The organism is Pirellulaceae bacterium (assembly GCA_029243025.1).
In the GTDB taxonomy this organism is placed as follows: Bacteria; Planctomycetota; Planctomycetia; order Pirellulales; family Pirellulaceae.
Map to the genome: position 1 here is coordinate 1 of JAQWSU010000053.1, position 57671 is coordinate 57671.

Here is a 57671-nt window from a genome sequence, read left to right on the forward strand (position 1 = left end):
TGCGTTGGTGCGTTGGTGCGTTGGTGCGTTGGTGCGTTGGTGCGTTGGTGCGTTGGTGCGTTGGTGCGTTGGTGCGCAGGTGCGTAGGTGCGTAGGGAGATCATCGCATGTGCGAACAGTAAAAGGTTTATTGATGGAAGCAGCGAAACATCAACTTGGCAATTTTCGATTGGAGTCTGGCGCACTCTTGAACAATGCGTTTCTTGCTTATGAAACACATGGGAATTTAGCTTCTGATAAATCGAATGTAATTGTGTATCCACATGGTACTCGGGGAATCACGAAGATATACGCGCTGCCATTGGTCCTGGACGATCCCTGGATCCCGATCAATACTTTATCGTCGTTCCTGATATGTTTGGGAATGGTCATTCGTCTTCACCAAGCAATACCGATCCTCCGCACGACCGAATGAGGTTTCCTGCGGTGACATCCTATGACAACGTTATCGCACAAACTCATCTTCTGACTGAATTCTTCGGGATTGAGAAAATACAGCTTGTTGTTGGTTTTTCAATGAGCGCTCAGCAGACCTTTCATTGGAGGCGCTTTATCCGGACAGGGTTGGTGCGATTGCTCCGATTTGTGGAAGTGCCAAAACGGCTCTTCATAATTGACGTTTTCTGGAAAGCTTAAAGCGAGCTCTGATTTTGGATCCTGAATTTAAGGGCGGCGATTACTTGGGTCAGCCCGAGCAAGGGTTACGGGTATTTACGACGATCTACGCGAGTTGGGCTTTTTTACAGACGTTTTACCGAAGGAATTTGCATCTTTCCTGGGTAGGTGGGAACGTCGAGTCCATGGAGGATTTCTTGGAGGCGTGGCACAATTTCTTTACGCCGAAAAACGATGCCCTGGATTTTGGCTGACCAGGAATCGTTTGCTGCGCCGAACAAATCATTCACGGTAGGGGGATCGGCAATGTCGTGGGGCAGATGCGCTTCCCTCGGACGAGTGACTATTTTTTAGAAAATTGATTTCGATTTGAGGAAATCGGAAGCAACGCGAAATTGCCAAGTCATGAACGCTTCCAAATTGACGTCCAACGGCAGGTCTGCAAAGTCCTCATGGTAGTGAGCATTCGTGCCTGCCGCCATATCACGAACTTGGTGTCGCGTCCAGTTCGGGGACTCCTACCAAGAGTCGCCACTGAAGACATCGATCCGGCCGTCTCCATTGATATCCATAGCCCCTGCGGCTTCGAACGGTGAACGATCGTTGATCGTATGCTTGCGCCACCCCGAGTAAATCTCGCGTTCCTCCGATTGGACGGCATCCGTCGACTAGATCAGGAATAGTAAAATCGGGAATGTGACCAAGGGCATTGTGGGGCGAATTGAAACCAAGCTACTGTCTCGCGAATCGATTGAAATGATGATCCGACACGCTCTAAGCTGGACGTTCACGAATTGGCGGTCAAGGGAGCATCGCCATCAGGATTCAAAAAGGACGAGAAAAGCTGTCAGGAACCAATTCGCGATCTGGCTCCTGACAGCTTTTTGTCGCTCAGCTTTTTCTGCTGCGAATTCCGGAAAGTCCGCTCAATCCTAGCAGCAACATCAAATAGCCGGCAGGTTCCGGCACAGCTTGTATTTGCGGTCGTGGGCCAGCTTCAAAGCCACTATCTTGAAACGCGAAAACAAAATCCGACGAGTTGAATTCGTGGTCACCGTTCCAGTCTCCGGTGATCCAACTTGAATTTCCGTCAATCCCATCTTCGTACTGACCTTGTTGGAAGACCGATACGAAGTCCGTCGAATTGAATTCACCATCTAGGTTTGAATCGCCGATCCAGGTACCCAGTACGTTGTGCACATAGTCCGCCCGTTGTTGTAGGTTTGTCAGGGAGTCGTCATCAAGTCGCGCCAGGGGATTGTCAAGGAGGCGAACGATCGAGGCGTCCGCAAACGTCTGGACAGCCGAGTCAAACTCTATTCCACTTGGAGCCGTCTGACTGCCCCAGCTGAATGGCGCATCGGGGTGGGACTGATTGTCGACTCCGTCCACCAAGAACGGGTCCAATCGGAATTCATAACCAGCTTCGACGTCCTGGAGAAAGTGCCCGTCTAAAGCGTCAAAATCATTCAGTTGCTCGATCCGGTCTTGAACTTCGGCTCGCTCGTCATTTAGGTCGTAGCGAATCTGATCCCACCGCATCAAGAATTCAGTGACCCGCCTCCCTTGTTTGTCAATCCCATGAGCTGCCTGCGCTTTGTCCGGCGCATCTAAGTCAGGAATCAATGGAACTGAACCAAAATTCTCCTCGTACTCGGGACCAATCAGCACGCCCGTACCCCCTTCATTTAATTGGTCGTTTGTGGTTCGCACCATGTGAAACGGCTGTGGATCGGTTAGCGGCAAATCTGCTTCCGGGACCAACGCGACCCAAAACTGCGACCAGGGGCCGATTTCTTGAGTAGTCGCAGCTGTCGCGTCATCCGGGTCCGTGCCAGGCCATTTGATACCCTTGTCGTAAAACCCAATACTATCTGTGCTCCACGGTGCTGGTCCGTTGCCGTTATATCCACCGTCGGGGACTTCTCCGTTCCAAACGCACTCGCCACACCAGTTGGACGCGTTGTACCCACCCGTTGGGTCGTCATCGGCGATCTCCTGAACGAGAACATAGAAATTCTCATTGTCCCATGCGTACTGAATCTCGATCTCCAATGGGGCTGAATCGGCTTTGGTACGCTCGTTATGAGCCCATGACATCGGCAGGGCGTTGCCTGTCCATTCATGCGGATCGACAACGCCGTCAATGGTGGGCGATGTCTTTGGCGCCTCGCTGATAAAGAATGGCTCTTCCGCGAAAGTCGTTCCAGTCATCGTCATTGCTGCAAAGTACAGGACGCAGGATCTAATGTGCATAGTAGGATCCTCAGATGAAAACGGAAAAACAAACAATTGTTAACGAGACGATTCTTCGAACATCCGGCTTACTACTCGATTGTTGTGGGAAAGCTGGCTCACGCGAACCGTTTCAAAGATGTCTGAATTGGCATCAAATGAGCTTGGGCATTCTAACACACGATATAGCGTTGTCACGTTCGCCCGGACGTCGATCGTTCGACGCATGCTGTTTGGGCATTGGCGAGATTTCTGATCAAGCAGATTGCCAATTGTGCCAGAAATATTTTCAATATGGGTGACGGCCTCGCCTATTTTGTTTCGCTATTTCAACAGCACACCAAATTGGCTAGTTGTACGGATGTCCAGCTTGGATTTGGCATCTTGCGACTGGCAGTTTGAAAACGGAAGTGACGATGCCGTTTTCGAAGATGAAGTGATTTGTTGGGCACGGCCGACGATTGATCCAGAGGATTGCGGAGTCTAACACGAGACGGAAATCACGACGAACCCAACCACGACGCGCCGAATGAGAAAAGGTGTCAGAAACCAATGAGCGAATCGGTGCCTGACATTTCTTATACCGATAATCTCTCGTCGAAATGCTCCAAATCTCTGATTCACTGAAACCCTTAGTTGGGTTCACAATCTGGTTAAGAAATTTCTGAGGCGATTTGCGTTCGTAATTGTTCGGCCAGTTTTTCCGCTGCCACAAGTTGCTCGTCAGTCAGACTCGGTTTGAGTTTTATCAGGTTTTGCTGGGCCATTTTATTCCGATTGTCGGCAGCCACCAAAAACCATGCGCACGCAGCGGCGTGTTGCTGCTGAACGCCTAGCCCGTCGCGATACATGCAGGCAAGACTGTTCTGTGCGTCGGAATCTCCCTGGTCTGCTGCCCTGCGGTACCAGTCCACGGCTTCCGTGTCGTCCTGAATAACACCTTGGCCATGGGAGTACATAAACGCGAGACTGTTTTGTGCGTCGGGATCTCCCTGGTCTGCCGCTCTGCGGTACCAGTTCACGGCTTCCGTGTCGTCCTGAATAACACCTTGGCCCTGAGCGTACATAAACGCGAGATTGTACTGCGCGTTGGGGTTTCCCTGGCCCGCGGCCCTGCGATACCAAATCATGGCTTCTGCATAGTTCTGCGTAACGCCTTCGCCTTTATAGTACATATTCCCAAGATTGTTCCGCCCACCGGTATGTCCCTGGTCCGCCGCCCTGCGATACCAGTTTACGGCCGCCACATGGTCCTGCGTGACACCGTGGCCGTTGTAGTACATGTTCGCAAGATTGTACTGCCCATCGGCGTCTCCCTGGTCTGCCGCCCTGCGATACCAGTTCACGGCTGCCACATGGTCCTGCGTGACACCTTGGCCGTTGTAGTACATGTTCGCAAGACTGTACTGCCCACTGGCGTGTCCCTGGTCCGCTGCCCTGCGATACCAGTTCAAGGCTTCGGTGTGATTTAGATGAAGATCATCCTTGCGACGTATCAATGTAAGCAATGCAGCGTCTGACATTCTAGCGAGACTACCGAGATAAAGCCCTCTTCCCTGACGACGACCAAACGCTTTGGCGGCAGGATCCGATAGCTCTGTCAGGCCGTTGAGGGAAAGGTCTCCTTGACATTGGCTGAGAGCCTCTGCGGCTTTGTTCGACAGTTGAGTCAGGCCGTCGAGGAAAAGCGTTGCCTGATGTCGAGCGAGTGTTTGGGCGGTTGTGTCCGGTAGCTGGGTCAGGCCGTTGAGGTAAAGTTGTCCTTGATACCGACTGAAAGCTTCGGCAGCTTTGTTCGACAGCTCGCTCAAGCCGTCCAGGGAAAGGGCTCTCTGCTGCCGAGCGAGCGCTTCGGCAGCTGCATCTGATAGGGTGATCAGGCCGTCGAGCCAAAGCTCACCCTGATTTTGGCTGAGCGATTTTGCTGCTTTTTCAGATAGGCTCCTCAGACCGTTGAGAGAAAGCAAGTCAAACCGGTGCCGACCGAAAGCTTCGGCAGCTGGATCCGATAGCTCGGTCAGGCCGTCAAGGGAAAGCGTTCCCCATTGCTGACTAAGGGCTTCGGCAGCTGGATCCGACAGCTCGGTTAGGCCGTTGAGGTAGAGTGCGTATCCCCGATAGCACCCCAACGCTTTGGCGGCTGCATCCGACAGGTCTGTCAAGCCGCTGAGAGAAAGCGTTCCTCTCAGCTGACTTAGAGCGGCTGCAGTTGGCTTCGACAGCTCGGTTAGGCCGTCGAGGTGAACTGCGTATCCCTGATGCCGGCCCAATGATTTGGCCGCTGTATCCGACAGTTCAAGCAAGCCGTTTAGAAACAGCCCTCCCCGATTCCAACTGAGAGCTTCGGCCGCAATGTCGGACAGTTCGGTTAGGCCATTGAGCCAAAGCATTCGATGCTGACTGAGAAGTTGGGCCGCGTCGTCGTCAATCTTTTCATAGTCTGAAAGCCGAACACTGTTATTGTCTCTGGAAAACTGTTCGGTAATCCTGACCGACATGATTCTCTTTTGGTTGGTCATATCGCTTGTCCTGTTGGCGATTCCTCAACCCGTCTTGTTGCCCGAGACATGCCTTTCTCGCCTCAGTTTTCACAAACGTATGTCGACTGTTAAAGCGATACACTCACTGACTACAAGCGGAAACGTATGATAGCACAATTCAGCATCACTTGGATAATACAAGTGTTGATTGCAGACCCTTACCTGCAACAGTTGCCGGCTGCCCTTTCCCCTTCCGGTCGTCGCCAGTTGTTGGCACACGCTGGTCGATGACGCAATGAGCTTGCCGGCTCGCGGGAGCATTTTGTTTTCGCGTGTTTTTCGGTCACTCCGGAAACCGCGGCAACTACATGATAATCCTACCACCGCAGAATTTTCTTGTTTGCGACGGTTTCAGGCGTTGGGTTGAGCAAGGTTTTGTTTGGAAGGCGGTCTGCGCGGGAACGACTGCGGTCGACAATCCCTGCGGATTCGAGCGGGTCGATCAAATGGATTGGAACTGCCAGGCGAATGTAGTTTCCCTTCTGGAAAGCGAATACTAAGTCACTGCTATCAAACTCTCCGTCGCCATCCCAGTCACCCGTTTCGAATGTCGAGTTGGTTGGGATCGCGTCATCGTACTGACCGGCCATGAAAACGGTAACGAGATCGCTAGAATCGAAGATCCCATCGTGATTCGCATCGCCAACGATTGGAACTCGCGTCGAGCTAGGCGTACCACCAAGGTTGCGACTTGGTTGCCAATTTTCCGCCCTACTCCAGTTTTCCAAATTCGGATCTGAGGCATCGATTATTTCCAGTGACCGACCCATTCCATCCGTCGTTGGCTGCCAATCATCGACGTATCGGAATTGTTGTAGTAATTGATTGCCGGCAATGAGCTTGATGGTTTCACTGGCATTGCTGAGACGTCCAGACCATTCGCCAGCGACAGCGGGCGAGTCACCATATCGAAAACGAAATGCGGCAACATCTTCCACAACGACCATCCGTTCGTTCGGAGGCAGTTCGGTAATGTCACCGTCGATGAATCGAAATGCCACGCCTTGTTCCGTTTCACCATCGTGAGTTTTTGTGAAAGCGACTTCCGAAAGGTCGATTGCCCGTTCACCGATGTTTACCAGTTCGATGAATTCGAAATTGTCAGCATCCCTGAATCCAGCGGCTGCTTCTTGCGTTGTCGAATCGGCCGGATGGTAATGCACTTCGCTGATTCGCAAGTTTGCCTGCCCGGCCGGTTCCGACACACGATAGGTCGCTTGATTTAGGGCGGACCAGGCACTGGCTTCAAATGTCCTTGCGTTGACGATCGTCGATTCGTTGATTTCGATTTGATGAGGTGACGACGACGCCACAAGTGTTGGTTGAAGCAGCAAATCCGGATCCTCCGCACTTGCGTTTAAGCTCTGGATCGCAAGTAGGTTATTGCCTGGCTGCAAAAGTCCGATGTGTTTCGAAAGATTAAATTGTTCAATTGCAATTGCTTTGGCATCCGGTCGAATCGTGACAGCCTGAGAATCGTGTGAAACGATTTCGGGTGCATTCTGACTCGCGACTTCGACTCCATTGAGGAAGGCAACAAATCCGTCGTCGTATCGCATTTCTAAAGCGAGTGAATTCAAATTTTCGTCTGGTGAGACTGCAAACGGAACTCGAACGTAGACGGATGCCGAAGCATTGTCGGACCCGATGTCGCTTTGAATGAAATCGTTTAGGGGAATACTCTGATCGTCGCCAAGTAATACAAAGTCAGCGTCAAATTCATCTTTTGCGCCATGGGCGAAAAATAGTTCGACTGTCGATGTTCCCAGTTGGTTGAACATGGTCATCTCAAGATCATGTAGGCCAGCGGTGAGATTGATGGTGGCAAAACTATCGCGAGTTCTGTGGCGGTCTGGGTCGAATATGATTTCTACACCGTCCACTGAAAGTCTTGCGGCGTCATTACTGCTCACACCGATCGTATAATCTCCCGTTTCGCGAACGAGGATCCTGCCGGAAGCCTCCAACGCGAAGTTCGTCCCACCCCCACCAGGAAAGTCAATGTTGTTGTCGAAGTGGCCGCGGCGGTCTCGGTCCAGATAGTTGATTAACGGAACGTTTTCTACAACTGTTTCGCGTTCAAGATTTTCACCTGAAAAAAGAAGTTCAACGGTCGCCCAGTCAGGCAGGCGTTCCGTCGAGTGAACTTGACGAACTAAAAAACCGTTCGGTACCTGAATTGCATCCTCGGATTTGCCCGTGTCAAATCCAACTGCCGCCAATCCTTGGTTCCAACTTGTATCATCGAAATCCACGGCTCGCCAATCGGATTCACTGATGTGACCCGTAGGGATGAAATAGCGAGCGTCAGATGAGCCGTTGATGTAGTCGACAGTATTGGTGCGGATCGCTTCAGGGCTGATATCTCCGCCCGGCAGTCGAGGGTCCGTTCCGTTGGTTGTGTAGTAAACGGTCCCGCCATTTTGCTGTTTCATGGTGAGAAGATCACCGGGTTGCACCTGTCCACCGTGCTGATATTGATTGTTGATGTCAAAAGCCGGAGCGACCACGGATGGATAGAGTGGGTCGGCATTGCCATCACTGTTGGGCCTTGGACTACGCAATTGGTCCAAAACGATTTGGTTTCGTTGCGGGAAATACTCTTTGAGTTGATCGTTGAGTTCCGTCTGCCATTCGACATCGGGCTTATACGGTGCTTGTTGGTCCGAACGAATTGCGTCGCCCCATCGTGCTGATTCGGCAACTAATGCGTCACGGATTTGCTCGTTGACTTCACGGTACATTTCCGCGGGGCGATTGCGTTCTGGATGCTCTGGATCCCATGCGGGTCGGTCTGGATCGACGAATAATACGCCGTCGTTGAAGAAATGCTTGTGAATCCGGTCGGCAAACCGCAGCCGGAATTCCGGGTTGTTGCGGAGAGGATCGAAAATCAAATAGAGGTCTTCGCACCGATTGGCATTGGGACTCCCGCAAAGTCGAGTGTGGTTCGTTGTTAAACGAGACCAGTTTGACAGATTCACCGAAAGTTCCGCATCCCAGGAAAAGAATCGAAATCCTTCGCTTTCCGGACCTCGGCGTCGAGCCGCATACCAGTTTTTGTGTGGCCAGTCTGTATTAGCCGTGTAGATGTTGCCGATCACGTAGTCAATGAAGTTATCCACATCGAGATAGGATTCGGCAGCTGGGTTCGCGGGGTCAATTCCTTGGAGGCGTAGAAATCCTTCCGGTGAGCTGTCTTTTACCAGCTCCAACAACGTGTTCCACGCCTCGTCATTGCCGTCTTCAACGCCGTTATGGTTGATTGAATCCCATTCGTCTTCGTCTCCGCCAAAATGCTCGGCGGCAAATGCGGCATCGGGCCTTTCAACCACATTGTAGAGCCCCCAGTAAGTTCCATTCAAATAAACGTGCATGAATTCGGTGTTGATCGTTTCATGTCCCATCGCTCTTTGAATCTGGAGGTTGAACTCATCTCTTGTGTACTGAGCTTCGCCGGGCCCAATATTGGAATACCACGAGTCGTTGAATCCGGCACGCAGGACCAAGGTGTTGAACCGGTTTTGTTCGCCGTCGCCAAAGAGGGGGAATTCTAGGGCCGTTGGCCCGTACTGATCCTTGAAAACCAGACGCATTCCATTCTTCTTGGCGTGTGTGCGAGAATACGCACCCTGCATCCGGAGTCCGGCGTCTACTTGAAAGCCCTCTGAGCCGTCAGGATAGATCAATTCGACGGATGTCGGACGTTCCCATTCGATTCCACGGCGTCCGGGATTGGCGTAAATACCAGTGGGACCGAACAGGTTTTCGCCGTCAGAAACAAGAGACAACGTTGGCAGTGTTCTGAGACTGTTTGCGACGTCGTAGGCGGGATCGTTGACAATTTCCGGGTCCATTTCGAAATCAGCTTCATTGTCGCCGGGTGCGGAACGTACCCGGCCCCATTCTGTCGAAAGACCCGCGGTAATCGCTGAATCGGTGTCCTGTCGAACAATGTCGTCTGAGAAAAGATATGTCTGTGTGCCAACGACTGATGGTAGTTGGTCAGGCTTGAATGCTACTGCACGCAGCACCGTCGTATGATGAATTCGGATGGGGCTAGAATAGACCGTCCCTGTGGATTGGGTGGGAGCTTGGCCATTCGTTGTGTAACGTATTTCAGCATCCGATGTATCCGAGGTAATCGTTAGATCAAACGGCGCATCGAAAAAGCCGTGACTCATGCTGAATTGAGGTGCCGTCACGAAACCAGACAACCCTGTTTTGTTTGCAGCACCAGGGCTCGGTTCCGAAAAATATTTTGATGCGTCCGCTTGGATTTCTCCATCCGTCCATGGTAAGCCGTACGAGACGTCGATTTGTTGTGGGGGGAATTGAGGGGCAAACGCGTGAGCAGCAATTTGATCCGGACGTATGAGTCCCAGATATTCGCCTTCCGTATCAAGTGCGAAGTTCGCGTGCAGCTCCGATGTCGGATCCTTGAGATCGAGACCGGAGGCAAAGATGAGTACGAAGCCGCCCGGCTCCACAATCAGATTGGGCAGGTACCATTTTTGAAGGTCATCGGCATCATCGGTCAGCGACCAGCCCTCAACCGACACCGGGGAATCTGTCGGATTGTGTAACTCGATCCAGTCCGACGTTTTTTCGAAACTGTCGATGAGCATCGAGTCATTAGCAGCCGCGAACTCTGAGATTAACAGCGGTCCAACAGCGAGTAGCTGTCGGGGTTCGAGACGCTCAATGGGGTGTGTCCCAGGTGAAGCGATGCGGCCAAATTTCCAGGTTGATGACATGGGGAGACGATCTAAGATTTACAAGGTCACGCGAGCGAAAGTGATGGCTCACGTGACCTGTGATTTAAAAAAAACTAGAGTGGGTTTATCGCCTCTTTCGCTGTGAAAGAAGTCCGAGCAATCCTAAGCCGACGAGAGCAAACGCCGATGGCTCTGGTACGATCGATACGGCCGCTGGCAGCGGGCCCGACTCATAGCCGCCGGCGGAGAAAGCTGCCACAAAGTCCCCGCTATTAAAGACCATGTCACCGTTCCAATCGCCCTCAGCGTAATTTGCTGACGCTCCGTTTTCGTACTTGCCGGCGGTAAAGACAGTAACAAAATCACTGCTGTTGAATTCGCCGTCGAAGTTCGAATCGCCGATCCAAGACTTTTGAATGGTGGTTACCCATGCGGTGCGATCTGTACTGTCCGTTTTTCCATCTCCATTCAGATCCCCCGCCAAGTTGTTGTCTTCCATGTACTGTGCCTGTACATCGAGATCGCCGGCGTCAATCTCACCGTTGCCATTGTAGTCGCCGGTGGGTCCGACAGCTCCAACCAATTCGGCGGTCGCCCAAGCCTCTCCATTAAAGAATGGGCCGCCGCCTTGTGTCCAAAGCGCTCGCAGGATTCCGCCGTCTGGTACGCCAAAGTCAACGTCCGTGTCCATGTCTTGGTCATTCCAAAAGAGCGAAAAACCAAATTCTTTTCCAATGGCACCGGCCCAATCGTCCGTGGCATCGCCATCGTCGTCCAGGTCGGCAAACTCCCAAGGAACAGCTACTTCGAGAATGTAGCCGTCCGCTGTTTGGGTCGCGGCAATATCCTTGCCGAAGCCATCTAAAGCTCCACGATAAATTCCGCCCGGACCGTTTCGTTCCCCCGAGACGATTTCATCGAATTCTTCATACGGCTGTCCCTCGCCGAGTCCACCCATCAGGCCCGGTCGAGCCGCTCGCTCCATATGTTGTCGTGCCCCGTCAGGATAATTCTCGTTCAAGGCAAAACTGAGTTGAAAATCGTCTAGATTGGGTTCTTCGTCATCGAAATTGGAAGAAGGTGGGTTGCCGAATGAGGCGACGTTGTCATCGGAATCGTTTAAAGCGTCGACAAAGATTTCAAATCCGTCGTTCTTATAGGCTTGGTCGCCAAACTCGCTGTCGTCCTGAGTATCCTGAAGCACATCGTCGACGGTCACATTCAGGAAGTACAGCGCCTTGGAATCCCAAGACATGTACACAGTTGAGGAAAAGTCGCCCTCGTTATTGTCGATCGCGCATTGCTCTCCACTCGCACACTGGCCAGCACCATTTCCAAAAAACCAGACCTGGTCTCGGTTGAAGACGAGATGATCACCCAACGTATTCGATGGATCGCCATTCTCATACCCTTCTCGTCCCTCAGGGAAGTCAGGCTGTTCAGCGACTGTCGTATAACTTCCCAGTGCCCAATCGGAGAGATTACCATCAATCGTAATGCTTCCCTCTGGCACTTGAGGCACCTGGACTTTACCTTGGAGTCCCGCAGTCGCTGCACTCGCACTGAACAAGATGATGGCAAAGCTGCTACCAATCCTTGAGCCCAATGAGTTAGTCATCGCTTCTCCTTTTTTGTTGACTAGAAAAGTCTTTAGCCGGTAGGATCTTTTCCGACTGTAACACCTGGGCCTGGCGTATGCAAAAAAAGTCAGAAGGTGGACTATGTCCAAGCTTTTTTCTCGCAAGTTAGCAATGCGCCGTGCCTTCACGGCGGACCCCTGCATAAAGTAACGTCGTGAGCAACTGAAATTGATTCGATTCCCGGCGGTCGAAACATGGCGTCGTTTGGTTTTAGAAAAACGACCAAGTCTGTGCTGGTGACTGTCTCGCCGTTTGTTGATCAAACTCTGTTGGGTGCGCAACGAAGTGGCGACGTTGCGAGAATCGGTTTCACTGCAGATGCAGCACGGTTCGTTGGAGAGTTCGTTGTGATGGCTTGCGTTGTGCAGATGCCGCAACACGAGGGCGCCGCTTGATGCATCAAGCGAACAAAACGCCAACTGGTGAAATCCAAAACATGAATGGTTGGGTTGCCTTTCGGCGGTTTAAGCGGTGCGTTGGAGACGGCCGTAAATCCCCTGGTCGCTTACTCTTTCGGTGACTGGTGGTGGAGTTTTCGAATCACACCACCATAGTTTTCGTCGTCGGTTCCGTAGAAAATTTCTTTTGCATCATTTGTTTCACGCACGGTGATCGATTCAGGTTTTTGACCGTCCACAGTTGCGAGAGACTGAGGCTTCTCAAATAGCTGAATCATCGGTTTTCCATCGGTGGCACTCACCATGCCAATTGCGTAGATGCCGCCGGCAAATGGACCGTTGTCGGGATTTGGAAAGCCAGCCTCTTCAGCATCGAAGGCTGACAAGCTGTAAATGGTGCCATCGCTATCAACATCGAGCCCCACGATTATGCGGTTGTACCGATCCGGATCCGGTGATGCAAAGGTCACGTGTTGAGGCTCGCCGGAGAAACTCATGTCTGCGGGATTGAATTCCAGCCATGACAGCTGCGTCGATTGCTGATTGCTGGCTCGCTCTGCGAAGAGAAATACATATTTCTCGCCGATTCGAGCAACCGCTGTGGCCTCGACGTTGTGGACGAGCACGGGCCATTTTACGGCGTCTACAATTTCGATGCCTTGAGCGGTGATTCTCGCTTTGAAGATGTTTTGAATCGCGGGATTATCCTTGCTGTTTCCACTTTCGCACAACAGCAGAGTGTTTTCTCCGGGAACTTTCGCAATGCTTTCAAGGTCATTCGGAGAGATTCCCTGGAACGTGAATCCTGCATCACGATAGGTTACGCCTCGCGAATTCGTCGGGAGATGCAGTGAAGTATATCGAGGCTTGCTGTTTTCACCAGCGACCTTTGCGTCGTGGCAGCCAATGAAGCGATCTCCTTCGATCCAGGCCAAACCACTTAGATCAGGCAACGTCGCCGCCGATTGGTTGGAGTGCTCTTCTTGCATGCATCCGACAGCGCTGAGAAGGGTGGCGAGAAGGCCAATGCTTGTTAGGTAATTCGATCTGAAAGCAGGTCGCCGCATGGTTTCACTCGATATCAGAGGATAAGTTAGCGCGGGGTACTGCCTTCATTGAACCAGTGCCACGGTTACGGTGCAACGGGTTGTCATTTTTTCGGGACAGAGCTTCGGCGATGCACAAAACGGTCCGTGGGCCGGATAACATCAAAGGAAATTCGGTCATTGGCTACGTTGGGGCGCTGGATTTCGCGTTTGGATGATTGAGAGAAAACCCTGGAGAACTGAGGGGGCGGGGCTCGCGATTCATTGACTTGCTGATGAACTCAACTGGAATCCGTTTGCCGATCGGGATTCATGCAAGAGGGAAGGGGAGTGTTGGTCCAAGATTCTATAGCGGGGAACTGCCGGGGAAGTGACGTTACACGTAATGTCTCGACAACCAAAACGAGTTTTGGCAGACTGCAGCCTGTAATTACTTTAGACTCAGGTCTAGACCTGCCTTGTTGCCACCTCGCAACATGAAGCTCGATCCGTAGCAGATGACGATGTCCTTTCCCTTTTGTTTTCGCTGACAAGCATGATGTTTTATCGGATTCCATTATTGTTGGTGTTTTCCCTCTATTGGGGCGGACTTACCTTTTACACAGGTTTCGTTCTGCGAATCGCACACGCGGTTCTGAACGATCCCATGGATGGCGGGCTGATTACGCAACGAGTGACTGTCGTGCTGCAAATGTTGGGCGTCGTAACAGTCGTATTGATGGCGTGCAATTGTGCTGTTGTCTTTCGGCACTCGCGGAAATACGGATATCCGCTTATCGGATGTGCCACGCTACTAGGCTGTGCACTGATCGGGCTCTTTTTGGTGCACGGACATCTTGATGCCGTTATCGACGTGGAAGCTTTCGAAATCATCGATCGCGATGCCTTCGATGCCGCACATCAACGTTACAATCAACTGACCACAATTCAATGGCTGTCTGCTTTAGCCTACCTGCCGATTACGGTGTTTGCTTGGCGGTCTATTGACGCGAGTCGAGATCAAGTGTGAGGTGGATGAGGGAAGGATGTTCGAACCTTTTCGCACCGCGACCGAAGCCTCCGTTGTCAAGAGATGACGCTTTTTGGCGAATTGGTGAGTCCCTCCTGTAGAGCGAAGGGGGATGCTCGGAACCTCGTGGGAATTCGATTGTGTCGGTACATTGTCATTTGAGGCGGCGCGTTGTAATGCGAAAGAATATTCTTTTTGTGTGCAGTAAGAATCAGTGGCGCAGTCCCACTGCAGAAGCCGTCTATCAGGTTGATCATCGAATTGCCGTCCGTTCGCGAGGGACGGCACGAACTGCGGTTCAGAGGCTGCGAAGAAGCGACTTCGACTGGGCCGATGCGATTTTAGTCATGGAAGGTAAGCACCGAAACCGTATCCTCGCTGACTTTCCCGCAGAAGCGAGAGACATGCGTATCTATGTGCTCGACGTTCCGGATGACTACAAGTTTATGGATCCAGAACTCGTCGACTTACTGCAATCCACATGCGAATCGATCATTGAAGATTTAAGTGGGAACGACGGTGAACAAGACTGTTGAATTCCTTGACGCAAGTTGTTAATCGCGCGATATTGGTCTGCTCAAAGTGGCCTTACTCACCATCGAGGTAAGAAAAAACGATGCGACGTTCTACGATGATCGAATCGACAGCCGTAATGTGCGCCCGGTAGCTGTTGGTTTTTCACTTCTGATTGTTCCAGTTCAGCTTGCTCAAGCCGAGTCGCCGCCCACGCCCGGTAATCCGCGCAAAAACCCGGAGACGAAAGAATCGCGGGTTTCAAGGATTCCCTGCGATGCCAAGTTTGATGCGGCTGTAAATTACAGTGTTACCGACGATGCTAAATAGGACGCTTAATTCCCAGTCCATGGGTTAAGCCGCATGCGAGGCAAGATCCCTCGGTTGATCGAAGCCGTTGTCCTTGAAAAGGAATCGACGGGAAATCCCGTAACCCTTGGAGCACGACGGGACGTTCTTTCTTGCTGAGGAAATGGTCTCGCCAATTGTCCGGGAAACTGAGGGAAAGGATCGGACGAACCGTCTGGCGAGTGGAAGAGTCCTGCGGACCGTGCGCAAAATGCGAACAACATTGCTCAGGTTCGATCGGTCGGCATTCTTACTGACCGCTGTGTTTAGCAGGTGTTTTCACGAGTCCCCAGAGATATTGGGAGTAGGCGTTGTTTGCAGACGGTGGCAGTGACTGTTCCAATGTCTGCTTGGTGATCCAATGATTATTGAGGGCAATTTCTTCGAGGCAGGCGACTTTGTAGCCTTGGTGATGTTCCACCGTCTTCACGTACATCGATGCTTCCAGGAGTGATTCCTGAGTTCCCGTGTCAAGCCAGGCAAAGCCACGGCCCAATACTTGAACTGACAGTTGCCCACGTTCCAGATAAGCCTGATTGACTGACGTGATTTCCAGTTCACCTCGCGACGAAGGCGCGACCTGTTTGGCAATCTCAACCACCTGATTGTCGTAAAAATAAAGCCCGGTAACCGCTAGAGATGATTTGGGGTGCGTGGGTTTTTCGGCAATCGAGATGGCCTGGCTTTCGCCATCGATCTCCACCACGCCAAATCTCTGTGGGTCAGCAACCTGGTATCCGAGGACGGTGGCGCCCTGGGTTTGACTGGCCACCGCCTGTAGCTTGGGTGTCAGCCCCTGTCCGTAGAAAACATTGTCGCCAAGGACCAAAGTTACCGGCGAGTCACCAATAAACGATTCGCCAATTAAAAAAGCCTGAGCCAATCCATCGGGCTTCGGTTGTTCCGCGTAGCTCAAGTTGATGCCGAATCGACTCCCATCGCCTAAGACGCGTTGGAAGGATGAAACGTCTTCCGGGCTTGAAATTAAAAGAATTTCACGGATGCCGGCGAGCATTAACACGGAAAGAGGGTAGTAGACCATCGGTTTGTCATAGACCGGCAGCAGTTGCTTGCTGACGCCCAATGTAACCGGGTGCAAACGGGTCCCCGACCCCCCGGCAAGGACGATTCCCTTGCGTGTCATAACACACTTCCCTTGCGTGTCATAACACACTCCTAATCGTACGGAAGCTTCGACGCTTTGACCGAAGACTTGGATCACAATGGCCAATTAGCAAGTTCAGGTCCAAATCAGTCTCTGGGTTGGATGTGATGTTGGAGCATTGGTTTTTTTGTTGGTTTTGTGTCGGCCAGTCAAACTCAATGAAGGTGTTCGCGGCAAAGCTGTGTGTGTCTCATGAAAATGATCCGTGGCGGATATCTCTACCCCGTCGACCGCATGTCGAATTCTAAGAAGTCCGCGGCTCGTTTGAGGCTAAGCGTCAATGAAATGGCGAGGTGATGGCCGTGGACCGTTATAGCCATTGGTGCCTATTGAGTTTCCGTCTGTCCTGCACGAAATTTGTCGTAATCCAAAGAAATAATTGTTTCGATTTCGAACGGCTGGCTTCTAGGAACAGCTTGCGATAAATCGTTTTGTCGAATACGTGAGTGTACACTCTTGAAACACGATTTATCGAGGTTAGACCAATTACATCGCGTTCTAGGCTAATACGACACAGATTCTTCAGACTAATTGTGCTCTTGAAAAGTGAGAGGTCTGATAAGACTTATGTTCGCTACAATCAGCGTGCTGAAATCAGAACGACGATGACGTTCGTGGATAAGTCGTTCCGGAAGCCGATTGGCCATCTTCGAGTCGTCAAAGATTCGCACAACCCAGGCCAAATTAACGCTGTCCGGCAGCAGGTTCGTTTCGTGGCTCATCATGCTTGTGTCGTCCTCTGACATCTGCTGCCACATTTACAATAGGTAACTTTCGCCTCGAGAATATGGGGCAACTTCTCAGGGAACTGCCGGCATCTACGGAATTCGTTTGAGCGAAGAAGTATTTTTCCTGCTCCGTTTGCAAGGGCGGACAAACGCCTCCGTTCCTCCCGCTTCAGAAAGTCAAAAAACCTGACCTTTCCAATGTTCAATCGCGAGTCAATCGCACGCCGCTGTTGCGGTGCGTACGTCGGGACAAATTTGACGAACTGAACCAGCCCTTTTCATGAGATCATGCTGAACAGAAATCTTGCAGGCACGAATTGAGGCTTAGAACGGTAAATTACGGTTCGTAACTTCCGGCTGATTCAAGCAGCAGTTTCGCCTCGCCGCCTTTGATTTCAAGAACATTTCCCCATTGTCCAAAATCGATGATCGATCCGTCTTTTTCGGTCACTTGCCAGACACCGTTTGCAATTGCAATATGCGAATCGAGTCTTCGAGCGTTCAATACCACGACTTCCAGTTTCCTATTTGCGTACGGACTGGATCCCTCATTCGCAATCTTGAGAGACCGAAAGATCGCGGGGCGACCTCGATAGGCTCGCGGCATTTCTGAAACGATTCGAATTCCATCGGTTGTGAATTCCCGAGCAATTTTCTTCGAGTCGGCAGTTGACGCTCCCGCCATATAACGCTTAACGTGGCGTTGGATCATGCCTGCGAGTTCAGCATCCTGTATTTCGGCAGCTGCTGGCAAAGCGTGGCCTCTTTTGGGCACTTTGCGGTCGGCGACTTTTTCGAGTGGTAGATCGGCGTAGGCCGATTCCATGAGTAGCTTGGCGTTTGTATGGTCGTCATTGACAACCCATATATTTCCCCACTTACCTGTTCTAGATACGGTGCCATCTGCTTCGGTGAGCCACCAGGTGCCATCGGCCATGATATGCTTGTCAGTGATAAATTCAGCGTGAATTACTTTTGCGTCGATCGTTGCATTTTCGTCGCGTTGTCCTGCTGAAAAACCCTCCTCAAATGACTTTTGAATCGCTTCGTGGCCCACGATCGGTAATGTGCGGGTGTTAATTGCGCGAATGCCGTCGTGACTAAACTCTTGAGCAAGGAGTTCGGCGTTGGATTCTTTCCAGCATGATTTAAAACGTTCGATCTCATCGCGGACGAGACGCTTGGCGGCTGGATCTGAGCTGTTGCGGATTTTTCGGAAAACGGAGATCCTGTCTTGCTCGGTTTTGCCATTAATACGTTGGTTTGTATGCATCAACGACCATTGGTCATCTGATTTCCATTTGAAAATTCGATCGCTCGTTTCGGTTGTGATTTTTCCGTTAACGATGTCGGTCGACTTCGTTGGGCTTTTCCAAGTGTTGCCTTTGACAGCAAGTGTAGCCGTCATGGTTCCGCCGAGTGAATTGAAACCTCGTTCGACGACTAGTTTTTGGGTTCCATCCCAGCCGAGGATTCCAGAAAACGTTTCCGATTCTCCCGTTTGAAAATTTTTGCCTTTGCCGTCGTACCGAAGGGTGTTTTGGTCGGAACTCCATTCGAGGGTAACCGTTTCCGTAACGGGCTTGTTATCAATTGTCGTTTTGACTTGCCAAGTACCCACCAATTTTCCGAGATTCTCATGCACCTCTGTCGGCATTTGTTGAGCTGTAACGGAAACCTTTGGAAAAAGAACGAGAAACAAGGTGGTTGCCATTCGAATGAACTTCATGGGATAGCTCCAGATTGCGAATGTGTTGTCGGATTACCAAGCTTTGAGCAAATTACGGTATTCGCTGTGCTGTGAAGTGCGAGAAAAGCTTCGCCATTGCCCGATTATTCATGCGGTGTTTTTAAATTCGGAAATCGTCGATTTCGACAATTGGTACACAGTTCTGTGTGTGGTACGGTAGTCACCGAGGTGAAATTTCGGTTGGATTACCGTGGGAATACTTGGGCAACAGGGAAGGAACTTATTATCGGTTGATATCGGTAGCGACAACTCGTGTAGAAAAGTACAAAATGGGTTGGCACACAGCGGCGGTTAGAGCGTGGCGTCTGATTGATTCTTCAATCACGAGCAAGATCCAGCAACGAACCGAATTGGATTTATCCTGGCAATCTGAAAAGGCGCAGCCATGGTCAGAAAACTCACCTGATCGACTCTTACTGACCGTCGCAGATTTCTTCGGGTTGTGGCAGGGATGGGCCTCACGTCAGTGGTGGCTCCTGGCTACCTGATGCCGAAACGGCCGAATACTTTGACGGAATTCTGGTAGAGGCTTCGTCCTTCGATGATTGGGGGGGATGGAAACTGGACACGCAGCACTATCAGCAAATGGGAGGCTGTTATCTTCTTGCGCATGGCATGGGCCAACCCGTCGCGAATGCCACAACGAACGTCGAAATTCCTGATGCGGGAACGTGGCATGTTTGGGTGCGAAATCGGGACTGGTGCAAAGGTGACTGGCAGTCTCCCGGCCGCTTTCGTGTTTGCCGAAACGGCGTTCCGTTGAAAACCAATTTTGGGCAAGGCCGGGCTGATTGGCATTAGGAACGGGGTGGCAGCTTTGCCCTTGATAGCTATTTGATGCCTGGCGACGCTCAAAAGTGTATTGTTTGTGTTGAAGTGAATGTTCCGTAGGATTTCAACGATAAATGGACCGATCCGAAAATCGGTCAGCCGTCAGTGCTCTATACCGCTTACGTGAAGTTGGATGACGCGGAACGCGATGTGATCCTCGAACTGACGGGACACGGTGGCGAAGCAGAGACCAACGGAAATGTTCAGTACGACCTGGAGGGCCTAACGACTGCCAAGGAGTTGGTTGATTTGCTGCTTGTGAAATTGGAACGAAAGAGACGGAAACAATGAAGAAAAAAGAATGGTTCGTGGGTTTCGATTCCAATCACCATGAAAGTGCAGCCGAAATTCAGAAACGCATTCTGAGACGGCGCATGTTCCTTGCTGGGATGGGGGCCTTGGCAATGGCTCCTAACGTTGTGGCGCAGACGGCACCGTTCCGGCCGATTCCCGTCTCAGCCATCAACCATACCAAAATACGTGTCTCAAATCCTGCTCGGTCCCTTGACTGGTATCAAAGCTTGTTCGGGTGCCCATCGTAGCGCGACAGGGAAAGACCGTCATGCTAGGGATTGGTGACGGACCGCAGTTTCTGGCGATCGATGGAGATGCTTCCGGTCAACCTGGAATCGTCCACATGGGATTGGCGGTCGATGGTTTTGACGCCAAGCAAATGTTTCAAACGCTCAATGCTCTAGAGGAAACTTCTTCTGAAAGACTTGGCCCAACCAAAACTCGAATTGAGACACGCGGAGCAGGGCAGAGTGGGGCGCCTGCGGACACTTTGGAGCTCTTGCTAGAAGATCCAGCGGGGATCAGCATTCAGCTTCAAGACAGTTCATTTTGTGGTGGCGGAGGTAGGCTTGGCAATCAATATTTGAGTCAGCCTGAGCCTGCCAAGAAAAAAGGTGTTTTGAAGATCCAGGATTTTAATCACTTCACAAGCTTCGTAGGCGACCCGATTCCGACGGTTGCTTTCTATCGACAAGTATTTCAGCTGCCAATTGACACTTATCAAGGGGCGATGCCTTTGTTGCGAGTCGGACAAGGTAATCAATTTTTGGCATTTGCTAATCCAGGTGGCCGCAACGATTTTCAGGCATTCATTCATCATGTGTGTTTTAGCGTCAAAGCTTTTAACCTCGAGAGTGTCTTACAGAAACTGGCTGGTTTCGGTATTGAACATCGGGACGTAGGACGCGGCCCCGTGATGCCACTCCAATCTTTCGTGACGATGAGAATGCCTGATCGGGGTGGCGCAGCACAAGGCACGCCGGAACTTTATTTCACCGACCCGGATGGGATTTTGTTGCAGATTCAAGACGCTCGCTACAGCGGTGGGGGCGGAGTTTTGGGGAATCGGCGAGGACAGTCGTCGAAACCAACTGCTGGTAGGTCTCAATAGCTGATATCTGATTGGCTTGTTGATTTGCTCTTGTCTGAAAAATAATTTGCTGTTTGGCTCTTTGGGTTGACCCAACGTGAATTGTCTGGTTCGAATTTCACGCGCGGAAACGGTCATCTGGTTGAATCGCTGCTAAAACCTTTGCGATTAGCGCGGGTATGCAATGACCGTTCTTTTCGCTGCTAGATTTATTTTCAGATCGTATCCTCTGAGTGCGATGATTTGAATATTTAACATTAAAAACGCCGTTAAAAAAGTTAGAATGAGTGGGAACGCAGAGGCATTGGTTTTGACACAGTACCCGTTTCCCAGAGTACTTTTCCCCTTGGTTACAGATTCCAAAACAAAGATCAAGATTGCTTGTAGTGTCGACAATACATACTCACTTCCGTTATTGGTGATGTTGAACTCGCTCGTAGCTACTCTCCATGAATCTTGCCGTGCGGTGATTTACCTGCTTCAGAGGAATCCCTGTCGCCTCACGCTGGACGAGATTGGCTCCTTCGCGGAGGTCCACTCGCTCTCCCTTGCCGGACCCCATGTCGATTCTCTTCCGTCAGATAGGCGTTTACCTCCTGAGGCGTCCGCCCCTTTGTTTCTTCATGAACTGTTGCCAAGTGATACGGATCGCGTGATTTTTCTTGATGCTGACATGTTAGTGGTTGACGACATCTCGCCGCTCTGGACTCAAGAGTTGGCGGGACGCGCTTTTGCGGCTGTCGCGGATCCCGCAATTCCAAGGTTGCGTTCTCCACGCGGGGTGATCCTTCCTGATGGCCATTCGTCACCCGACGATGCGTCCTATTTCAACGCAGGTGTCATGCTTATTGATCTCGCGACTTGGCGAGAAAAGCGGATGATGGACAACAGTTTGGCCTACCTATCTGAACATGGAGACAAAGCGGAATTCCTCCACCAGGAAGCGCTAAATGCAGTTGCTTGGGATGATTGGGTCCCGCTTGAGCAGCGATGGAACATGCCAATGACGGCGGGAAGGTGGTTTGCTCAGACCTCAGCGGCGGCTTTGAGTGATCCGGCCATCATTCATTACTCTGGCCGGATTAAGCCCTGGTGCACAACGCACGGTGGAAGATTTTTCGAGGCTTATTCAGACGCCCTTGAATCTGTTCGAGAGCGACATGATGTGTCGCTCTTTGAGACGTTCGACAGGAGTCAAATGTTCGGTTTGTATGACCGAACTCTTCGATCCGTATTTTACCCGCTGGAGAAATTTCTTTGGAATCGAGGCCTGCTTTGAAACCTAAAGTGAGCGTCATTCTGCCAGCTCTGCTTGGCAGCAAATCTGCGCAGGCGGCAATTGAAGCCTGGGAGATGCAAACGAATCGTGAGCATCTCGAGATTATCCTTCTTTGTCCTGATGCCGAAGCTGCTCAGCAGCGTCTTGGCGAAGGATTTTTGACGATCTGTACAGAATCGCTCTATTTACACGAAGCCCGTGCAGAAGGGATTCGACTGGCGAACGCCGATAATTTGTTTCTCGCGGAAGACCATTGTCTACCAGCGCCTGATTGTGCTGCCAAGTTAGTTGAGCGACTTGCCGAAGGCTGGGATGCTGTGGGGCCCGTGTTGCAGGCTGGCACGAAGACGGCTGCCGGAGAGGCGGGGTTTCTGATGGGATACGGCCAATGGACCGCGCCTTTACGAGCTGCTGAGGTGGAACACTTAGCTGGGCACAATTTGCTGATTCGCCGACAACCGTTTATTGATCTAGGCGATCGTTTGTCAGATCGGTTGTTCATTTGTGCATTTTATATTGGGGATCTCCATCAACAAGGCCTGCGTTTTTTTGTGGAACCCGCTGCTCTTATGACTCATTACGATCCGCCAACCTTCCGAATCCAGCTGTTCATTTTTGCGTGCAGCGGATTAGGTTTTGGAGCAGGCCGAACCGTCGATTGGTCCTGGCCGGTTCGCGGCTTGTTCGTGGTTGCGTTTCCAGCGGTGGCTGCGTGTCACTGGTTGCGTGTATGGAGACTGCAGGCACGTCTCGGCCTACCGGCCGGCAAGCGTGTTCAGCTGCTGCTGGCAGCGATTCCAATTGCAATCGCTTGGGGGATCGGTGAAGCCGTTGGGGCGATTCTCGGTCGACGTCGTCTTGAGGGCTTCAGTTCGCGAGCTGAGGTGAAACCCGTTTCACTAGAGATCGTTGCTGCAAGGGAAGGATCGGGATGATAGAACTTCTAAGATTTTCAACGTTCTTATGAACCTGCTTGAGAGAAGTGCGTCGCCAAGTAATTACTCTCTCCGTCGAGAGGCGAGCGGGCCTGCGCAACAACAAAGGGAAAGCTGGTGCCGCCTTGCGGGCGATTGCATTACCGTCTTTGGGTACGCAACCAACTTGCCAATTCATGTTTGACTGCGTCAAACGGCAAGCCATCATTGTCGTCGGTATTACTGTTTTTATCTTCGTCGGCCAAGACTCGACCGTCAGCCAAGTTGACTTGTCGCACCAGGTCAGCCAGTTGATCGTGCTTGATGAGCGACGTAATCGCCTCGAGTTCGGTGGAGGTGAGTGTCTGGAAGGCGTGAATCGTATCCGACATCCAGTTGCCAAAATCCCCAGTTGCCAAATCACGATAGTCGCGCGCGAATGCCTCAGCATTCATTTGCTGCAAGCCACGTGAGGCAAACTGTTTTGACAATTTGGGTTGGACGGTGCTCAACAGTTGCGAAACGATGGCGTAACACACGGGCCCGTACTGATCATCGGTGTAGATTTGCTGCAGGACGGCATGGGTGTGCTGAGTGTGTCCCAGCATCACGAAGCCTGTTTCGCGGGCTACGAGAAGTGGCCAGGAGTCTGCTGGGAATAACTTGCTGGCAGCGCTGACCAGAACTCGAGCTGACAACTGCCGAGCCATGCTCAAGTTAGTGTTTTCCGTAGAATGTTGGTGAGGGATGCGAAATCTGTTTTCCGCAGCAACCGCAGAAGTGTTGGGATTTGTCATGAGCCGATCGAGTGGCTCGAGAACGCCGCCAGTTGCTAACTTTCCAATGGCGCGTTGCGCGTTAAGAACCGTTGGATGTGGAACAATATCCTTCATCGCGTCTAAGTTTTTCGGGTTGCAACAGTATTGGACGAACGAGCTTACCGGGTGTTCAGGGTCGGCCGCATTGGGCAATGCACGAGTGCGCTGTTGAAGCGATTGCAGTTCACGCTGATAGCGACCTGTTTCAAAAATGATCTGACTGTTAGCAAGGTGCATTTGGAATTCACCGGTCCGCTGATCAATACGGGTCTCTTCCCGTCGCAAACCGTTGGAGCGACGCGAGATAAGCTGGTCGCCTTGCCACTCATGGTCCAAATTCGTCTTGTAAGCGAAAGGCAAGAATCCCGATGGATTGATGGCAAGCGAGATAGCAAGATTCGGTTCCGTCGGCTTGCGATTACTACTGATGCCACCCGCCAGCGTGATCGCCCAAAGTCGATCGATTTCGGGAGCCGCGCTGATTCCCGCATGGAATTGTAGTTGTTGTTTCCCGCTTCGGAATCGTGTCTGGAACTTTTGCTCGGCAGTGGATAGGTAGGCCAACAGTTGTCCGTTATCGATGAGCAACGCGGTCTGGAATGGTTCTTTCTCCGATTTGAGCGTGATTTGGACGAGCTGTCCGTGTTGGCTTTGCACGATGCTACCGCTCCACGAGGGTGAGTCGAGTTCAACGACCAAATCTTTCCCTCGCTCCAACGCTTCGGCGACCCAATGTCGAGCCTTAAGGAATGCCTTGGCCTCCGCATTTAAGGGCTCGCCAAGTAGCGGGACTCCGGGTACTTCGTGGACATGAATCTTGAGAACCACAGGGGCGTTTGCGGCATCCTTGTGCAACGCGACTTGCAGGTTATCGAACCGACCGCTACGCCATAGTCGCTGATTGACTTGCCGAAGTAGATTGCTGTCTGCCAGTTGTCCCGACTCGACCTCAAGATATTGCAGGACTTGATGCTGAGTGTGCCTGATGAGACCCTCAATCACGATCTGTTCGATTTGGGCGGGCGCATCGGATGAGTCGATCCGAACCCGAAGCTCCGTTCTCTTTGTCTCTTGGTTCGGGACCAATTCAACCTTCGAGTTAGCGCCTAAAAATCCCAGGTCGCGAAGCGCTGCATCGACTTGTTTTTGGAGATGCCCTTGATTGTCGAAGCGAGTCAGAACTCCGCGTTCCCAGATCGGCTCCTCCAGCTGTGCGCCGTTGTCAGTCTGTTCCACATCTTTTGCAAGATCATTCGCGGCAACCTGGTTGATCCTCGGAAAGTCGTCATGTGCTGAGTAGTGATGGGTGAGCCGCTGTCGAAGCCGATTGATCCCGACATTTTCGGCGCCCTCTATTTTCACAGCACCGTTTCGATAGCGGTCGCCTTCGGAGATTTCGACGTTAACGGACTGAGTGTCGGGCGGCATTGTCACGGTAATCTTGGCTTCAGGAAAACCGGCACGTTGGTAACCTTTCGATAACAAACGTCGTACGACATTTGATATCTCTCCGGGATCCGAGCTTGGGTGGGTCGCGATGAGAAAATCAATGTTCGCAACTAACGCGTCGACCAACTGCTGATCGCTGAATGTGCTGTTTCCTGAAAAGTTGAGTTGCTCCGGCCCAAAGATTGGCTCGGCTCGAATCTCGCTCAGGCCTTGTCCAGTCAACGAGCAAGCCACCATTAACAGCATGATTTGACGCATTGTGACAACTCCGGGAGATTTGATGGTCTGATGGGGTATGGACTGCTATCAGAAGAGATTATTCAAGGCAAGGGCAACATCGATTCGCGACCCATCGGGCAATGCAAACTGAAAGCCTCAAGCGGCTGCGATTCAAGTATCATTGCCTCAGAAATGGGTTGGGGAACGTGACCTGGCCGATCGCTGTGCTGGCTTGAACGCTTGCCGTTTTGTGAGGGTTTTACCTCCGTCGGTAGCTTTGACGCTTCCAGCCGACCCTTGCGAACGCGCCTCTGTTCTGCGAGCATCGCACGCGGCCGGTAGAGGCGGATTTCGACGTTTGCCCATGAATTGAATTGCCAGGCTACAAATCTCGAATCGTGTGACGAGAGCCAACTGAAGACGGCAGGCGTTTTGGAGGTTTGAAGGATTGGGATGACTGATAAGATTCAAAGTGAAGGCGGTCAGGACTCATTACCTTCCGAACACGTGCGTTCTGCCTCGTGCGCCGACGCGAGCTTGAGTTCTCCTGCCACGCGAATCGACAGTCTTGACGTTCTCAGAGGTTTTGCCGTGCTGGGGATTCTCGTTATGAATATCCAGTCATTCGCGATGATTGGATCGGCCTACGGAAACCCAAACTCGTGGGGAGACATGTCCGGAATTGAGGGGGGCGTATGGTATGTGAGTCATTTGTTCGCTGATTCAAAGTTCATGGCGATCTTTTCGATGTTGTTTGGTGCCGGAATCGTCTTGATGTCGAATCGTCAACGACAAGCCGGCCTTTCAGCAGCGCAAGTTCACTACAGAAGGATGCTGGGGTTATTTGGAATTGGAATGATTCATGCGTACCTGTTTTGGTATGGCGATATTCTTGTGCTTTATGCGATTTGTGGATCGATTGTGTTTTGGATGTGGCCGCTTCGGGTCCGTTGGCTCTTACTCGGATCAGCTGCCTTATTGCTAACGGGTTTGTTGATCACTTTGGTTCTCAACTGGTCGATCCAGTTCATGACTCCAAGTGATTGCAACGAGTTGCAAAATGATTTTTGGGCTCCTAGTGTCGAAGAGATCAGCAAGGAGTTGGAGATTCATCGTGGGCCGTGGTTGCCTCAATTTTTTTATCGTATCGAAGTGGCCGTACTAGTGCAGACCCTTGGGCTTTTGCTAATCGGCTGGCGAATCTCCGGACTAATGCTGCTGGGAATGGCGATCATGAAGACTGGTTTTCTCAGCGGATGTTCGAGGGCGCGTTCATATTGGACGGTGCTTTTCTCAGGTCTGGTGATGGGATTGCCACTGGTTGTCTATGGGGTTCAGCTTAATCGGGAGGCTGGATGGCGGATGGATTACTCAATGTTTGCTGGGACGATGCCAAATTATGTGGGTAGCGTGTTGATCGCCTTGGGCTATATCAGTCTTTTTCAACTTCTGATGCGAACTGATCTTAGGAGATGCCTGGTTACTTGGTTGGCTCCTGTTGGCCGGATGGCACTGACGAACTATCTCGCACAGACTTTGATTTGCACCACGCTGTTTTACGGACATGGCTTTGCGCTCTACGGTTCCGTTAGCCGTTTTTTGCAGTTGATAATCGTATTTGGGATTTGGCTAATCCAAATACTGTTCTCCCGTTTTTGGATGGCCCGTTTTCGCTTTGGCCCTTGCGAATATGTTTGGCGAACCTTGACCTATCTGAGATTTCTCCCGGAAAAATCTCCGTAAGAAAGAAGCTCCGTTGGAGGAACCGTCAAACGAATTCGTCGGAAAGGGGGATGAGGTGTCGTCTCATGGAAACGGCGCTGGGTGATTGAGTCGATGCGTGCGAACCTGGGAAGTCAGTTGCCGAATGCAGGCGGGAGTGACGAGTTGGATTCGTCCGGAAACAGGCGTTTTCGGTTCGTGTCGAACTGAGGAAGAAGTTATGATCAGGTTTCTGCGTTCCATGGGTTGGCATGACAGAGATGTGCGTAGTAGCTGCTTGATTGTCATCGAGATGGCGAAGCGTGCCGTTGATGGGACGTGATACCGAACGAGAAAAAATAGGAGTATGTCTGATCATGAAGCGAGTTCCTGCCTTGGTGCTCATTGTTCTTTCACTCATCTTCGCATGTGATCTCGCTGCCCAGCAGACGAAGCTTCCCTTCAAGATCGAACGTGCGATCGCTACTCAGGGGTTTGCAGGAAAGTTTTGTTGGGTGCACGCTCGAGCAGGGTCCATGCCTGCGACCTCCGAGCAATCTGTCCCAACGGTTGTGATGACACTCCAAAAACTCCAGCTTTCTGGCTCGGATATTTTTTACGCATTGAACCAAATGTGTACCACGGACGGGGCCAAGAGTTGGACCCTTCCTGTCGAGCAACTGGCTTTTGGTCGAAATCGTTTCGAGTTCGACGGACGCCAAGACCTGGAGATCACGGTTTGTGATTTCACGCCAAAATGGCATGCCAACACAGGCAAATTGCTGGGGATCGGTCACACGGTGGTCTACGAGAACAACCGAGTCCGTCATCTGCGACCCCGAGCGACAGCCTATTCGGTCTATGATCCGGAGCGATCAGTTTGGCCGCAATGGAAAATCCTGGAAATGCCCAGCGACATGAAATTTAGTAATGCGGGTGCGGGCAGTGTGCAACGGCTGGATCTGGAAAACGGCGATATCTTGCTGCCGATTTATTTTAAGGAAATAGGAAAAACGCAGTATTCAACAACCGTGCTTCGCTGCGAGTTTGATGGGGAAACGCTTCGATACGTTGAACACGGCAATGAATTGACGGCTCCGGTGAAAAGGGGGCTCTACGAACCGTCTTTGACCGAGCTTGATGGCCGTTGGTTTCTGACGATGCGGAACGATGATCATGGTTATGTTGCGGTCAGTGAAGGAAGCGGTTCATTGAAATTTTCTCAGCCCAAGAAGTGGATCTTCGACGATGGAGAAGATCTTGGGAATTACAACACACAGCAGCATTGGATGCGGCATCCTCAGCATGGGTTGTGGTTGGTCTACACGCGACGTAACGCCGACAATGATCACGTCTTTCGGCACCGTGCTCCCCTGTTTGTTGCCAAAGTTGATCCGGAGAAGCTCCATGTTATTCGCGCGACGGAACAGATTCTCATTCCGGAAATGGGGGCTAGGCTTGGCAACTTCGGTATCACAGAAATTAGTGAAAACCAAACCTGGGTGACGGTGGCCGAGTGGATGCAAGGGCCGGGGCCGAATTATCAAGATTCGGCACCGATCGTCGAACGTGGAGCGAACAACCGGATCTGGGTGGCGAAAGTGAATTGGGCCGCCAAGCCCAAGCCGCGTATTCAAAGGTATGGCACAGAGTTCATGGGAGCAGCTGTTCTGGTAGACCATGCTGCTCTCGCCCATACCGCACAGTTTGTCGCCGGCGAAGGTCAGCACAATTCGCTTCAACAGGAGTTTCAAGACGTATTTGAACAGCTGTCCGTTGCGTTGGCGGATGTTCGTTCTACACACGCCGATCTCGTTAAGTTGAATCTCTATGTTGCGGATTCAAACGTACGGAAGGCAGCCATGCAATTTTTGGCCTCTTGGTGTTCGGATAAGTCGAAACCTGCCGTCTCAATTGTGGCAACTTCGTTGCCACAAGATCGGAAATTTGGGCTCGATGCCGTCTTTGTCGCCAGACATGTTGAAAAACCTGGAAAGGTGGTTCACCTTTCTGCCGAAGGTGGACAAAAGCAAGCATCGGGAGATCGGACTCGAGTGAGTATTCTTCCCCAGGGCGATGTTGTCTATGTTTCCGGGAAGGCGGATCCAGGCGATCTGGCGACGGCCACCCGAGTCACACTCGAAGGTATTCTTGACATACTGGAAGGCATGAATCTTGACCGATCCGGCATCGTCCAGTTGAAATGTTTTTTGAATCCAATGTCGCAAGTCGACGTTGTCGATCAGGAGATCCGAGCGATTTTCGACGAGAAAATCATACCAGCTGTGTCTCATGTCGAATGGTTGCAAGGTGGTTCGAAACCGATTGAGATTGAAACGATTGTGGCGGCTCCGTCAACGAAGACCTCCGAAACGATTAGCTATTACACGCCTCCAGGTACCAAGGCCTCTCCCATCTTCAGTCGCGTGGCACGAATTCATGGTGATCGTCGCATCTATGTCTCGGGGCTGATTGCCAACGAGGCTAGTAACGGGGCAGAACAGACGCATTCAATCTTTCAGCAGATGATTCGCCTGCTCAAGCCTGCCGGCTCGAATTTGCGACATCTCGCCAAGGCAACTTATTATGTTTCCGATGCGGACGCGAGTACGGAGTTAAATAAGATCAGGCCGCATTATTACGATCCGCAACGTCCGCCAGCTGCGTCAAAGGCAAAGATTCGAGGCACCGGATTCCCGGATCGAACTCTTGCGGTCGATATGATTGCTGCACCGGAAGGTCCACCCATTTCCGTGCTAGATTCTGCGGCTGCTGCTCTTAAGCCGACTCGATCGGTAGTCTACAAGACCGTGGAGGATCGGGATTTACACTTGCACATCTTCGAGCCCGACGGGCATCAGTCGAGCGACCATCGATCCGCCTTCCTGGCGATTCATGGTGGTGGATGGACGGGGGGGAATGCTGAGAGTTTCTACCCGTTTGCGGCACACTTTGCCAAGTTAGGCATGATTGGAATCAGCCTTGAGTATCGCTTGCGAAATAAGACGGATGAAACGACAGTGTTTGACTGTGTTCAAGATGCACGCAGTGCGGTGCGTTGGATTCGTCAGCATGCTGAGGAACTGGGAGTTAATCCGAAGGAAATTGTGGCAATGGGCGGATCTGCGGGCGGGCACTTGGCTGTCTCAACCGCGCTGTTTAAGCAAGTTAATGCGGCCACGGATGACACTGGGCGATCGGCGCAACCGAATGCACTGATCCTGATGTACCCGGTGATCGACACTTCTTCCGCCGGTTATGGGCAGGAGAAAATAGGGAAGCGTTGGCAGGAATTATCCCCTGTCCACAACGTGCGAGGTGACTTACCTCCCACATTGATATTTCATGGTACGGCTGATGCAGTTACGCCCTATGTTGGGATCGAAGAATTTCAAAAGCGATCTACGGCCGCGGAAAACGAAAGCATTCTCGTCACCCAACCTGGTGGTCGACACGGTTACATTATCTTTGATCCGGATCACTACCGCCTAGCATTGCAACAAATGCAAGAGTTCTTGAAGCAACGACAGTTTTTGCCTCAAGAATAATAGTTGTTTTCAACTTCCCGTTGACTCGACTGTGAGCTGACGATTTAACGAATCAATGGTCGCTTGCTCATGATAATTTGGTTTTCGGGGTGTCTTAAGCGAGAATCTGCTTGACGATTTTGCCTTCCGTGTCCGTGAGGCGATAGTCGCGGGCAGCGTGACGAAAGGTAAGTTTCTTGTGGTCGAATCCCATTAAGTGCAGTATCGTCGCGTGCAGGTCATGTACATGAACAGGGTCAACCACTGAATTGAGGCCATATTCGTCGGTTGCTCCGTGGACGATTCCTGGCTTGAGTCCGGCCCCGGCCAGCCAACTGGTAAATGCCCAAGGATGATGCTCCCGTCCCTTGGCTTCCGCTGTGTTGTTAAAGGGGGTCCGTCCAAACTCGGTGGTCCAGACAACGAGTGTTTCGTCGAGTAATCCTCGTTGCTTCAAATCCATGATCAATGCTGCGATGGGTTGATCGACATTCTTGGCGAGTGCAACATGGGTCATCATATCTCCATGTGCATCCCAGTTTCCGGAAGAGCCTGTGTCGATAAGTTCCACAAATCGTACACCACGTTCGATCAGTCGGCGGGCGGCTAAGCATTGCCAACCAAAGCCAGTTGTTTGCCCTGGTTGAAGTCCGTAAGCTTTCAGCATGGTCGTCGATTCGGACGAAAAATCGAAGACGTCCGGTACTGCCATTTGCATGCCAAATGCCGTTTCGAAAGTCCGCATTCGGCTTGCCAAGAATGGGTCGGACGGTCGAGTTTTCAGGTGAACGCGGTTCATTGCTTGAATGGCATTGAGTTCCATCTTTTGTTGGCTTGAGGAGACTCGGGGCTGTACGTTTGCAATGGGTTCTGAACCGGGAATAACTAGTGTGCCTTGATGGATGGCTGGCAGGAAATCGTTCGCGTAAACTTGCGTACCCGCATAGGTTTGCCGAGGTGCGATCACCATGAAGCCAGGCAGGTTGCTGTTTTCTGTCCCCAGTCCATAACTGACCCATGAGCCGAGGCTAGGTCGGGCGAAATCAAAAGAACCTGTGTGCATTCCCAATGTTGCGTTGTAATGGTTTGAATGTGATGTGTGCATCGAACGAATCATCGTGATATCGTCAATACAGGACGCAACGTGTGGAAAGAGAGTGCTGACCTCAGTTCCAGATTCCCCGTGTGGCTGAAATGCCCATTGAGGGCGTTTTAGATAGATTCGTTCATATCCTGGCCGATCTTTGATTTCGGGATGGTCGGCTTTTATTTCCTTGCCGTGGTCACGCGTCAACGCGGGCTTCGGGTCGAAGGTGTCCATATGAGAAACCCCGCCCGTCATGAACAGAAAAATAACGTTCTTGGCCTGCGCTGGATAGTGCGGCTGTTTGGGTGCAAGCGGATCGCCAGTGTCAGCCATCAACTGTTGAACCAAACCCGGTAATAGCATGGAACCGGTTACGGCAGATCGAAGGAATGGGCGACGCCCAAGATTGGTCATCTTCTAAACTCCGGCCGGTTAGTCCAGGTAAATGAATTCGTTGGCAGCCATCAAAACGCGGCAATAGGCTGATCGAGTTTCTGCTGTTTCACCTAGATAATTTTGGAGAAAACTGGCGCCTATCTTCAATTCTTCTGTCGTCGGTTTACGTTGGTAAAGCTTTCGGAAGGTTGCAACGATGAAATCATGATCCTCACCTGAGCTGGGAGAATTGGTGCTGGCAAAGCGAGCTGACTGTTGGTGGAAAAACGGCGCATTCAGGAAATACAACGCTTGTGTTGGTACGGTTGTCGCCTCACGTTGCGGTGTGCTGGAATTCGGATCCGCTCCGTCAAACAAAGCAAGATAGGGATGGCGGCGCTGCCGTTGAACCATCATGAAAGCACTGCGGTGTTTTGTGTCATAGATTGCGTTAAATGGATTGTGTTGTGTGAAAGTCCACGTTCCTTCTGCGGGGAACGGATGCTTTCCAGCAAACCCTTGTTGAAGGTCACCCGAGAAGAAGAGGAGTGTGTCTCGAATCTCTTCGGCACTTAGTCGTCGTCGCTCAAAACGACTGAGAAAACGGTTCTCGGGGTCGGCGGCTAACTGCGAAGAAGTCGTTTCTGTCGCTCGTTGATAAGTCTTACTCTTCATGATCAAGCGGTGAATTGATTTCAGCTTGAAATCGTGTGCCACAATCTGATTGGCCAGCCAATCCAGTAATTGCGGATGGGTAGGTTTTGCACCGCGTGTTCCGAAGTCATTCGGCGTTGCTACGATACCTTGTCCAAAATGCCAGCCCCAAATGCGATTGGCAATCACGCGTGCGAACAATGGACTTGCCACGATCAAATCCGCCATTGGTTCGCGTCCACTTGCGTTTTCTTCGGCCAGCGATCGACCCCCGAATGATTCTAGCCAGCGTCTTGGGACTTCTTCCCCCGGTTGTTCGGGGTCGCCACGACGATGCAGCCGAGCATTCGTCGGTGTGCCGTCGGTCACTGCATAAGCGACTGGAATTATTGGGGGGGAGGGCTGAGGGGGATGAGCTTGGCAATGAAAATCGCCGGTCTTTCTCAGCAGTTGACCCAATTCGGCGGATGCGAATCGTTCGAATTGAAATGACACACCATCTAATCCGGCCGGGTGACCATCCGTGACTGACCCTTGAATGGAATAAACGCCGTCGTCAGGGCAAATCCAGGCAAGTCCCACATTGCGTTGCGGTCCCGGATGCATGTTGAGGACGCCGGGAGGAATCCGCGTCCAGACGTCATAAGCCTTCGAGGAGGCGTTGACGACAAAGGATGGAGTGCCGTTAAGTGCCCAGCCGTTTAAACCGACTTTGCCCTGCAAGTTTTCCTTTTTTTCGGTCAGGAATTGTGGACCCTCTTGTACGTCCAGAAAGCACCAAGCCGCGTCGCGATCTTCGATGATCGGACCGCCACTTTGGGAAAATCGAGGAATGAGATCTTCCGCATTCCAACGCTTGCCAGAGTCAAGGTCAGCGATTTCAAGTTTGATCCGAGTGGTATCCGCACCGTGATTGCCGTTCGGAAGAATCGTCAATTGCAGGACTTCATCCTTGTTCAGCGGGACGCGATCCATCCGCCCTTGCTGGTTTTGGTGAAGAGATACCGTGGCTCCTTCCGCCACTTTTCCTTTGCCCAAAATCGAAACAGCCACGGAGGCTAATTCTTTGAGGCGTTGGGATTGTTGGGAGGATATCGTATGGGCCGATTTCCATGCGGCCAACTTTTCTTCATGTTCTTTTTGCAACTGCTTGGTTTCGATGCTCGTCGTCAATGGAACCAAGTCTCGGGGTTTTCCTTGCGGTTCACAGCCGGGAAAAGAGAAGCGAGTGCTGGCGAAGACACCATATAACGCATAGTAATCAGTGGAGGAGATGGCGTCATATTTATGATCGTGGCAGCGCGCACAACCTAAGGTGAGCGCCAAAAAATTCTTCCCCAAATTATCAATGACATCTTCGTGCATCAAATGAATGTCTTTGTCGATGTCGTGACCGAACCGTCTTGCAATGGCCAGATAGCCTGTTGCAATGATGTTGTTCGCATGATGGGAGGAATCAGCAGCCAGTAAGTCGCCGCAAATCTGGTAGCGAGCAAACTTGTCAAATGGAAGGTTCTGATTGAACGAATCGAATACCCAGTTGCGATACTTCCAGGCATGAGGCAGAGGCCGATCCGTATTTTCGCCAGCTGTGTCGGCGTAGCGAACGACGTCGAGCCAGTGTCGTCCCCAGTGCACACCGTATTGAGGAGAATTTAATAATCGATCAATCACTTTATCGAAAGCATCCGGGGAGTCGTCTGCGAGAAAATTATCGACTTGCGCTGGACTTGGGGGAAGTCCTGTCAGATTGTAGGTCGCGCGACGAATCAAGCTGCGTTTGTCCGCAGCCGGCGATGGAGCAATTCCCATGTTTTGAATCTTCTGAGTAATCAACTCATCGATACTGGTGTCCTGAGTGCCGCCCGTTTGCAGTGGACGGAATGCCCACCATTGGTGGGCTTGACTCACTGACATACGACCCGCGAGCTCTCTACCGGTGCGCGGATCTGGGGCTCCAATGCGAATCCATTTCGTCAGAATGGTGATTTCGTCATCGGTGAGCTTTCCACCCGCATCGGCAGGTGGCATCTCAAGGCCCTCGTAATTGATAGCATCGATCAACAAGCTTGCCTCCGGCCTACCCGGTACGATGGGACTGCCGCTCTCGCCACCTGTTTGCCAACTCGATCGAGTTTCTAGCGATAACCCACCACCGGCTTTATCTCCGCTGTGACACTGATAACAGCGTTTCACGAGCAAGGGGCGGACTGACTTCTCAAAGAATTGAATGCTCTCGTCAGCAGCGATGAAGTTTGCGCTGCCGCAGTGAATCAGCAAAAAGAAAACGCAGGTGCGATTCATCACAAATTAACCGATCGAATGTTGAGAGAAGGCTGCAATTGCAAACCATCCACCGAATCAGTGACTTACTCAATCGTTTGATGACGTTTCAACGATTCATTAGGTTGTCGATCTCAAGCCAAATCGACTTCTCGCTAAAGTCTCCCCATTGTAGCAGATTACCATGTGCGAGAATTTGCAAGATTTCATCTTTTTTAGGGCAATCGATCGAGGCGAGAAGTCGAATTCAGTCGATTGCGGGTTGCGGCTCGAACCGTTTTATCTCTTGTCTCAACCAGCAGATTACTTGCTGTTGATGGATTGTCGTTTTGAAATGTGATTTTGCGTTTTATCCACTTAATTGGAAATGTTTAAGTGGCTGACTGAGGCGGCGCGGAGAGTTTGATCTGATGGATCCGTCGAGCGTGTATCCGTCGACTGCAAACATGAGATCACCCGTTGAAAGAGGGCCCGATCTTACCAAGAAGCCCGCGGTTGCATCGCTGAGAAGGAACGCTGTTCAGAAGTGAAGGAAGATCGTCTTCCAGGTAAGACCGATCGCATGACACGATTTTTAGCTGGCAAAGTTAATGCTGTTATCGTCTTATCAAAACTGACCCGATTCGATATTTAGAGTTGATGACTGCTGTTTTTATGGTCGCTCGCTGCTGGACCCGGGATGATCTGGTCTTGAGTTGAATCGGTGACTTTCTGGGGAGGGATTTCCAGCTTTTGTCGCAGCGTGCGATCTGCTTTTTGGGAGGAGCCGCGGGTGATCGACATGGGACTCTGTGGGACAGATCAGGCTAAGCACGCTAGCAGCCAGCTGCATCGGATCGATTGCGTAAATTAATAATTGATTAAAACCGTTGAGATTTAAAATTTCCTGCGACGATTGGTCGATAAACCTCGAAGCGGGATCCGACAAAAAAGAGGTAATGATTGCATTGGAGGCAGAGAGGTGACGTTTTTTGTTCAGCGCAATAAAATGAAGACTGGCGGTTTGAATCTCTTTGTCATGATCTTGTTTTGCAGCTTGGTAGGACTGCCGATGCAATTCTGCCGGGCTGAAACCGTGAACGATTTTGGTTCCTGGTTTTCGGTCAATACACAAGGCGTGATTGATGGACATCAGCAATCATCGAGATGGCGATGGTGGTTTGATGGCCATCTCCGTTACCTTGATGATTCGGATGGCTTTCACCAAAGTATTTTTCGACCAGGTATCGGTTATCAATTGACTCCAACAACGAACCTGTGGCTGGGATATGCCTGGATCAATACGATGCCAGCGAATGGGAATTCTCTCATCGATGAAAATCGGATTTGGCAACAGCTGATGTGGACGAAAAAAGTGGGTCGGCAAACGTTGTTTTCTCGCACGCGACTCGAACAGCGATTCGTGGAAACGGGCAGTGATACTGGTTGGAGACTTCGTCAATTCTGTAAGATTAACCGTCCATTCTGCGAAGGAAGTCCCGGGAGCTTTGTTGCCTGGGACGAAGGATTTTTTGGCCTTAACGCAACGGATTGGGGGCAGTCAGACAGCTTCTTGCAAAATCGTCTCTTTCTGGGGTTGGGGCTTCGACTCAATGGGGCAAACCAACCAAAAATTGAAGTCGGCTACCTGAACCAATTTATCCGATCTGGATCGCGTGAAGATCGTATGAATCACATTCTGTCTTTGAATTGGTTTTGGAACTTTTGAGCTGTCAAATAAGGACGATTCAACGAGTCTCTCAGGGGCGAGTGAGTGGAAACATCGTTGCTCGCTTGTGCAGGATGAGCTGTCTTTGCGCTCCAAGGGATGCTTGAAAACCTATGATCGAGCAACGAGTCGATTGCATCTCGAGATCTTGCTTGTCTGGTTCTCCATCTCGGAGAGCCTTCCCCTTCACGGTCACTGTTTTGACCGTTGCCTCACTCGATCTGTTAGAATCTCGAGTGTCGTAAGTAATTTCGCGGGCTGGATCGAGTGCTGATTCACGAGCGAAGTTACTCCTGATGGTCTCGTCGTTTTCGATGGGCTGAACAACGAAAGCAAACGTCGAAATTTCAATTCATGCTTCGCCTTGCGTTCCATAGTTCGCTGATTTTGACCTGTCTCACGTCTGTTCTTCAGGCGGAGGATTATTTGTGGTCGCTCGAGTTGTTCAAGTTACGCGGACTTCACGTGTATGGAAATCTTCAAGGTGCTTCCGGAGTGGTAGGGGATAGTGTCGTTCTTGACGGCTCATCATTGCTAAAAGTCAGGGACTCCGATGGGCTTGCGGGCGGAGACAATGGATTTACATTTGTTGCTTGGGTTAATCCTTACCGACTGGGACATCAACAGCAGATTATCGCCGCGAAGAATCGTTACTCACTCGACGAACGACAATGGGGAGTGATGATTGATCGCGACAGCCTTTTTCGGCTTTATGTGTGGCAGGATCAGTGGCTGACGGTTGGTTGTTCGATCGCGCCAAAACCAGGGATGTGGCATTTGATTGCCGTGGTAGTGCGTCCGAAGAACGTTGAGCTGTGGGTGAATGGTGAGTTGTCGGGGCAGGCAAAACTTGAAAAGCCAATACCTCAGACCAAAGCTCCGTTGACGTTTGGCGGTGTCGATGACAATGGTCGCATTTGGCAAAACTTTGCTGGAGCGATTGATGAAGTGCAACTCTTTGATCGACCGCTTGTGCCCAGCGAGCTCGCAGCGGCTTACCGAGCGGTGTCCACATCGCATGAGGTTCCGACTTCCTTCGGGCGAACAATAGAGGTGATGGAGCCAGCAATCGATGGGATTTCGCTCTGGGGTGACTCAAATGCTGTCCCGAAAGTTGCCGAATTGGCTGGTGTGGAAGGGACCGAATTTTTTGTCATCAAGCCGTATGAGTTCCATCGAGATGGCTATCGTTTTCTACATGGGGTTGCGTTAGCTTGGCATCAAGGAAAGCTCTATGCGTCGTTTGGGCATAATCAGGGCGGTGAGAATACGGATACCGAGGAAGCGCGTTTTATGGTCAGTGAGGATGAAGGGAGAAATTGGAGTCGCGTTCGGACGATGGATGCGGGCAAGGCTCTTCACGGTGTTAGCCACGGCGTATTCTTGTCCTGCCAGGGAAAGCTTTGGGCATTCCACGCTGCCTACTCGGGAATCTTGAAGGGTGTCCACACTCGAGCTTATCTGTTGGATGAATTAACGGGGAAGTGGCAATCGCTGGGAACCGTGATCGAAGGCGGTTTCTGGCCAATGACCGAGCCAGTGAAAATGGGAGATGGTAACTGGATCATGCCGGGGATGCGAGTCGGTAATGGGACGCCCGCTGCTGTTGCCATCAGTCATGGCGACGATTTGAAAAAATGGGATCTGGTGGTGATCCCCCGTAGTAATCATCTCGGAACGATGTGGGGCGAGTCGACCGTCATCGTCGATGGCGCTAATGTCGTAAACATCGCTCGTTATGGACAAAAGGCACGCGCACTCGCTGCTCGAAGTGGAGATTATGGTCGAACCTGGACATCAATGACCGAGACGGATCTTCCCATGGTAACCTCCAAGCCGTGTGCAGGGACGCTCAGTACGGGGCAACGTTATTTGATCGGAACGACGACGGCTGACAGCGGGAAGCGGCGATCTCCCTTGACGATTGCCGTGACTCAGCCGGGTGAAATGAAGTTTTCGAAAGTGTTTGTAATCCGCGATGCCAATTTTCCCACAGGACCAGGGGAATCTCACCCCGATGCCTCGCTGGCCTATCCTTATGCGATTGAACACGAGGGAAAACTCTACATCGGCTATTCCAATAACGGCGCAAACGTCGGACGAGTCGGCAAGGGACGCTCATTGTGGAATAATAACAGTGCCGAGCTGGCAGTCATTCCGATCGGGTCGCTCGACGCAGGCGAAGCAAGAGTGGAAGGTTCGAAATGATGCTTTCAACCGGCTGATCGAGTCGCGCCAATCCTCTTGAAGATCATGCAAGAGTGCAGCAAATGACTCTGTTGTCGTTGAGTCGATTGGGCTTTGCTTGCCATGGTTGTTGCCAGTCTGTGTGTGAATTTTTCCGATGTGCAAAGATTGATTCGTCAACGAGAGCGGGATTTGTGAGGCGTTGCAGGAGACGCGAATTCAACTCCAGCGGGCACTTGTCTTGTCGAGCCAATTTCTCGCGATCAGCTCGTGTCCTTGTGGTAAAGGATGCACGCCATCCCAGATCCACTGATCGGGGGATACCGATTTGGTCGCGTTGTCGAATACTTCTTGCATGGGGACATGGACCGCATTGAATTTCTTCGCCAACTTGGTGACGACCCCACGCATTTGATCGATCTGGGCGCGGCTTACATCCCATTCGCCGCCTTTTGTCATGTACCATCCTGATTGAAGCACGAATGGTTCGATTAACACAAGCCGTAGCTGTTCATTGGCGTCGTGACTACGGCTGAGAAGTTGGCTGTAATCCTCTTCCCATTGGCGGATGTTGAAATTTTCTGGATCCTTGACTTTGCGGTCATTCACGCCGATCAATACGCTCAGTAAATCCGGCTTCATCTCAATGACATCTTTTTGCCAACGGTTTTTGAGGTCCGTGAGTCGATTGCCACTGTGGCCGCGGTTGAAGAATTCAAGTTTTGCCTCTGCCATGTCGACGCCAAGCCGCGCGCCGATTAGGTAAACGTAACTGTGGCCGAGGTAGTGATTGCGGTCCTTTTCATTGCGTCCCCAGTTCATGTCAGTGATCGAGTCGCCGATGAACAACACGCGACTCTCTGGAGCGAAGTCGGGGAGGCGATAACCGTAGCCCACTTCACGCTGCTGATTTGCCGCATGAGCTTGCGTCGCGCTGCTAGTACTGGCAATGGCGGTTGTACAAGCCGCACTGCGGCGGAGAAATTTGCGTCGGTTAATCATGATTGCTTGGTTGCCAAACTAACGTCAGTGGAAGGAATTTGGTTGGAGGGAATTTTGAAATCGCCGTCGGTACCGCTCCGGGGTTTTGTAGGTTTTCTTTGGCTTGTCGAATCAATCCCATATTTCAATCTGACTGTATCGTGAGCTGCCGATCAAACCATCTTATGGTTGCCTGAAATGCTTCTGGCTGCTTTCTCTGTAGTCCATGATCCGCTTCGAGCAACAGGAGTTGATGTTCGAAGCCCGCTTTTTTATATTCCTTTGCGATTCATTTCCCGTGGCGAGGAGGATCAAGCTTATCTTTGGTTCCGAAGATCACTAACGCTGGAGCGTCATCTTTCGTGACGTGAAGTTTGGGGGAGTATTTTGCCGCCTCCTCAATGGGTAAATCCAAGGCGGGAAAACCCTTGTAGGCAGGCAGCGATTCCTCGGCTGACCAAACGGCGACGGTGAGGTCAGTGGGCGGCACGAAAGCGACGACCGTCTGCACTCGACTGCTCTCACGTAAGATACGATCGCTTGCCGTTGGATCACCCTCATCGGCTCTGGTCGCCAACATGAGCGAGAGATGTCCGCCCGCACTCATGCCCATGACGCCGATTCGCTCTGGATCAATGCCATCAACGCGTGCTCGGTGCCGAATGAAGCGAATGGCCCGACGGACCTCGGCCACCGCATCCGGTATTCCGTACTTTGGACTGCTCCCTTGGCGAACGGCAAATCCGGTGTAACCTTTGGCGAGATAAGGAGCAAACATCCACTGGAGTGATTCCGGAGGTGCCCAACGTGAAACCCAACCGCCACTGACGATGAAAACGATTGCAGCTCCATTTTTCTTCTCAGGCGCGTAGAGGTCCATTGTCATTGCGAGGCCATCTTTGTGACCATCAACAACATCAGGAATGATGCTCCCCGCACGCTGTGCAGATGCCACAGTTGTCCAATGGTTCAGAGAGACAAAGCCTAAAAACAGGACAAGAAAAGACCGGATGTTCATGATTGTTTCGTGATGAAAAGATCGTTTGTCAATTAAGCAAAACGGTTCTTATTGTAACTCGATTCAAAGACGATCGCTATGCAAAGCCGTTGGTGAATACATCCTCGATCCGCATGGGCGGAGTCACCATGAAGTCAAGCAAGTCGAATGTCGCGCTGGAGAATTCGCCATTAGTGGGTGGCATGAGGTCGCTAGAGCTGGGCGAGTGCCTGGGATACGGCTTTCATCCATGCCGAACATTCTCGCTTGAATCGACAGCAATACAAATTGCCGTCGATGACCAAACCCTCTTCGACATAAGTCGCGCCAGAAAATTCCGCATCGTATCGGCAGCGGGGAATCGTTGTCACTTTGCGTCCGCGAATCACGTCGGCGGCTGCCAGTATTTCGATGCCATGACATATCGAAGCGACTAGCTTCTCACGCTCAAAGAAGTGTTTTGTAATCCGGATCAGATCTTGATCGTAACGTAAGAACTCAGGCGCTCGACCTCCGGGAAGAACCATTGCGTCAAAATCATCCGGATTGACATCGCGAAAAGCAATATCCGAATCAAGCTGGTAACCCGGGGTTTCGATGGTTACGTCCCAGCCCGGGTCGTGATGATGTTGTACTAAATGATATTTGCGTACCTCAGGTGCTGCCTTGATCACGTCGTGGTCTTCCGCGAGGCGATAGAGGGGGACCATGGTGTCGATTACCTCGGCCGCATCACCAATGACAAGCAGCACTTTGGCCATCTGGGCAATTCTCCTGGAGGCGCGTTTTCGCCGTGGAATTCCTGTTTTAAATGGGTATAATCGTTGTTTCAATGAAATAGCATAGGCGACGTTCGTCAATCACTCAAGCGAAGACAGGGAAGAGGGCCATGCCGGCAACGGTGAAAGATGTCGCTCGATCTGCTGACGTATCGATCGGAACTGTCAGTCGCGTCCTCAGCGGTGAGCCGAATGTCACAAAGGAAACAACCGCGCGCGTGATGAAAGCGGTTGAGCAGTTAGGCTATTCGCGGCTTCGGAAACGCAAGACGATCGCCGCAGGCCAGCGTCTGGCTCGTAAGAATATCGCGATGCTGTTGCTGGGGATGGACCGATCTTTGGCGAGCTTGCCGTCGGTCGCCTGTGGCATTCATGGTGCCGAGTCGGCTCTTTCGGGTGTGGGAGCGAATGTTTTGCTCTCCGATTTGCCATGCGTTGATGAAGTTCCAAAAGTGATCGCCGCGCGAAACCTCCATGGTTTATTGGCCAAGAGTGCGTTGCAAGGCAATCTGGTTGAGTCGGCTGACGAGAAACTCATCGACCGGCTTCGTCAGATTCCGACAGCATGGTTTTTGGGACGACCGCAGGGTGCCGATTGGGGCGATGCGGTGGAAGCAAATGACGCTGATGTTGGGCGAATAGCAGCCGAACACTTGCTCAACAAGGGGCATCGACGGATCGCAATTCTCGATCCGAAACCGATTCATGTTGCACATGGTCAACGATGCGCCAGTTTTGCTGGGTATGCCACGCAACATGGGGCGATCGTTGAAATGGTCTTGGGTGACCAGTCAGCTGCGAATTTCCCCAGCCGGCCAGTGGCTGATGTCGCGTTAGTGGACGATCTTGTCGGCAAGTTACTCGAGCATCCGAACAGGCCCACCGCAGTTTTCTGCCCGGCAGATTGTATTTCTGCGATGGTCTATCGCGCCTGTGGTCGTCGAGGTCTTCAGGTAGGCAAAGATTTGAGTTTAATTTCTTGCAACAACGAACTGCCGTTACTGACGGGACTCTATCCGGAAGTGACCACAATCGATATTTGCGCCGAGCAAATTGGTCAACAGGCTGTGGAGCAGTTGATCTGGCGATTAGCTCATCCTTCACCGCCGCCTGTGACGATTTGGGTGCAGCCACGATTGGTCGAAGGAATGTCAGTGGCGGATCTCAGGAGCAACACGTAATGAAAATCCGTCTAGTTTTGCTAACGCTGTTGGTTGGCAGCTATGTTGGTGGCTCCGGAAGGAGCCACGCGGATAACGATCTCCCTCTTCTGCCGAAGGGATTTGCGGTTGATGTGATCGCGCGCGAACCCATGGTGAGCAATCCCTGCGTGATGGCGTTTGATCGCTTCGGACGCATTTGTGTTGGACAGGGTCCGCAATATCGAAAGCCCAAGCCAGACACTCCGGGTGATCGAGTTGACATCCTGATTGATGAGAATGGTGATGGGGTTGCCGATCGTCGCAAGACCTTTGCCGAAGGCTTCAACTCGATTCAGGGACTTGCTTGGCATGGACGTGACCTTTGGGTTGCCAATGCTCCGGATTTAACAGTCGTTCGCGACCTTGATGGCGACGATAAAGCTGACGAGTATGTTCGCGTTTACACCGACTTAGGAAACTTGGAGCATGGTTTGCATGGTTTGAATTTTGGGCCCGATGGTCGCTTGTACATGTCGAAGGGCAATTCGAAGGGATACAACCAGGGGGACCAGTTAGCTCCGAGAGCGTTTCGCGATTTATGGGGGCTTGCCTCGCCAAACGGCGCTCCTGACTACTTGCCAATCGAGACGACTGACCTGTCTGGTTACCAACGCAAATATCACAAGCCGTCGGATGATTGGGGACAGCAAGGTGGGGTTTTGCGGTGCGATCCTTATCGGGACGGTCGGGTATCGGGCCGAGCTCTTGAAATTGTTGCCCGCGGTTTCCGCAATCCTTGGGATATCGCGTTTGATGATGCGTTCAATTGGTTGGGTACCGACAACGATCAGTCGACCGGTGATCGAATCTTCATGCCATTCTACGGAGCGCACTTTGGCTGGGGGCATCCGTGGACCTACAGTTGGACCGGCAAGGATCACTTGCCTACGGTTCCGATCAGTGGGCCAACTTTTGAAGGATCCGGAACGGGAGTTAGCTACTATTACGCCAAGCAGTTTCCGCCCAAGTATCGCGATCTCTTTTTTGTTGGTGACTGGTTGCGACGTGAAGTGCTGGCCTTTCGCCCTCAATGGGATGGTGCCTTGATGGTCTCTGATTCGGAGGTGCTTGAGGTCTTTGCTCATGCTGGAGGAGGGCGGACGATGCCGAAAAGTGATGGCCGCGCCTTTGATCCCACCGATATGGAAGTGGGTCCCGACGGCTGTCTCTACATTCTGAGTTGGGGGCATGAATATGGCGTCAAACTTGAAGACGGAAAACAAGCCAATGTGGGCCGAGTTTATCGCATTCGCTATGAGGGGAATTCGCTGGAGTCATGGAGTCCAAAACGACGCGCTATGCCGATCAACGATTGGTCTCTTGACCAATTATTTATCGATCTAGGCAGTCCCGTAGCCGCGTGGCGAGTCAATGCTCAAAACGAGTTGCTCTGTCGCAAAGCTTCCGCGGAGTTTCTGCTCCGTAAGCTCGAAAATCCCCCGTCAATGACGCGAGCTCAACAGACATGGGCGATCTGGACTCTGGCACGAGCCGGTAAATTGCCTGCCAGACTTTTCGAGCATGCGGGCCTCAATCGAAAAATTCAGACCATTCGAGCGCTCGCGTTTCAAGAGAAAACCCGATCATCGGAAGAGGTCGCAGGCCTGTTTGCTGAGTCGTTAGCATCGTCAGAGCCTCGTCTGCGTTTTGAAGCGGTCCAGGCAATCGGGCAGGCTAGGATTCGTGTGCTTGCGGAAAAGTTACTTGATCATTTGAATCATGAATCCGAACGAATCGCGTTTTATGCCACGTGGAATACGTTGCGAGAGCTGCTGACACTTGAGGAACGCCGGATGCTACTTGACCGGGAGCAAGGGAGTGCCAGGTTGGGTTTGTTACTCGGATTGCTTGCCGATGATGTGCTCGCCCCTGACGAAGTCGAATTGTTTCGTCGGGATCGCGATAGGCGAGTGGCAACGATTGCAGAACAGTGGTTGATAGAAACGGGTGGAGCAAAGCCATTTCTCTCACTCTCACCTGAACCGGGTCGCTATAGCGAACCTGTCGTCGTCGAAGTGAAGACGACGATTCCTGATCATCGCATTGCATTTACGCTTGATGGATCCGTTCCCACGAAAACCTCCGAATCGTACTCGAAGCCACTTACGATTGACCGAAGCATGACGCTGACGGTTGCCTTGTTAGAGGAAGATAATTTGGTCGGACGGGTGGTAAAAGCCGATTACCAGATTCAGCCTGCGCCGGAATACTTCGGCCGTCGCTTTATTTCCGATATTTCGACGCCGAGTGGGAATCGTTACGAAATGGATTACCGTGGCGTTGAAATCGGTAAACGCGTTTACACGGACCGCGATTACAAATTCACGAAGGTGCCCAATGAACTGCTAGGCGCACCATTCTTGCGAGGTGCCAATGCAGACGATCGATCGCGCGGAAATCGTTGGATTTCATTCACGACGGACGCCCGTCTTGACATTCTCCTAGGTGTGGACACTCGCGGTGATGAGCCGTTGCGGTGGATGCGCATCAACGAGCCGGAAGGTTTTGTTGATACAGGAATGAATGTTCAGAACGATGATGCGAATTTTCGTTTGTATCGGAAAGCCTATTCGGCCGGTGAAATTGTGCTCGGAGGAAATACGAATGAACGCTCTGACAGCGCTCGAGGGAACTACCTTTTGATATTCCAGCGGAAATTACTCCTGCCGGGCAGCGAAGCAGCCACCCAAGCTCAAGTTCTGGCAGCCATGGAAACTGCTGATCTGCAACGAGGTCGAGAATTATTTATGCATCCGCGTGGAGCAGGTTGCGTCAAATGCCACGCCATGCGGGGCGTGGGTCGCAAGTTCGCGCCCGATCTGTCCGATCTGGGAAATCGAGCTAAAACACCCGATGCCATCATCATGTCGATTCTCAAGCCGAGTGCGGTGATCACAGAAGGATTTGCCCAGCAGAGAATTCTGACGGAAGACGGTCGCCTGTTCTCGGGCGCTGTTATTCAAGAAACTCAACGGTCACTTAAGCTGGTAGGGGCGGATGGAGAGCTCGTGGCAATCGACAAGGCTAACATTGAAGAGCGAGTTGGCACGGAGATTTCTCCCATGCCTGCGGGTTATGGAAAAATGATGTCGGCTCAACAAATTGCTGATATCGTCGCGTGGTTGATGACCCAAAAAGCCACCGATGACTCTGTCGGTACTTTCCGTCACGAGCAAGCCAATCCGATCTATTTTCAGCAGAATCAGCAGCAAAATCCTGACGATTTAGAAACGTAGTTCACCTTGGCGTGCTGGTTGTAATGGGGCCAAGTCGCAGTGGAACTCGGTGAGGCAAAACCGCGTATAATGACAGCCCCAGACGACTGAGTGAGCTGAGAGCCATCTTTGTGTCGGGAAGATTGGTTGGCTTTCTGGGGCGGCCGATTGAGCCTAAGCGAAGCAGGGTGGACTGCGGCTGACATCAATCAATTTGCCAAGCGAGTAACCAATTGCGAGTACAGTGGATGAAGATGGAACCCCTGGTCCTACGGTCTTCTTGGGTCGGTTATTTTGCCGTACTGCTGATCGCCTTTTTAATTAGCGATTGTTCGGCGGAAAAAGACTTCTCCATTCGTGTCGATTGGCAGACGGTTCAGTTAAGTCCGCATTTTTTCAGTGAAGGAGCCACGGTCGGTGATTTCGATCGTGATGGCGATCTGGACATTGCTTCCGGACCTTGGTGGTACGAGGGGCCCGACTGGAAACAGAAACACCAGTTTTATGCGCAGGACGCAATTGATCCGCATGGTTATTCCAACAATTTTTTTGCATTCACGGAAGACTTGAATGCGGATGGTTGGGATGACATCTTGGTCTATGGATTTCCAGGGGAGGATGCATCGTGGTACGAAAACCCACGGGGCGCTAATCGATTTTGGCCTCACCACAAAGTATTGGAAGGCTTAGACAACGAATCGCCAACGTTTGTCGACATCAATGGTGATGGCCGTCGCGAGATCGTTTGCAGTGTTGATGGCTTCTTTGGCTATGCCGAAGTCAATCGCGATGATCCGGCTTTGCCCTGGAAGTTTGTTCGGATCTCCGATAAGTCGGCGGGAGGAAAGTTCACGCATGGTCTAGGTGTCGGGGACGTCAACGGTGATGGTCGATTGGACCTCCTCGAGAAAAATGGTTGGTGGGAACAACCGGCGGGGAAGGCAAAACTGTGGAAACAGCACAAGGTGGCCTTCGGCGAAGGGCATGGTTCTTCGCAGATCTTTGCTTACGATGTCGACGGCGATCGCGATCATGATGTGGTTTGTTCCTTGAATGCTCACGGGTTTGGGCTCGCCTGGTTCGAAAATCTAGGCTCGCAGCAATTCAAACGTCATCTGATCATGGGGGCCAAGCCGAGCGACAATGACTATGGGATCTGCTTTTCGCAGCTTCACGCCATGCAATTAGCAGATGTCGATGGTGATGGTCTCAAAGATATTGTGACAGGTAAGCGTTATTGGGCACATGGTCCCAGGGGCGATGTGCAATCAAGACACCCTGCGGTTGTTTACTGGTTTCAGTTGCAACGAGATCGAGCGGGAGAGTCGGTGAGATGGATACCCAGGCAGATTGACGATGATTCTGGGGTAGGCATGGAAGTGGATGTGGTGGATGTCAATGGTGACAATCTGCCCGATGTGCTCATTGGCAACAAAAAGGGCACTCATCTGCACGTTCAGGGGCGATCGAAAATTTCCGCTAGTGAGGGACAACGTGATTTGCAGATCGGTATCGACGATATTGCTCGACCGACCCAACAAGGTGAGCCCGACGCAGCGGGACTCGATCCGCAGGAGGCTGCCGCGGCGATGACCCTTCCTCGGGGCTTTCGCGTGCAGTTGGCAGCGGGTGAGCCCATGATCCATCAACCGATTGCGATGACATTTGATCATCGCGGTCGCTTGTGGATTGCGGAAGCCTATGAGTATCCGATTCGGGCCAAAGAAGGACAAGGGAAGGATAAGATTGTCATCTTGGAGGACACCAATCTGGATGGCGTGTTTGATAACCGAAAGGTCTTTGCCGACAAGCTAAATCTCATCAGCGGTTTGGAAGTTGGGTTCGGAGGGGTGTGGGTCGGCGCTGCACCTTATTTCATGTTTATCCCGGATCGCGATGGCGACGACCAACCCGATGGTGAACCAGAAATCCTGCTTGATGGTTTTGATTATCGTGATACTCACGAGACACTTAACGCTTTCAATTGGGGGCCAGACGGTTGGCTCTACGGCTGCCATGGTGTTTTTAATTACAGTGATGTCGGAAAGCCAGGTTGCGATGATTCGGAACGCATGCGATTGACCTGTGGTGTGTGGAGGTACCATCCTGTTCGCCATAAATTTGAGGCCTTTGCTCGTGGTACGAGTAATCCCTGGGGCGTTGATTTCAACGAGTATGGACATGCGTTTATGACAGCCTGTGTGATTCCGCATATGTATCACATGAGCCAGGGTGGGCGATACCAGCGGCAAGGAGGGCAGCACCTAAACTCGCACACCTACGATGATATCAAAACGATTGCTGATCATGCTCATTTTACCGGGCAAGTGAGTGATCATGCTTGGTGGGGACGCGACCAGAATGCCAACAGCCAAAGCATCTACGACGCCGGAGGGGGACACGCCCATTGCGGCGCCATGATCTATTTGGGAGACAATTGGCCTCACCAATACCGTAATTCTATCTTTATGACTAATCTGCTTGGAAATCGTATTAACAATGATGTCCTGCACCGGGTCGGTAGTGGCTACGTGGCTTCCCATGGTCACGACTTTTTATTTGCGAATGACCAATGGTTCCGTTGTATCAATCAGCGTCTTGCACCCGACGGTAGCGTTTATCTGATCGATTGGTATGACAAGCAGGCTTGCCATCGTGATGACAAAGAGCGGTGGGATCGGACGAATGGTCGTGTTTATCAAGTTGCTTACGGAGAAGTCAAGCCGCGGTCGGTTGACTTGTCCAAGTTGAGCGACGGCCAGCTTGCCAATTTGCAGCTTCACGAAAATGAATGGCAAGTGCGTGTGTCACGTCGAATCTTGCAAGAACGTGCCGCGGCGAAAAAACTTAATCATGAAGCGGTTCGACATGTCTTACTGCCCATTCTGAAAGATCATCCTTCCGTCTCGCGACGTTTGCGAGCAACGTGGGTGTTACATGTTTGCGGCTTGCTGCATGCGGAAGACCGCACATTCTTGTTGAATGCTGAGGGTCGCAAGAGTGAGTACCTGCGAGCCTGGGCCATTCAGCTCGATGCTGAAGACGGTCAGGCCGATGATTTAGGCAAATGGATCCCGTTGGCGGCTGGCGATGATTCACCCCTGGTTCGACTCTATCTTGCTTCAGCCCTCCAGCGTTTGCCGCTCGATGATCGCTGGCAAATTGCAAAAGGCCTGCTTCAGCATGCTGATGATGCGGCGGACCAAAACGTTCCATTGATGATTTGGTACGGTGTGGAACCTTTGGTTCCACACAACGTTGACCGCGCGTTGGCCTTGGTGACGGGTTCCAAGATCCCTGTCGTTCGTCAATTCGTGTATCGCCGAGCTGCAGCAGACCCAGAGACCAGAGGCCCTCTCTTGGACTTGCTCAAAAACACCGATGATATTGGCCTGCAGAAGCAAATGGTTGGTGAGGTTGCCGAAGCCCTTTCGCGGCAAGGCAAGCTAAGCATGCCGGTCGAATGGCCCGCGCTGTATTCCAAGTTAGCGCAGAGCAGTGACGATCAGTTGCGCGATCAGGCGCTGGCGATTTCCGTTAGGTTTGGCGATGCATCCATCTTTCCAATATTGCGGGAAATTGCGAGAAACCAAGAGGCAAATGCTTCGTCCCGTGAAAACGCTTTGACGGCATTGATCACGGGAAAGGACATCGAGCTTCTACCACTTCTTTTGGAAATGCTTGACGATGATATGTTGCGTTTGAAGGCGATCCAAGCGATGGCCGGATATGAGGACGAATCGATACCTGTCGCCATTCTTGCTCGTTATTCAACTTTTTCCCCGAGGGAACAAGCCACTGCGCTGGCCACCTTGTCCTCACATGCCTCATTTGCAAATCGACTCATAGAAGCCATTGCCGATCAGACCGTCAAGCGAGAACACGTGACCGCTTACACAATTCGGCAGTTGCTCGTGCTCAATGACCAGGCACTCAATAAAAAGATCGAAAGAGTCTGGGGGCAAATCGGCCAGAGTACGGGTGACAAGAGGCGACGAATCGAATCACTGAAACGACAATTGAGCAGTGATCGATTGGGAGAATCGGATCTGTCGCATGGCCGGACGTTGTATGAAAAGAGTTGTGCGAAGTGCCATCTGTTGTTCGGCGAAGGTAGTCGGATTGGTCCCGACATTACTGGTAGTAATCGCGCAAATTTGGATTACGTCTTGCACAACATTATCGATCCTAATGCGTTGATTGGAAAAGACTATCAAACAACCCAGATGATTCTCACTAACGGCCGAGTTGTCATGGGACTTGTCAAAGATGAGACCGATTCTGCGGTGGTTCTGCAGACCGCGACTGAGAAACTGGTTGTCGATAAAGCGGATATCGACGAGCGGCAATTGTCGAAGATGTCGATGATGCCGGAAGGCCAACTGGACAAAATGACAGTCGATCAGATTCGAGATCTGATCGCATATTTGGCGAGCCCTAAGCAGGTGACCTTGCCCGGCACCGCCCCTCAGTACGATGATGCGACTCGTCGCGTGTTCGGTGCGATTGAAGGCGAAACCATGTCAGTGATCGATCGCACAGGAGGGAAATCTGATCCCCAAGAGATGGTCGCGTTCTCTGACGGCAACTGGAGCCAAGACAGCCATCTCTGGTGGATTCAAGCTAAGCCGGGTGACAAACTCACGCTTCAGTTTGCCGCACCTCGTGCAATCGAATATGAGATATTTTTGGGGCTGACCAAGGCAGTAGATTACGGAATTATCAAGCTGACGCTCAATGATCAAACGCTGGTGGAACAGTTAGATCTTTTTCACCCAACGGTCGTTCCGACAGGGCCGCTGAGGTTTGGGAAGCATCGGTTGAAGGAACAAGGAAATAGATTGCAAATAGAGATCGTTGGTGTCAATCCAAAAGCAGATCCAAGCTACATGGTTGGCCTGGATTACCTGTATTTGGGTAGCTCAGAACAAGAAAAAAACTCTGCAGATTAAGAGTCGAATCAAGGGGAATCATTTCCCGTGGAAGAGTACTAGGGCTGGAGTCCAGTAAGCAATCGGTCTGCCGATGATCGTGCCGGCCCCCCTTTGCATGAAGGTAATTCTCCCGAAGTGGTAGTCGAATACGGAAACTGGTGTGAGAGCTAGGCGTTGATGGGACTCGGAATAGCCGCCGTGCTAACTTGGTGGGGATGCAGTGTGACAGTTTTAGCCAGTGATTTCCGGATGTTCTTAGCAAGACGACAAGCCTGCATACACATGCACATTTAAAACGAGTGATGAGTGGATGATGAAGGAACGCGAGAGTGACACACAGGTTGGGTTGATCGGGATTGGTTTGCTCGGTACCGCTCTGGCAGAGCGATTGATCCGGCACGGAGTTACCGTTTTGGGGTTTGACATCGACCCGACGCGACGGGATGCGCTCGCTGCCATGGGAGGTTTGGCGAGCAACGATGTGCCGGGGCTCTTGTCATCTTGCAAAGTGGTCATCTTGAGCCTGCCGACCAGCGCCATTGCTCGCGATGTTCTGGAACAAAATGCGGCCGTGCTGCAGGCGGATTCGACGATTGTTGATACCACCACCGGTGATCCTGAAGAAATGTGTGCCATCGGGGCATTTCTATCTCAGCGAGGCGTGGACTACATCGAAGCGACGGTTGCTGCGTCTAGCGCTCAATTGCGTGTCGGTACCGGCGCGCTGCTGATTGGTGGAAAAGAGGCAACTGTGGCCCGAGTGGAACCGCTTCTCAAGATGATTCTCGAGCAATACTTTTATCTTGGAGCTGTGGGTTCGGCATCACGTTTTAAACTTGTTCACAATTTGATGTTGGGGCTCCATCGTGCGGTTCTTGCAGAAGGACTGACGTTTGCAGAGGCTCTAGGATTTAGCCCAGCGACAACATTGGAGATTCTGCAACAGACACCTGCCGTTTCAGGAGTGATGGAAACCAAAGGAGGGAAAATGGTGGCGGCCGATTTTGCTCCTCAGGCTCGTTTATCACAACATCTGAAAGATGTACGTCTGATACTGTCTGAAGCCGAACGGGCTGGCACAAAAACACCATTGTCCGAAATTCATAGAACGATATTGGAACAGGCCGAACAGCTTGGTTTGGGCGAATCCGACAATAGTGCAGTCATTGAGGTGTACCGAAAAAGGGTAGGAGGAGAGGGTGAATGAGCTTGGAACGCGGGGCGATCAGCTTGCATTGGATTGACACAGTCGTGGTTGGTGTTTATCTGCTTGTTATCATGGCGATAGGGCTTTGGATGGGGCGACGCGTCAAAGGCCTGAACGACTATTTCATGCCACGAAAGTTCGGGAAAGGCATGATGATCATGCCTGCGTTTGGAACCGGTACGGCGTCCGATTAAGCTCTGACCGTTGCGTCGGCCACCTTCATTGCTGGACCGAAGTGGCATCTGTTACCAGTGGCTGTGACTCTTCGTTACGCCCTTTTATTAGCTGATCGCTCCCATCTTTCGACGTTTTCGAGCGGTCACCACCGCGGATGTGTATGAGTTGCGCTTCGATCGCAGTGTTGCCGTGTTGTTCGCCTTGGTTGGCATGGCCAGCATGTGTGTGAAGATTGGCTTGATGCTCAAAGGTGCGGGAGCGTTGATTGATTCGGGAACTGGCGGGATGATCGATGCGAATATCGCCATCATCGCCGTCACGTTGATGTTTGTTGTCTACGGAACGGCGGGTGGATTGGGCGCCGCGATCGTGACGGACTATATCCAAGGTATTCTGACAATCGCTTTCTCGTTCATGCTGTTACCCTGTATCTTGGCAGAAGTCGTTGGCTTGACTGGTATCCACGCATCCATTACCAACAAGTCTATGCTTTCCCCGGTCGCTCCCGGAAAGATTACTTTGTTTTGTGGTGATGATGGCCGGTCTGATGAGTTCCTGTGATTCGTTCATGATCAGCAGTGCCGCGCTGTTCACCGAAAATATCTACAAGCTTCTGCTATTCGGATTAACGGATCTTCATTACGTTTGAGTGGGTCGAATTGCTTCGATTCTGATCGTCGCTGGGGGCGTCATATTCGCGTTTGGGTTCCCAACGTTGTCAAAGCGGTTGAGATCTGGTTCATGATTGCGCCGATGATGGGGGTTGTGTTTTGGATTAGCTTCATGTGGCGGCCAATGACGGTTGCAGGCGCGTGGGCAACGACGTTGACTGGCTTTGCCACTTGGTGGATTTCGACGCAGCCATGGTTCATTGCCTGGATTGGCGAATTGCCGTCTTCCGAATCACTGCGTTTGCTTTGGGAGGACGGTGAGAAAACGGTGGTTTACCTTCCGTGGCAAATCTTGTTCTACAGGATCAGTGCCTCGACGGTCGGCATCATCGTCAGTTTGTTTGCACCGCGGGTAAGCGAGGAAAGACTCAGCCGATTCTATCAGCGGAGTCGCACGTCGGTTGATCCAAATGAACAGATTGAACAACCCTGCACCCTGCCCGCGGCTAGGCCTGTCGCGGATCGCCGAATGCTTGCGACTGCTTGGGGGCTGGAGATACCGATGCCGTCCCGCGTGTCACTTGTCGGATTCGCAAACGCGTGGTTCTTGGTGGCCTTAATTATTGGTGATTTCATCTGGATTGTGAATTGAACGAGGTTGGAATCGACGACTAACGGGTGCGGAATTCCGTTATCCGTCTGTCGGATTGCACGAGGCGAGTGACGTGGCAATGGACATCGCCTTCTGGACGATAATCCGCCCTGTTGGCTTGAATGTTTGGCATTAATGATGGGCCATATTCGGTTACCTTTTATCCGAGATAACGCTTTTTCTCGTTGGGAAAGGAGGGGATCCTCCGCTATTCTTACGCCGGATCCTGCGGTTAGTGATATTCAATCGGCGATTGATGCGGATTTCAAGTCAGATGGAATCGTGAGCCGAATTCGAGAATTCTGCTGCCATCATAATGTCGGAGAGTGAGACTCTTTTTCATCGATGCCCTCTCGGAGAACACGAGGGGGAAGGTGTAGAATACTCGACTCCGATAGCCGGCTTCCAACAACGTCGGTCTCATCGGGTAGGCCTTCATTTAGTTTGAGCGAAAGGAAAACATGACGAACAAATATCCGGAAAAAACGTGTTCGATCGATCGGCTTATTACGCATGAAAAACTAATCTCTGCCGCGCTGGATGGTTCCAAGACGCAGCAACGCCGAGCTGGGGTTTATGGTTACCCGGGCGAGAAATTCAAATTGGAAGGTGTTGAATTCGAGATTACCGACCTGAAAAACGAACGATGGGGAGACATCGATGAAGAGGATGCTCAACGAGAGGGCTACCCGAGTCTCGCCATGTACCGGGCGTTGATTGAACGGATGCATCAGGGCATGGAATGGGATCAAGATCAGCCTGTTTGGGTGCACGAATTCTCGAAGGCATAGAGAGACTGTCGTACGGCAGCTCCGGTTTTTTTCCTCGGGTGATCTTGCCGCCGGACCTGGCGGCTGCTCGAGAAAAGGATGCTGACAGCAACGATTCGATTGAGGTGTGGCTTTCGAAGTATACGATTAGTGTTTGAATCAAAGGTGAGTATTTAGTCGAAACGTCACTCTCAATGCGCAAACTCAAGTCGGTACTAAATCATCCTCGCTGCTATTTATTGTTGCAGTTTCTGACGGGGGCAATGCGGGCGAGGAAAACCTGCATTGAGGCTTATGCGGAATGCAAGTCGGGGCAGCGCGTTCTGGATGTAGGATGCGGGCCAGGCTACGTGGTCCAATATCTGCCGAAGGTCGATTACGTTGGGATCGATATTGACCCCAGATACATCTCCTATGCCCAATCCACGTTTGGATCGATGGGGACATTTCACCAAACAGAAGATGTCTCGGAGATGATTGCGAAACTGGAAAGCTTTGATCTTATCTTACTCAATGGGGTGTTACATCACCTTGATGATCGTACGGCAAAACAACTTCTTGTTGCATTGAGTAACGCACTTCGTCAAAATGGTCGGTTGTTAACTTTGGATGGTTGTCTTGATTCTAATACATCGAGCATCGCTAAAATCTTTTTGGGATTGGATCGGGGTGACCACATTCGTTCCGCTTGCGATTATGTCGAACTTGCTGAGAACGCTTTCGATTACGTCGAAATGAATCGTACGAATTGTTTTTATATTCCCTATGATTCAGTCGTGATGGTTTGCCGTAATTCGTCCTGAATAGAACGCACATTCTGATTCACTCTTAACTAATGTGGTTTTGGTTGTTGCTGTGGAGAAACATTGCACGAACGCACGGTGGACGAGAAGCGAGATCGCTCTTTTAATTGGTTGTCTCCTTGTTGCCTCTTTGGTGCGTTACCCCGAGTTGCAGCACCATTTCAGTTTTGATGAACTGTATATTCTTGCTGGGGCAAACGGTCGCGCAGAAGAACGGTCTATCCAATGGGACGCTGGCGTTTGGATTCCCGTTGCCAAGTCCCCGATCAATCTAGAGAATTCTCGGTCCTTTTCTAGCATTTGGACCGAAGGTGTGCCGATGCACCCGCCCTTATATTCGATTTCGCTGCGGGTCTGGCGTGAACTTTTTGGTGGTAGTCGTTGGATTGCGTCATCCTATGGCGCGCTATGTTCATTAGTGGGGATCGCGTTTGTATTTTCAGCGTTGCGAATTCAAGCAGGCGCACGTTTAGCGACAGCTGTCTGTTTAATCCTGAGTCTTTCAATCGTTCAAGCTCACCTGGCAACTGATATTCGTGGATATGCTTTGTTGTCAATGTTGATTGCCTGCGCCGCTTGGCAAATGGTCCGTATTGAGGCTTTTGGCGGGGGCGTCGCAAAGTCGTGGTGCTTGGGATTGATGACCTTGCCTATGATGATGACCCACTATTTTTCGGTTGGGATTTGCTTCGCGCTTTGTGTGTGGGCTTGGTTTCAATTGAAAGGGAAATTGAGAGTTCATTTCTTTTTAGCGGTGGTGATTTCTGCAGGAATCTTTCTTGTGACTTGGGGCCCGATTCTTCTGGGGCATATCAAATTCGCCGAGTCCACGAAAGGATCTCTAGGATTTCTCGATCGGGATCTACCTGTTTGGAAGTCCGTATTTCCAATGGCAATGGACCTGCCGATTCGGATCTTCGGTTACCCGGATAACCGAATGGTTACCGTGGCAATGGGGGCCTTACTGTTTTTCGTTGTTGTAATTGGAATAAGACGAGTGCCTTCAGTGCGCATCTGGGGTTTGCTGTATCTCTTAGGGATTGGTGCTGTGTTGCTTATAGATCTGGCGAGAGAAACACAGCACGTTGCTTTTATGCGATACGGTTCGTTGGTTTCGGTTGCGGTTCCCAGTGCGGCGATGCTCGCCGTGCATGGAATGTGGGGCAAGTGGATTTGGCCGATGGTTGGGGCTGTCCTTGTTTGTCTTGTGTTGCAGGTTGAGGAACCAAGGGATGTCGGATCGGTGCATTTCCACCATGTTACGAGTCAATTAACCTCGATTCTTAGCGAGTACCCGTCACATTATCCGTTAGCGGCATGTACGATTGGCCGATCCTGGACGGGGAGCCAAGCAGGGGCCGCGATGTTTGAGTTTTCCTGTTTACCTGGATTTTTACCCCGAGCTTCAATGATTGACCTTGAGGAATGGAGTAAAAAGCCAGGCCGTTCGGGAGACACTGCTGGTCGATTTTGGCTGATGACGTTGGGCCGGTTACGTACGCTAACCAAGGAGAATATCGATCGCGAGTTACCCGTTGCAATTCGCCGTAAGTTTCCGAAGGTGGTGGCAGTGAAGGGACCTTGGAAGATAGCCGCGAGCGGTTGGGGGATTTCACCGCGTCCCGCTGCCAAGCTCTGGCTACTGGAGGTTCCAAGGCGGGAAGCTTCAAATCCGAGTGATCTGGATTCGGAAAACTGATCGAAGAATTATTGGACCCATCTCATCCTGAGTTATCGGACGTCGCCTTGACGCTTGTTGTGTAGTATTGTGCCCCAAGAGGAAGCCAGGTTAGCAACTCTTCGAAAGGCCGCAGAATACGAAGACAGCGGGGGAAGAAGACGCGATAGCGAATGGTGGTTTGCTGAAATCCCAGCGAATTTAACAGCAAAGATAAATCTTTCGCCCGAATCAGTTTTGCGTTTTTGTCAAAAGGGCATGAACGGACCACGCGCTGAGTGAGTGGATTGTGAGGATTGTGCTCGTAAATGAAAAGTTGGCCTCCGGGCTTAAGAATTCTCCAGAGCTCTTTGAGGACCACGATGCGATCTTCGGGGGCAATGTGATGAAAAACACAGGCCGCATAGGCTAAGTCAAATCGGTCATCGTCGATTGGTAGGGTCGGTGGTGTATAGGCAATGAAGTTGGCTAAGTCGGGATGGCGTTTGGCAGCTACTTTTAAGCTTTGTGAGGAAACATCCAGGCAGGTGAGGCGACCGCTCGG

The 57671-nt window shown here is 51.5% G+C and carries 35 protein-coding genes (1 of these 35 running past the window's edge); 21 read left to right on the forward strand and 14 right to left on the reverse strand.

Annotated features, from left to right (window positions below; genetic code table 11):
• Nucleotides 1-650: 650 nt before the first annotated feature.
• On the forward strand, nucleotides 651-869 hold the full coding sequence (locus P8N76_25685) for a hypothetical protein (protein ID MDG2385088.1): 219 nt from the start codon (nucleotides 651-653) through the stop codon (nucleotides 867-869).
• Nucleotides 870-1506: 637 nt separating this feature from the next.
• Here P8N76_25685 and P8N76_25690 read toward each other — a convergent pair.
• The 5 genes from P8N76_25690 to P8N76_25710 form a co-directional block, all read right to left on the reverse strand.
• Nucleotides 1507-2871, reverse strand: a complete 1365-nt coding sequence (locus P8N76_25690; protein ID MDG2385089.1) for a PEP-CTERM sorting domain-containing protein — start codon at nucleotides 2869-2871, stop codon at nucleotides 1507-1509.
• 632 nt (nucleotides 2872-3503) lie between these two features.
• Nucleotides 3504-5369: a tetratricopeptide repeat protein gene (locus tag P8N76_25695; GenBank protein ID MDG2385090.1), complete on the reverse strand. Its 1866-nt coding sequence runs from the start codon at nucleotides 5367-5369 to the stop codon at nucleotides 3504-3506.
• Nucleotides 5370-5707: 338 nt separating this feature from the next.
• Nucleotides 5708-10147, reverse strand: a complete 4440-nt coding sequence (locus P8N76_25700) for a CotH kinase family protein (GenBank protein ID MDG2385091.1) — start codon at nucleotides 10145-10147, stop codon at nucleotides 5708-5710.
• 85 nt (nucleotides 10148-10232) lie between these two features.
• Nucleotides 10233-11726, reverse strand: coding sequence for a sugar-binding protein (locus P8N76_25705; protein ID MDG2385092.1), 1494 nt, complete (start codon nucleotides 11724-11726; stop codon nucleotides 10233-10235).
• A 527-nt stretch (nucleotides 11727-12253) separates the two neighbouring features.
• Nucleotides 12254-13213: a hypothetical protein gene (locus tag P8N76_25710; protein MDG2385093.1), complete on the reverse strand. Its 960-nt coding sequence runs from the start codon at nucleotides 13211-13213 to the stop codon at nucleotides 12254-12256.
• A 514-nt stretch (nucleotides 13214-13727) separates the two neighbouring features.
• On the opposite strand from P8N76_25710, the gene P8N76_25715 reads away from it, so the two are divergent.
• Nucleotides 13728-14201, forward strand: a complete 474-nt coding sequence (locus tag P8N76_25715; protein ID MDG2385094.1) for a hypothetical protein — start codon at nucleotides 13728-13730, stop codon at nucleotides 14199-14201.
• Nucleotides 14202-14377: 176 nt separating this feature from the next.
• Entirely contained in the window at nucleotides 14378-14737 is a 360-nt protein-coding gene (locus P8N76_25720) for a protein tyrosine phosphatase (GenBank protein MDG2385095.1), read from the forward strand.
• 575 nt (nucleotides 14738-15312) lie between these two features.
• Here P8N76_25720 and rfbA read toward each other — a convergent pair.
• A complete protein-coding gene (gene rfbA / locus P8N76_25725; protein MDG2385096.1) occupies nucleotides 15313-16206 on the reverse strand; it encodes a glucose-1-phosphate thymidylyltransferase RfbA in 894 nt (297 codons plus the stop codon).
• Nucleotides 16207-17292: 1086 nt separating this feature from the next.
• Nucleotides 17293-18684, reverse strand: a complete 1392-nt coding sequence (locus P8N76_25730; GenBank protein ID MDG2385097.1) for a hypothetical protein — start codon at nucleotides 18682-18684, stop codon at nucleotides 17293-17295.
• A gap of 957 nt (nucleotides 18685-19641) precedes the next feature.
• On the opposite strand from P8N76_25730, the gene P8N76_25735 reads away from it, so the two are divergent.
• From P8N76_25735 to P8N76_25750, 4 genes are all read left to right on the forward strand, one after another.
• Nucleotides 19642-19827: a hypothetical protein gene (locus P8N76_25735; protein ID MDG2385098.1), complete on the forward strand. Its 186-nt coding sequence runs from the start codon at nucleotides 19642-19644 to the stop codon at nucleotides 19825-19827.
• A gap of 271 nt (nucleotides 19828-20098) precedes the next feature.
• Nucleotides 20099-20941, forward strand: coding sequence for a VOC family protein (locus P8N76_25740; GenBank protein ID MDG2385099.1), 843 nt, complete (start codon nucleotides 20099-20101; stop codon nucleotides 20939-20941).
• A gap of 400 nt (nucleotides 20942-21341) precedes the next feature.
• Nucleotides 21342-22199, forward strand: a complete 858-nt coding sequence (locus tag P8N76_25745; protein ID MDG2385100.1) for a glycosyltransferase family 8 protein — start codon at nucleotides 21342-21344, stop codon at nucleotides 22197-22199.
• Nucleotides 22196-23134 carry a glycosyltransferase gene (locus P8N76_25750; GenBank protein MDG2385101.1) on the forward strand — a complete coding sequence of 313 codons (939 nt, stop codon included), beginning with the start codon at nucleotides 22196-22198 and terminating at the stop codon, nucleotides 23132-23134. The genes P8N76_25745 and P8N76_25750 overlap by 4 nt, the downstream gene beginning before the upstream one ends.
• 140 nt (nucleotides 23135-23274) lie before the next feature.
• Here P8N76_25750 and P8N76_25755 read toward each other — a convergent pair whose 3' ends face one another.
• Nucleotides 23275-25638 carry a hypothetical protein gene (locus tag P8N76_25755; protein ID MDG2385102.1) on the reverse strand — a complete coding sequence of 788 codons (2364 nt, stop codon included), beginning with the start codon at nucleotides 25636-25638 and terminating at the stop codon, nucleotides 23275-23277.
• A 414-nt stretch (nucleotides 25639-26052) separates the two neighbouring features.
• On the opposite strand from P8N76_25755, the gene P8N76_25760 reads away from it, so the two are divergent.
• Together P8N76_25760 and P8N76_25765 are read left to right on the forward strand one after the other, a co-directional pair.
• Nucleotides 26053-27342 carry a DUF418 domain-containing protein gene (locus P8N76_25760; protein ID MDG2385103.1) on the forward strand — a complete coding sequence of 430 codons (1290 nt, stop codon included), beginning with the start codon at nucleotides 26053-26055 and terminating at the stop codon, nucleotides 27340-27342.
• A 335-nt stretch (nucleotides 27343-27677) separates the two neighbouring features.
• Nucleotides 27678-30848: a Rid family hydrolase gene (locus tag P8N76_25765; protein ID MDG2385104.1), complete on the forward strand. Its 3171-nt coding sequence runs from the start codon at nucleotides 27678-27680 to the stop codon at nucleotides 30846-30848.
• A 94-nt stretch (nucleotides 30849-30942) separates the two neighbouring features.
• Here the strand turns inward: P8N76_25765 and P8N76_25770 are convergent, their stop codons facing one another.
• Nucleotides 30943-32328, reverse strand: coding sequence for a DUF1501 domain-containing protein (locus P8N76_25770; GenBank protein ID MDG2385105.1), 1386 nt, complete (start codon nucleotides 32326-32328; stop codon nucleotides 30943-30945).
• Between the two features lie 18 nt (nucleotides 32329-32346).
• A complete protein-coding gene (locus tag P8N76_25775; protein MDG2385106.1) occupies nucleotides 32347-35247 on the reverse strand; it encodes a PSD1 and planctomycete cytochrome C domain-containing protein in 2901 nt (966 codons plus the stop codon).
• Between the two features lie 940 nt (nucleotides 35248-36187).
• Here P8N76_25775 and P8N76_25780 point away from each other — a divergent pair.
• Both P8N76_25780 and P8N76_25785 read left to right on the forward strand, forming a co-directional pair.
• On the forward strand, nucleotides 36188-36934 hold the full coding sequence (locus P8N76_25780) for a DUF2490 domain-containing protein (protein MDG2385107.1): 747 nt from the start codon (nucleotides 36188-36190) through the stop codon (nucleotides 36932-36934).
• Nucleotides 36935-37288: 354 nt separating this feature from the next.
• A complete protein-coding gene (locus P8N76_25785; GenBank protein MDG2385108.1) occupies nucleotides 37289-39142 on the forward strand; it encodes an exo-alpha-sialidase in 1854 nt (617 codons plus the stop codon).
• A 198-nt stretch (nucleotides 39143-39340) separates the two neighbouring features.
• Here the strand turns inward: P8N76_25785 and P8N76_25790 are convergent, their stop codons facing one another.
• From P8N76_25790 to P8N76_25800, 3 genes are all read right to left on the reverse strand, one after another.
• Complete coding sequence (locus P8N76_25790) at nucleotides 39341-40123, reverse strand: SGNH/GDSL hydrolase family protein (GenBank protein MDG2385109.1); 783 nt, start codon at nucleotides 40121-40123, stop codon at nucleotides 39341-39343.
• Nucleotides 40124-40391: 268 nt separating this feature from the next.
• Complete coding sequence (locus P8N76_25795; GenBank protein ID MDG2385110.1) at nucleotides 40392-41120, reverse strand: alpha/beta hydrolase; 729 nt, start codon at nucleotides 41118-41120, stop codon at nucleotides 40392-40394.
• Between the two features lie 191 nt (nucleotides 41121-41311).
• Nucleotides 41312-41860, reverse strand: a complete 549-nt coding sequence (locus P8N76_25800; GenBank protein MDG2385111.1) for a DJ-1/PfpI/YhbO family deglycase/protease — start codon at nucleotides 41858-41860, stop codon at nucleotides 41312-41314.
• A 128-nt stretch (nucleotides 41861-41988) separates the two neighbouring features.
• Here P8N76_25800 and P8N76_25805 point away from each other — a divergent pair, with 128 nt between their 5' ends.
• From P8N76_25805 to P8N76_25850, 10 genes are all read left to right on the forward strand, one after another.
• Nucleotides 41989-43059 (forward strand): LacI family DNA-binding transcriptional regulator, encoded by a 1071-nt coding sequence (locus P8N76_25805; protein MDG2385112.1) that lies wholly within the window; start codon nucleotides 41989-41991, stop codon nucleotides 43057-43059.
• Complete coding sequence (locus P8N76_25810) at nucleotides 43059-46316, forward strand: chitobiase/beta-hexosaminidase C-terminal domain-containing protein (protein ID MDG2385113.1); 3258 nt, start codon at nucleotides 43059-43061, stop codon at nucleotides 46314-46316. The genes P8N76_25805 and P8N76_25810 overlap by 1 nt, the downstream gene beginning before the upstream one ends.
• 227 nt (nucleotides 46317-46543) lie before the next feature.
• Complete coding sequence (locus P8N76_25815; GenBank protein MDG2385114.1) at nucleotides 46544-51247, forward strand: FG-GAP-like repeat-containing protein; 4704 nt, start codon at nucleotides 46544-46546, stop codon at nucleotides 51245-51247.
• A gap of 292 nt (nucleotides 51248-51539) precedes the next feature.
• The gene (locus P8N76_25820) at nucleotides 51540-52436 is read left to right on the forward strand and encodes an NAD(P)-dependent oxidoreductase (protein ID MDG2385115.1); all 897 of its coding nucleotides are present in this window, start codon (nucleotides 51540-51542) and stop codon (nucleotides 52434-52436) included.
• Nucleotides 52433-52630, forward strand: coding sequence for a hypothetical protein (locus P8N76_25825; protein MDG2385116.1), 198 nt, complete (start codon nucleotides 52433-52435; stop codon nucleotides 52628-52630). Before P8N76_25820 ends, P8N76_25825 begins: the two co-directional genes overlap by 4 nt.
• 103 nt (nucleotides 52631-52733) lie before the next feature.
• A complete protein-coding gene (locus P8N76_25830; protein ID MDG2385117.1) occupies nucleotides 52734-53174 on the forward strand; it encodes a hypothetical protein in 441 nt (146 codons plus the stop codon).
• Between the two features lie 84 nt (nucleotides 53175-53258).
• On the forward strand, nucleotides 53259-53876 hold the full coding sequence (locus P8N76_25835; protein MDG2385118.1) for a hypothetical protein: 618 nt from the start codon (nucleotides 53259-53261) through the stop codon (nucleotides 53874-53876).
• Between the two features lie 461 nt (nucleotides 53877-54337).
• Complete coding sequence (locus P8N76_25840) at nucleotides 54338-54667, forward strand: hypothetical protein (GenBank protein ID MDG2385119.1); 330 nt, start codon at nucleotides 54338-54340, stop codon at nucleotides 54665-54667.
• A gap of 173 nt (nucleotides 54668-54840) precedes the next feature.
• On the forward strand, nucleotides 54841-55449 hold the full coding sequence (locus P8N76_25845) for a class I SAM-dependent methyltransferase (GenBank protein MDG2385120.1): 609 nt from the start codon (nucleotides 54841-54843) through the stop codon (nucleotides 55447-55449).
• A gap of 319 nt (nucleotides 55450-55768) precedes the next feature.
• Entirely contained in the window at nucleotides 55769-57148 is a 1380-nt protein-coding gene (locus P8N76_25850; GenBank protein ID MDG2385121.1) for a glycosyltransferase family 39 protein, read from the forward strand.
• Between the two features lie 22 nt (nucleotides 57149-57170).
• On the opposite strand, the gene P8N76_25855 is transcribed toward P8N76_25850, so the two are convergent.
• Nucleotides 57171-57671 carry the 3' portion of a class I SAM-dependent methyltransferase gene (locus tag P8N76_25855; GenBank protein MDG2385122.1) on the reverse strand. The gene runs 222 nt beyond the window's last position, so 501 of the gene's 723 nt are visible here — the last part of the coding sequence; its start codon lies beyond the right edge, outside the window; its stop codon occupies nucleotides 57171-57173.

Coding starts and splice junctions, on each gene's coding strand:
- P8N76_25700 (MDG2385091.1), bottom strand. CDS start 10,147: ATGTCATCAACCTGGAAATTTGGCCGCATCGCTTCACCTGGGACACAC.
- P8N76_25720 (MDG2385095.1), top strand. CDS start 14,378: ATGCGAAAGAATATTCTTTTTGTGTGCAGTAAGAATCAGTGGCGCAGT.
- P8N76_25795 (MDG2385110.1), bottom strand. CDS start 41,120: ATGAACATCCGGTCTTTTCTTGTCCTGTTTTTAGGCTTTGTCTCTCTG.
- P8N76_25775 (MDG2385106.1), bottom strand. CDS start 35,247: ATGAATCGCACCTGCGTTTTCTTTTTGCTGATTCACTGCGGCAGCGCA.
- P8N76_25740 (MDG2385099.1), top strand. CDS start 20,099: ATGCTAGGGATTGGTGACGGACCGCAGTTTCTGGCGATCGATGGAGAT.
- P8N76_25690 (MDG2385089.1), bottom strand. CDS start 2,871: ATGCACATTAGATCCTGCGTCCTGTACTTTGCAGCAATGACGATGACT.
- P8N76_25845 (MDG2385120.1), top strand. CDS start 54,841: ATGCGCAAACTCAAGTCGGTACTAAATCATCCTCGCTGCTATTTATTG.
- P8N76_25715 (MDG2385094.1), top strand. CDS start 13,728: ATGATGTTTTATCGGATTCCATTATTGTTGGTGTTTTCCCTCTATTGG.
- P8N76_25785 (MDG2385108.1), top strand. CDS start 37,289: ATGCTTCGCCTTGCGTTCCATAGTTCGCTGATTTTGACCTGTCTCACG.
- P8N76_25755 (MDG2385102.1), bottom strand. CDS start 25,638: ATGCGTCAAATCATGCTGTTAATGGTGGCTTGCTCGTTGACTGGACAA.
- P8N76_25745 (MDG2385100.1), top strand. CDS start 21,342: ATGTTGAACTCGCTCGTAGCTACTCTCCATGAATCTTGCCGTGCGGTG.
- P8N76_25790 (MDG2385109.1), bottom strand. CDS start 40,123: ATGATTAACCGACGCAAATTTCTCCGCCGCAGTGCGGCTTGTACAACC.
- P8N76_25800 (MDG2385111.1), bottom strand. CDS start 41,860: ATGGCCAAAGTGCTGCTTGTCATTGGTGATGCGGCCGAGGTAATCGAC.
- P8N76_25815 (MDG2385114.1), top strand. CDS start 46,544: ATGAAGATGGAACCCCTGGTCCTACGGTCTTCTTGGGTCGGTTATTTT.
- P8N76_25820 (MDG2385115.1), top strand. CDS start 51,540: ATGATGAAGGAACGCGAGAGTGACACACAGGTTGGGTTGATCGGGATT.
- rfbA (MDG2385096.1), bottom strand. CDS start 16,206: ATGACACGCAAGGGAATCGTCCTTGCCGGGGGGTCGGGGACCCGTTTG.
- P8N76_25825 (MDG2385116.1), top strand. CDS start 52,433: ATGAGCTTGGAACGCGGGGCGATCAGCTTGCATTGGATTGACACAGTC.
- P8N76_25850 (MDG2385121.1), top strand. CDS start 55,769: ATGCACCCGCCCTTATATTCGATTTCGCTGCGGGTCTGGCGTGAACTT.
- P8N76_25810 (MDG2385113.1), top strand. CDS start 43,059: ATGAAAATCCGTCTAGTTTTGCTAACGCTGTTGGTTGGCAGCTATGTT.
- P8N76_25765 (MDG2385104.1), top strand. CDS start 27,678: ATGAAGCGAGTTCCTGCCTTGGTGCTCATTGTTCTTTCACTCATCTTC.
- P8N76_25840 (MDG2385119.1), top strand. CDS start 54,338: ATGACGAACAAATATCCGGAAAAAACGTGTTCGATCGATCGGCTTATT.
- P8N76_25710 (MDG2385093.1), bottom strand. CDS start 13,213: ATGCGGCGACCTGCTTTCAGATCGAATTACCTAACAAGCATTGGCCTT.
- P8N76_25705 (MDG2385092.1), bottom strand. CDS start 11,726: ATGACTAACTCATTGGGCTCAAGGATTGGTAGCAGCTTTGCCATCATC.
- P8N76_25760 (MDG2385103.1), top strand. CDS start 26,053: ATGACTGATAAGATTCAAAGTGAAGGCGGTCAGGACTCATTACCTTCC.
- P8N76_25730 (MDG2385097.1), bottom strand. CDS start 18,684: ATGAAGTTCATTCGAATGGCAACCACCTTGTTTCTCGTTCTTTTTCCA.
- P8N76_25805 (MDG2385112.1), top strand. CDS start 41,989: ATGCCGGCAACGGTGAAAGATGTCGCTCGATCTGCTGACGTATCGATC.
- P8N76_25695 (MDG2385090.1), bottom strand. CDS start 5,369: ATGACCAACCAAAAGAGAATCATGTCGGTCAGGATTACCGAACAGTTT.
- P8N76_25770 (MDG2385105.1), bottom strand. CDS start 32,328: ATGACCAATCTTGGGCGTCGCCCATTCCTTCGATCTGCCGTAACCGGT.